Raw genomic sequence first — 57671 nt, forward strand, 5'->3', positions numbered from 1 at the left:
CAGCGGCAGGCCATGCAGCAGACCTAACGGCTCACCGCGCAGCACGGCCTCCTCAGCCACCCTGGCCTCAGCGCGAGCGCGGTCATAGCAGGTGGCGGTGATGGCGTTAACGGACGGGTTCACGGCCTCGATGCGTTCGATGCAGGCGTCCAGCAGTTCCACAGGTGATACCTCTCGGGTGCCGATGCGGTGACGCAGTTCGTTGGCGGTCAACTCGACCAGCGTGCTGGGGGTGATCATGGGGTATTCGTTTCCTTGTCGATTTGGCAGTGCACATCCGGCAGCGCGTATCCATTCGTTATCCATGATGTCTGCGAACCACCGTCAGCCTCTGAACCTGCGGCAGTCCAAAGCAGTGGCCGCAGCGCAAAGTGTTTCTGTCCCGCGGGCAACGTCCTACCGCATGGCACGGTGAATACAGCGCGGTGTGGGTCTCAGTCGGCCGTGATGCTTGCTCGCTGGGCAATGGCGCGCATCAGGGGCAGTTCCCTGTCGATCAACTCGGCCACCGTTTTGGACGAAGCATAGGCAGGTTCAAAGCCCACAGCGATCATCTTGTCGCGGGTTTCCGGGTCCGACACCACCTGGGCCAGGGTCAACTCCAGCCGCGACTTGACGGCGGGCGGCAGCCCGCGCGGCGCCACCATGGCCAGCCAGGTGTCCATCTCCAGGCCGGGGTATCCGCTTTCCACCAGCGTGGGGACCTTGGGCAGCAGGGCCGAACGCTTGCCCGCCGTGACGGCAATGGCCTTGATCTTGCCGTCCTTGAGCTGAGGCAGTGCCGCCGACACGGTGTCTACCGTGAACGGAATCTGCCCACCCATCAGGTCCGTCATGGCGGGCGCACTGCCCTTGTAGGGCACGTGCTGAATCTTCAAACCCGCGGCGTGAAAGAACATCTCGCCTGCAAACTGCGACGTGGTGCCCGCACCAAAGGAGCCATAGGAATATTTATCGGGTGCGGCCTTCACCAAAGCCACAAACTGCTTCAGGTCAGCCGCCGGCACGTCCTTGTTGGCCAAGAGGATCAGGCTGGTGCGCCCGGCAATGCCGATGGGCTCGAAGCTCTTGACCGGGTCGTAGGGCAGCTTGGGGCGCACCGCAGGGTTCACGGTAAAGGTCGTGCCTGAACTCATGAGCAACGTGTAGCCGTCGGGCGTTGCCTTGGCCGCATAAGCAGCCCCAATGGTGGTGCCCGCCCCGGCGCGGTTGTCGATGACCACGCTTTGCCCGAGCAGATCGCCCATCTTCTTGCCAATCAGCCGGCCCAGCACGTCGGTGGCGCCGCCGGGCGGAAACGGAATCACCAGCGTGATGGGCTTGGTGGGGAATGGCGCTTCCTGTGCCATGGCAGGGGCCCACGAAGCCGCGCCCAAGGCACAGATCACAGCGGACAAAAGCAGCTTCTTGCGGTTCATGACGTTAGCTCCAAGGGTCAAACAAGGGTATAGAAAAAAAGAGACATCGAGAAATGCCGCAGACGCACGCTGCGTCAGTCACGCGCGGCAAGCAAAGCCCGCCCGCGCTTCACAAAGCCCTGATACTGCGCATCAGGCACCAAGAGCCCGCCAGTGGTCCACACGAGGTGGGTGGCCTGGGGCAGCACTTCGCCCACGCCGGTGCTGCGAAGCCAAGCCTGCCCCGCGTCGGTGCCGGTCAGCATGCCGGGGCCGCTGAAGCCTGCCGCGGCCGAGGGCTCGATGCGCTCGCCCAGCGCATCCAGCACCTGCACCAAATGGGCGAACAAGGTGTCGTCCGCCACCGTGAACCCCCCGGACAGCAGCGGCGCCATCAATTCGGCCGCCAGCAACGAAGCGCGCGGCACAGCCAGCCCATCGGCCTCCGTCTGGTTGGTCAGGCCCCAGTCATATACCGAAGGGTGCGCTGAACCGCTTGCCAAGCCGGCTTGCCCACCCAGCATCTGCACCAGGAAACATGGCGACTGAACCGGCTCCGCGAAGAAGCAATGCACATGGGGTCCCAGCAACTGCCGCAGGCCAAAGGTGATGCCCGCAGGTGCTCCGCCCACCCCGCAAGGCAGGTAAACGATGAGGGGGTGACCGGCATCCACCACGATGCCCTGCTCTGCCAGCTGCTTTTGCAGATGCAAGGCCGCGGTGCTGTACCCCAGCAACAGCGAGAACGACTGCTCGTCGTCCACGAAGTGGCACGTGGGATCGGCTCCGGCCTGGGAGCGACCGGCGGCCACTGCGCGCTCGTAGTCGCCCGCATGCTCCACCACCAGCACGCCACGCTGGCGCAGACGCTCCTTTTTCCACTCCTTGGCATCGGCCGACATGTGTACCGCCGCCTTGAATCCCAGGGCCGAGGCCACCACGCCGATGCTCAGCCCCAGATTGCCGGTAGACCCCACTGCCACTTGGTAGCGTCCCAGCACTTCGCGTGCCGCAGTGCCGGCCAGCGCAAGGTAAGCATGTTCGTCACCGCTCTGCGACACCAACCCATGCTTCAGCGCCAGTTGTTCGGCGAACTCCAGCACCTCATGCATCCCGCCACGCGCCTTGATGGAGCCCGCCACTGGCAGGCGGTGATCGGCCTTGATGAACAGGTTGCCCTGCCCTGGCTGCAGGCCGAGCACAGGCTTCAACGCGGCAGCCGGCAGCAGGGGCGACTCCACGACGCCCTTCGCGTCTGCCAATTCCGTAAACACCTGTGCCAGCAATGCCTCGAAACGTTTCAGGCGAGCGGCAGCGGCTTTCGTATCATCCAGACTAATGCTGCGCCCCAGTGCATCCAACGTGGCCGGCGGATGTTCCAGGCGTTCAGGATTGGTCCACAGGCACGGTTGGGCCTGCCGGAGGCGGATTGCCAAGGCGTCAACTCCAGCCTGCGGGGAACGGTTGATTGGATAGGACATATCAGGTTCAGGCAGCAATGGGACACGGTTTTCGGGCCGATTTCCAAAGGGGGCCCCTGTAACGCATTCTTCGCCCGTCCCCCTGTTGCCACAACGCATTTATAGTGGCGAACGCATTAGCCAAAGTAATGGACATCCACCTCTCCGCCTCCTTGCTCGCCTGGCTGCGCTGTTTTGATGCAGCCGCCCGCCACGGCAGCTTCACCAAGGCCGCTGCCGAACTTTGCATCACCCAGGGCGCCGTCAGCCAGCAGGTCAAGCACCTCGAAGACTGGCTGCACCGTCCGCTGTTCCTTCGCACACCGCGCGCGCTGGTGCCCACGCCCGAGGGCCAGTGGCTGGCTGTGGTGCTGCGCGAGAGCTTCACCGCGATCGAAAACACACTGGCGCAGATGCGCCGGCCGCAGGAGGCCGCTACTGCCACCCTCAGTTGCTCACCGTCGTTCGCCATGAGCTGGCTCACGCCCCGGCTGGGCGAATTTTTCCGCCAGTATCCGAGCATGGGCCTGCGGGTGTTTGGCGAGTTCCACAGACTGGACCGCACCCGCATGGTGCGGGACGGTATCGAGGCCGCAGTGCGTTTCGATTTGGGCGGCTACCGTGATCTGAACGCAACGGTGTTTCTCGATGAGTGGCTCCTGCCCGTGGCGAGCCCCGATTTTTTGGCGCGGCATCCACCCATCACATCACCCCAGGACCTGCACCGCGACTGGCTGTTGCACGACGGCAGCGCATGGGACGGCGCCGACACGTACGAGGAATGGCAACACTGGTTTACCCAAATGGGCGCCGCGCCACCACTGTGGGCGGGTGGCCAGCAATTCAATCTGTCTCAATTGGCCCAGGGCGCCGCACTGGCCGGCCAGGGCATTGCCATGGGCCGCGCCGCACTGGTATTGCAGGACGTCAAGGCAGGGCGTTTGGTGCCGGTTCTTCAGCGCAGCGTACTGTCGCGCGCGTCTTACTCGTTTGTGACCACCGCGCATCCCAGCCCGGCCATGGAGCAGGTCCGGGAGTGGTTGGTAGAAGAGGGACGGGGATTTTGTGAGGAGCGGCGACAGGCGCTGCCGGCGCCGTGAAAAAACCCTTCACAGCTCCCACACTTGCAGCGAAAGGTGTTCCGGCACACATCGTGCCGACGAAAACGCAATCCTCCGAACCAGCATCACTGACCGTTTCGTGTGATATCGCTGCGATTGGAATCTGGCATCGAAGTGTCGACGAGCACTGTTCGGAGTCAGAAGCGCGTTGCGCCTGCGTATCCGAGATCACGATGGATCACTCTGCACTTGTCAGCACAAGCAGCGGGGGGCGGAAAAGTCGATGACGCTTTTGATGATTTTTCGCATTTCCGTGATGAGCGGCCTCACATCGTCGCGCCGCCACTGCACGGTATAGGTCAGGGGTGCCAACGCATTGCCTGCAGACAGAATCCTCAGCATCCCGCGAGCTTGCAGCGCTTCGGCCCACCCGTGGGGCATGTACGTGAAGCCCAGGCCTTCGGCCACCATTCCCACCACCGCACCCCAACTGTTGCAACTGAGCCGCCGCTCGACGCTCATCGATTGACCGCTCAGCCATTCATCCAGGATGCGGGTAGCACCTGAGCCCTCAGGCAGGGCAATCAGCATCTGCTCGCGTACCAGGCGCTGCGGCAAGTCAGTACCGGCTTTCACGAGAAATGCCTCGCTTGCAGCCCAGACGAATCGCACCTGCGCTACGCGTTCGAAAGCCAAGGTACTCCGCGATGAGGGGCCTGCGATCACCACGCAGTCGAGTTCGCCATCCACGATGCGCTGCTCCAGCACTTGGCCAATGTCGGTATGCGGCTCCAACTGCAGCGCAGGATGCAGTTCGGCCACCTTCTGCACCAGCTTCGGCAGCCAGGTCAGTCCACTCAGTTCGCCAAAGCCAATCCGGCAACGCCCTTGCAAACCAGTACTTTGACCGATGGCCTGTTGCAACTGGGCCGCGTCATGCAGCAACGCACGAACACGCGGCAACAGCAGTTCGCCATGGGGCGTCAACTCGGCTGACCGCCCGCTCCGGTCGAACAGCAGGGTCCCCAGCGAAACCTCCAATTCAGCAATGCGCTTTGACAGGGAAGAAATGGACAGGTGCACCCGTTCAGCCGCGACCGTGAAATTGAGACAAGTGGCGGCCCAGTAGAAGGCCTCGAGTTGCTTGAGGGTCATGAATTTAGTTTACTAAAAGCGAAATTAAAAGTTCGAATTTTTTCTCTTTTCTTTCAATATCAACCGGCGCACCATGGTTGCGCCATGCCTTCTTCTCCCCTACTCATCCCCAAAGCCTGCCGACAGGTGCTGTCCCTGGACGACTTCGAGAAGTTGGCCCGCCGCCACCTGCCTCGGCCCATCTTTGCCTACATCAGCGGCGCCGTAGAGGACAACCAGTCGCTGGCGGAGAACCGCAGGGCCTTCAATGATTTGGCCTTCCGCCCGCGCATGCTGGTCGGCGTCGCGCAACGCGACCTCGGATTCGAACTCTTCGGCCGCCGCTACGCCACGCCGGTGGGACTCGCGCCCATGGGGATTTCCGCGCTTTCGGCCTACCGTGGCGATGTCGTGCTGGCCCAGGCAGCACAGCAAGCCAATGTGCCGGCCATCATGAGCGGCTCTTCGTTGATTCGGCTCGAAGAGGTGATGGCGATCGCTCCGCAAACCTGGTTCCAGGCCTACCTGCCGGGCGAGCTTGCGCAGATCGATGGCCTGCTCGATCGCGTGCAAGGCGCAGGCGTACAGACCCTGGTGGTCACTGTGGACACACCCGTCGCAGCGAACCGGGAAAACAATGTGCGTGCAGGCTTTTCAACGCCGCTCAAGCCCAGCTTTTCGCTGGCTTGGCAAGGCCTGAGCCATCCGCGCTGGTTGCTGGGTACGTTTCTGAAGACGCTGCTGCTGCATGGCATGCCCCACTTCGAGAACAACTACGCCACGCGCGGCGCGCCCATCCTTTCCTCCAATGTGCTGCGCGATTTCTCAGACCGCGCCCACCTGGCTTGGCCCCATCTGGCAGCCATACGCAAGCGCTGGCCGAATCAACTCGTGGTCAAGGGCATCCTGACGCCGGAGGACGCTGTGCATGCACGCGACCATGGCGTCGACGGGATCATCGTCTCCAACCACGGAGGGCGTCAGCTGGACGGTGCGGTGGCACCGCTGCGCGTGTTGCCCGCCATCGCACGCGCCGTTCCCGAAATGCCGGTGATGCTCGACAGCGGCGTTCGCCGCGGTACCGACGCCGTCAAAGCGTTGGCCCTCGGGGCACGCTGCGTATTCGTGGGTCGGCCCTTCAACTATGCCGCCTCGGTCGCTGGACAAGGCGGCGTGGCCCATGCCATCTCCCTGCTGCACGAAGAAATTTCTCGGGATATGGCCATGCTGGGACTCACGCGCATTGCCGACATCACATCCCGCTGCATCCGTCCAGTTGCCAGTCCCATCGACTATTTCCCCATCACTTCGAACCAACCATGAGCAAAATCCAGGGTTTCCACATTCATGCGCGTCCCTCGACCGTCGTGAGTGACGCACTCTTGGCGCGGTACCGGGGCTTTCAAGTCGCCAACATCAGCGACGCCATGAGCCGCACCACCGGAACTTCGTCGCTGAAACCGTTCCACAGACGCGATGGTGGACTCGCAGGCCGTGCGCTGACGGTGCGCACCAGGCCTGGTGACAACCTCATGGTGCACCACGCCATCGACACCTGCGCACCGGGTGACGTCATCGTGGTGGATGCCGGCGGAGTGGGTCCGAACGCCATCATTGGCGAAATCATGCTCGCGCTGCTGATCGCGCGCGGCGCGGCAGGCATCGTCATCGACGGGCTGATTCGTGACAGCGACGCCATCGGTCAGCATAGTCTAGCGGTGTATGCACGCGGCGTTGCACACCGTGGCCCATACAAGGATGGCCCAGGCGAGTTGCATGTGCCAGTCACCATTGACGGGATGGTGGTGCATCCCGGAGACATTGTGGTTGGCGATGGCGATGGCCTGCTGGCGGTGCCGCCCGAAGAGGCCGAAGACATTGCGGCACGTGTCGAAGCCATTGAACGCATCGAAGCCGATGCGCTGCAGGCCATCGCTGAAGGCCGCGCCGACCGGAGCTGGGTTGAACGCACGCTGCGCGAGAAGGGCGTTCTGTGAGCCAGGTCGTTCGCTTCGACTATTGGCTGGACCCGGCCTTCAATCGCATCATCTCCGCAGCCCCTGGCGTGACATTGCAGACCTGCGCACGGGAAGGCGCTGACCGTGCAGCATGGGAGGCGCTGGCCCAAGCGCAAGTGCTGCAGATCACTGCGGCCAAGGATGAGTTGCCGCGACGCTGGTTCGTCAGCGCTGAGTTGCTGGCACGCTGCCCCAAGCTGCTGGCGGTTTCGTCGAGTGGTTCAGGTTGCGACACCATCGACATCGAAGCGTGTACGCGCGCTGGCGTGGTGGTCATGAACCAGGCCGGCGGCAACGCCGATTCAGTCGCCGAATTGGCACTCGGCCTGATGCTGGCGGTGCTGCGCCGCATTCCGGAATCGGATGCGTTGCTGCGCTCGAACCAACGCAGCTTCAGTCGCGAAGACTTGATGGGCCACGAACTGCGCGGACGCACACTGGGCATTGTGGGTGTCGGCGAAACCGGCCGGCGCACCGCAGCACTGGGTCGGGCCTTCGGCATGCAAGTGCTGGGCGTTGATCCCGCACTGGACGACGCCGAGATGAGTGCACGAGGTGCGCAATCCGTGTCACTGGATGAATTGCTGCGTCGTTCCGACATTGTCTCGCTGCACTGCCCGCGCAATGCCAGCACCCTCGGGCTGATGAACGCAGCCGCATTCGCAGCGATGAAGCCAGGCAGCATCTTCGTCAGCACCGCACGCGGCGGCATTCACGATGAGAACGCCCTGCATGCCGCAATCGCCAGCGGCCATCTCAAGGGTGCAGGTCTCGATGTGTGGGACCAGGAGCCTCCACCCGCCAGCCATGCCCTGTTGCGCCTCCCGAATGTCGTGGCAACGTTCCACACGGCTGGTGTCACACATGAAGCCCGGCGCAACAACGCCACGCTGGCCGCCATACAGATCTTGCAGTTGCTCTCGGATGGCGAGCGACCTGAGCGCCTGGTCAACCCTGACGTCTGGCCACGGGCCAGGGAGCGTATTGCCGCCGCGCTCGGCCACTGATTTCCATAAGCCCGAAACGGGCAAACATCACGGAGACAAGCATGAACAAACAATGGACCCGTCGCACGCTGTGCGCCGGACTGCTCGCTACTGCATTTGCGCTTCCCTCAGCAGCGCAGCCCGCCGCGCCGTACCCTTCTAAACCCATCGAGCTGATTGTGGCCTACGGTCCTGGTGGAGGTACCGACCTTGTCGCACGGTTGCTGGCACGGCACCTGGAAAAGCAACTCGAAGGCAGTGTCGTGGTACTCAACCGTCCTGGCGCGGGAGGCGGCATCGGCTTTGGCGAGCTGGCACGCGCGAAGCCTGATGGCTACACCATCGGCTTTATCAACACACCCAACGTGTTGACCATTCCGATTGAGCGCAAGAGCAGTTTCCACTGGAGCCAGTACGACCTGCTCGGCAACCTCGTGGACGACCCGGGCGGCTTCGCGATACACAACACAAACAACATCACCTCGCTGGCGGGCCTGGCGGCCTATTCCAAGGCGAACCCTGGCGCTGTGACTGTTGGCACGACAGGCACCGGATCGGATGACCACCTAGCGATGCTGCTGTTCGAACGCGCTACGGGAACCAAGCTCATGCATGTGCCTTACAAAGGCGCTGGCGAGGTGCGTGCCGCGGCCACGGGCCAGCAAATTGTGATTGGCGCCATCAACATCGGGGAGGTGCTGGCATATCAGAAGGGGGGCACCCCGATCCGACTGCTGGGTCAAATGTCAGCTGAGCGCTCATCCCTGGCGCCACAGGTGCCGACCTTCAAAGAGCAAGGGATTGCCATTGAGTTGGCCTCGCTGCGTGGCCTGGCGGCTCCCAAGGGCTTACCGGAGGCGATCCGCAAGAAACTGGTTGATGCGATTGCCACCATCGCCGCGGACCCTGCGTTCAAGCAGCAGGCCGAAGCCATGTACGCACCTTTGCGATACCTGGGGCCAGCGGCTTATGCGGCCGAACTCGAAGCCACGGAAGCCAACTTTCGCAAACTCTGGGCAGAAATGCCCTGGCAAGATAAACCGTGAAGCGTGGAGTCCGCTTGTCCGCCGAGGCAAACGCGCCACCCCATTTCCCGGAACACCCTTGAAGGACTCACCACTCAATGGGTTCGCTGCAGGCCTGCAAGCTCCTTGATGAAAGCACACCATGACCACACTGACTCGCCGTCGCTTCTCCGCACTCGCATTGGCGGTTGCGCTGCTACCTCACATCCACGCCATGGCCCAGGGCGCTCTATCGGCCGGCCCCATCACCATGATCGTGGGCTGGCCTGCCGGAGGCCCCTCCGACAACGTGGCACGGCTCACGGCCGTCCGCATGTCCGAGGCATTGGGCCAATCCATCGTCATCGACAACAAGGGGGGCGCTGGGGGCAACATCGGCAGCGATGCGGCTGCACGCGCGAAGCCGGATGGCAGCACCATCATGCTGGCGACGGTGGCATCGCACGGTCTGAATTCTGCGCTGTACCCGAAACTCAACCATGACCCCATAAAAGACTTCGCACCCATCGGCATGATTACGACATCTCCGAGCGTGCTGCTGGTACCGACCGATTCGCCGTTTCTCTCGGTTGCGGACTTGCTCAAGGCCGCTCAAGCCCGACCAGGCCAGCTCAATTACGGATCAGGCGGCGTCGGCTCCAGTCAGCATCTGGCTGGCGCCAACTTCAAGAAGATCACTGGCGCCGACGTGACCCACATCCCTTACAAGGGAACGGCCCCGGCGATGACCGACCTGATGGCTGGCCGCGTGGATTTCGTTCTGACGACGGGCGCAATGTCCTTCATCCGCTCGGGCAAGCTGCGCCCGCTCGCGGTGGCCGCTCGACAGCGCCTGCCAGCGCTACCCGACGTACCGACTTTCGAGGAAGCCGGGGTGAAGGGGTTCTATACCGACTCCTGGTACGGACTGGTCGCGCCGGCAGGCACGCCGCGTGCAGCGTTGGACAAGCTCAATGCTGCGCTCGCTACCGCCCTGCGCAATCCCGAGGTGCAAAAGCAGTTCCTGGACCAGGGTTCGCTGCCCGTCAAGCCGATGGGCGTCGATGAATTCTGGAGCTTCGTGCAGCAGCAGATGCCATTGGCTGCCGAGCAGGTGCGGGTGTCCGGTGCGAAAGCCGAGTAACTGATAACAAGGACCGCAAGGACCGCCTTCACTCTCGTACTTTGGAGCCCATGCGTTTGCTGGAGCAGATCACTCGTCAGATGCCCACCCGGTCATGGCGCAGATCCAGTGGCTGATCACGGAGTGCGAAGTTTCATGAAGAGCGGCGGCAGGTGCTGCCTGCGCCGACGGGGTGGAAGCCCCGCCCTCGCCCCCGCGTCAATCCAGCGTGACCCGCGCCTCCTGAATCACTTTGGCCCATTTGACCGTTTCCGACGCGATGAAGGCATCGCATTCCTGAGGGGTGGAGCCTTCAGCGAACGTCCCCATGGTCTGCTCCAGCCGCTGCGTCACTTCGGGGCTGCGGACGATGCGCGCCACTTCGTCGGACATGCGCTGCACGATTTCGCGGGGCACGCCGGAAGGCGCGAGCATCGCGGCCCAGGTACTGCCCACCAGGCCAGGGTAGCCCTGCTCGGCAAAGGTCGGGACATCGGGCAAGGCAGGAAGGCGCTTTTCGCTGGCCACCCCGATGAGGCGGATCTTTCCGGCCCTGGCTGGCTGGATCAGGTTGGGCGGTGGATCCAGGAACAGCGGTACCTGCCCACCCATGAGGTCTGCCAGCGCAAGTGAAGCACCTTTGTACGGGATGTGCACCATCTCGGTCTTGGTGATCAGGCGCATCAGCTCGGAGGTGAGGTGGGCGGCAGATCCGTTGCCAGACGACGCGAAGCTCAGCTTGCCTGGATTGGAACGCGCATAGGCCACCAGTTCGGCCGTCGTCTTGAAGGGCGCATTCATCGCTACGGCGGCCACCAGGGGCGACACCCCCATCAGCGACACGCCCACCAAATCCTTCTTCGGGTCATACGGCAGCTTGGGATACAGCGTGGTGTTGGCGGCATAGGCGGCGATGAACACGCCGAAGGTGTAGCCGTCCGGCGCGGCCTTGGCCACGGCGTCCACGCCGATGATGCTGTTGGCGCCCGGCTTGTTGTCCACGATCACCGGCTGGCCCAAGCGCTGTTGCAAGCCCACCTGCAGCAAGCGCGCCATCTGGTCGGTGAAACCGCCCGCAGTGTAAGGAACCACGATCCGAATCGGCTTGCTCGGCCAGGGGACGCTGGCCAAGGCCGGCGCGCTGACAGCCGCTCCGGCGAAACCCGCCGTGGCGGCGAGCAACAGTTGGCGGCGGCGAAGGAATGTGTGCATGTGTGTCTCCTATCTCCAGGAATCAGGGGAAATGACCGGCACACGGCATGGCGTGTGGCTCTGGTCCATGGGTCAGAGCCGGTCCACCAGTTCCGGCACGGCCGTGAACAGGTCGGCCTCCAGGCCGTAGTCGGCCACGCTGAAGATCGGCGCCTCCGGGTCATGCTCATCTTCACGTTCGCGATGTCCACACCCGTGTTGTCCGACTTCACCCGGACCTTCACGTTGTAGTCCACCACGCGCTTGACAGGGACCAGAATTTTCATGGCAGTGTTCTTTCCTGTGTTTAAAGGATGGGTTGAAGGAGTGCTCGGCGGACCACTCCAGCCACGCGCTCGCTGACGGGTGCTTGGACTTCACCCATGAGGCGGACGATGGATTGCTGCACGGATCACTCCGACGCAATGCCTTTGTCTCGGATCAGTTGGCCCCATTTGGCATAGTCTTGCTGAACATGCTTACCCATCTGCGCGGGGTCTTCGAAACGCGCGATGGCGCCAGCGTGCAGCAGCTTCTCTTGCGTTTCTTTTTCAGCCAGGATCTGCTTGACCTCGTTCGCCACCCGGTCCACCACCAGTTTCGGCGTACCGGGTGGTGCAAGCAGTCCGCCCCAGGACACGGCGTCGTAACCCTTGAAGCCTTGCTCGGCGATGGTTGCCACATCCGGCAGCATGCTGACGCGCTGGGGTGAGCCCACGGCGATGGCCCGCAGCTTGCCGGCCTGGATATGCGGAAGTGCAGCGACTAGGTCGGCATACATGATGGGCACCTGGCCGCCGATGGTGTCGGTGATGGCAGGAACGCCGCCCTTGTAGGGCACATGCTGCATGTCGAAATGGCCCATCTGCTTGAGCAACTCCATGCTGAGATGGCCAAAGCTGCCGGTCCCGGAACTGGTGTAGTTGAGCGGCGTCTTCTGCGCCTTGGCGTGGGCAATGAGCGTGCGCAGGTCGGTCACGTCCGGCAACTGCGCCGGGTTGACCACCACCACGATGGGCAGGTCATAGACCGTGGCGACGGGGGTGAAATCCTTCACCGTGTCGTAACTCAGCTTCTTGTAGAGATGCGGGCCCAGCAAGGTCGGAGTGGCCAGCATCATGAAGGTGTAGCCATCCGGGTCGGCCTTGGCCACCTGGGAGGCGGCGATGGAGCCCGAGGCACCCGGACGGTTGTCCACCACTACGGACTGCTTCAACCGGTCGGCCAGCTTCTGCCCGACGATGCGCGAAGCCGTGTCCGTGGGCCCCCCTGCCGGAAAAGGCACCACCAGCTTGATCATCTTGGTCGGCCAGACGGCCGCCGCTTGCTGCGCGCTGGCGCTCCCGAAAAGCCAGGGGGCGGCGGCCAGCGCCAGAAGGGTGTTCCGGCGCGTGCAGGCAAGAAACGTTTTGTGAGGCAAAGGCATGGTGTTTCCCGTCAATCCATCGGTCAGTCATTGCAGGGGCAGCCACTGACTCGTTGCTGAGCTGCGGCCGCCAGGTTTCAGTCGAGCTTGGCGCCAGCTTCGTCGACCAAAGCCTTCCAGACAGGCATGTCGCGCTGGTAGTTCTCGCGAAAGGCTTCCGGGCTGTTCATCAGGGGCATGAAGCCGGCCCCAACGGTGCGCTCCAGCACCTTCGGGTCCTTGGCGATCTCGCGCAGGTGGCCGTAGAGCTGGTCCACGATCTCCTTGGGCAGTCCGGCAGGAGCACCCATGGCCACCCAGCCGAAGATGGCATACGCATCGTCCGGCACCCCTTGCTCGTAGATGGAGGGCAACGTGGGCAGAATGTCCATGCGCTGCTTGCCCGTCACGCCGATGGCCTTCAGGCGGCCCGCATCGATGAAGGGCTTGGTGTTCAGCGCACTGGAGAAGCACAGCTGCAGCTGGCCGCCGATCAGCTCCTGGATCATGGGTGCCTCGCCCTTGTAAGCCACGTGGGTCATGTCGGCGTCCATCGTCTTGCTCATGTAGGCCCCGGCCAGGTGCGCGTAGGAACCCACGCCCCAGGAACCGTACGAGAGCTTGCCCTTGTGGGCCTTCACGTAGGCCAGCAACTCTTTCATATTGCTCGCGGGCACCGACGGGTGCACCACCAGCGTGACGGGCGCTGCAGCGATCTGGGTGATGGGCGTGATGTCCTTCTGCGGGTCGTAGGGCAGCTTGGTGTACAGAAACTGGTTGATCAGCATCGATGTGCTGAGCGATACCAGCAGGGTGTGCCCGTCGGATGCGGCCTTGGCGACTGCGTCGGTACCCAGGATGCCGGCGGCACCACCCCGGTTGTCCACCACCACGGGCTGGCCCACGCGTTTTGCCAGCGCTTCGCCCACCGTGCGGGCGATGATGTCCGTCGCCCCCCCGGCGTTGAACGGCACGATCAGCCGGATGGGCTTGGTCGGCCAGGCTGCTTTGGCGGTTTGCGCTGCGGCCTGGCCAAGCAGGCTGGTGCCCCCCAGCGCCGCCAGCCCCTGAAGCAGGTTGCGGCGGTTGTATTGGATTCCCATAGCGTTGTCTCCTGGATCAGTGCGATCGTCGTCAAGGGATGAAAACGGCCCCATGCACCATCTGATGCGGTGTTTTCGCAAGGGACCGGGCGGTGAAATGGAAGGCCTTCAGGCCGGTGGCGAATCGTCCGGCAAGGTCAGCACGCCGCGCTGCTGCAGTTGCTGCAGTTCGGCGTCGCTCATCGACAGCAGGCGGTGCAGCACCTCGCGTGTGCCCTCGCCCAGCGTGGGCGGCGCGCTGCGGATGGGCAGGCGCTGGCCGTCCATGCGGTAAGGAGGTGCAAAGACGGGCGTGGTTCCGACCACGGGGTGCGGCATATCGCGCAGCAGGCCGCTGCGGCGAGTTCTCTCGCTGGTCAGCGCCTCATGCAACCCCGCCACACGGCCGCAGGGAATGCCGGCGGCCGTGAGGCGCTCCAGCAGCAGATCGCGCGGGAAGGCATGGATCAGTGCCTTCAACAAGGGGCCCAGTTCAACGCGGTTCCTGGCCCGGTTCACGTTGGTGGAAAAGCGCGGGTCTTCCACGATGTCGGGCCGCTCGATGACCTGGCGGCAGAACTTGTCGAACTGCGCGTTGTTGCCTACGGCGATGATCAACGGACCATCGGCCGCGTCGTACATGCCGTAGGGAACGATGGATGGGTGCGCATTGCCGTAGCGCTCCGGATCGCGGCCCAGCTGCATGGCGTCGAGGCCGTAGTAGCCTGTGACCATGATGCCGCAGTCGTACAAAGCCATTTCGATGAGCCGGCCGTGCCCAGTGCGCTCCCGGCGAAACAGCGCCGCCAACACGGCCTGCGCGGCGTACATGCCGGTCATCAGGTCCACCACAGCCACGCCGAATTTCAGCGGTGGCTGCGTGGCCTCGCCGTTGAGCGCCATCAGGCCCGTCTCGCCCTGGATCACCAAGTCGTAGCCAGGGCGTTTGGCCTCCGGGCCGCTGCTGTCGTAGCCAGCCACTGCGCAATAGATCAGGCCAGGCCGCAGCGCCTTCAACTGCTCGTAGCCCAGGCCCAGCTTCTCGGCCCCACCGGGCTTGAAATTGTGGATGACGACATCGAACTGCGGCAGTAGGTCACGGATGATCTGCAGGCCCTCGGGGCTTTGCAGATCCATCGTAATGGACCGTTTGTTGCGGTTCATGCTGTTGTAGTAAGTGGTCTCGGTCTTGCCGATGCGCAAGCCCCAGTCGCGCGTGTCATCGCCGCGGCCCGGGTGCTCGACCTTGATGACCTCGGCGCCGAAATCGGCCAGCACCTGGCCGCACAGCGGCCCGGCGAACACGCGCGACAGATCGAGCACGCGCACGCCTTCCAGCGGAAAATCGATGTCCTGTGACGGGTCTGGGGCGGTCATGGTGTTGTCTCCTGTGTTGGTCGTAGTGGGCATGCGTGCGTCAGTCCGCACCGCGCAGCGGTGCGAAGTCCGGCGTGCGCTTTTCCAGGAACGCGCCGATACCCTTGCGCGACTCTTCGGTGGCTTGCGACATCACCATGAAGCGGGCTTCACTTTCCAGCTGTTCCTCCAGCGACGCATGGGGCGCAGTACGGCACAAGGCCTTGATGCGTGCCATCGCCCGTTGCGGACCGTCCGCCACGCTGGTGGCAAGTGCCACAGCACCTGCCAGAGCCTTGCCCGGTTCGACCAGGCGGTTGACCGCACCCAGGGCATGCAGGCGTTCGCCCGACAGACGCTCGCCCGTCAGGCACAACTCGGTCAGCACCTGACGGGAAACGAACTCGGCCAGGAACGCCGTCGCACCGCCGTCGGGAGTGAGGCCGACCTTCACATAGGCCACGGAGAACACGGCATCGCGCGCCGCCACCAGCATGTCGCACGCCAGGGCGAGGGACAGGCCAGCACCCGCGGCGGCGCCCTCCACTGCAGCGATCACGGGCTTCTCGCAGTCGCGCACGGCGCGGATGAGGTCGTGCAGGCCTTCGAGCTTCTCGCGTCGCTGTTCGACGCTCAACTCACGCCGTTTGGCCAACTGCCTCAGGTCGCCACCCGCGCAGAAATGGCCGCCCTCTCCGGTCAGCACGACAGCGCCCACCGAGGGATCGGTCTGCGCGTCAGCCAAGGCCTGCGTCAGCGCGGCGTAGAAGGCGGGCGACAGCGCATTGCGCGCGCCCGTGTTGTTGTTGCTCAGCACCAGCACGGCGCCATCGCGCCGCTGCAGCAAAGGCGGGGTGGTCTCTGTCATGGCCGTCCTTTCGAGGAATCAGCGGATGCCGCGCCCAGAGCGATGAACCGGGCCAGGTGGTGGTCTTCGTCGCCGAACTGATGGTCGATCAGCACCAGGCGCTTGGCGTAGTGCGACAGGGGCAACTCCCAGGTCATGCCGATACCGCCGTGCAGTTGGATGCTTTCCTCCGCGACCAGCGCGCCCACATAGCCTGCGGTGTACTTGGCAGCCGACAAAGTGCGTTCGCGCGCCCCGCCCCGCGCGTTGTCGATGGCGTCGGCCGCGTTGATGACGGCCGAACGCATCTGCTCTACCTCCAGCAACAGGTCGGCCATGCGGTGCTGCAGGGCCTGGAAGGTGCCGATGGCCACGCCGAACTGCTTGCGCGTTTGCAGATACTCCAGAGTGCTCTGCTTCGCCACATCCATGGCACCCAGGGCTTCGGCCGCCAGTGCCAGCAGCGCATAGCCCTGCACGAGCTCTAGCAGCGCGTAGCCCTCCCCTTCCTGGCCCACTAGCGCTTCGGAGCCAAGCTGCACATCGGTGAACGTCAGTTCAGCCGCACGGCCGCCGTCAATCCGGCTGTAGCCGCGTTTGGCGATGCCAGCCGCACTGCCATCTACCAGGAACAGGCTGATGCCGGCGGTGTCGAACGGGCTGCCCGCCGTGCGTGTGGAAACCAGCAGCAGATCGGCCTTTCCACCAAATGCCACCACCGACTTGGCACCGTTCAGCACCCAGCCCTGGGCGGTCTTGACAGCTGTCGCCGAGACATTGGAAAGCTCGTAGTGGCTGCCGGGTTCGTCGTGGGCCAAAGCAGCGACCACGCCACCGGCGGCAATGTCTTGCACCCTGGCTTTCTGCGCCTCGGTGCCCGCCGCGATCAGCGCCTGGCCCACGACCAGGGCCCCCAGCAGGGGCTCAGCCACCAAGCCTCTGCCCAGGGCTTCGAACACCACGCTGATGTCGAAACCTCCGCCGCCAAATCCTCCTGCGGCTTCGGGAAACAAAGCACCGATGGCGCCCAGCTCTGCGAACTGGGCATAAAGGGCGGAGCTGTGGCCCTCGTCGCCATAGGCGAACTGGTTGCGGCGCTCCATGCCGTACTGCTCGGCGATGAAGCGGTTCAGGCTGTCCGCCAGCATGCGGCGGTCTTCGGTGTGTACGAAGTTCATAGGAAACTCTTTCTCAATCCATGGGGCCCGAAAGCGGCCACCGCGCAGGTCGTCTCCTCGCAAGGGGCAGGCGCTAAACGACTCAAGGGGTCTTGCATGGCTACAGGCCGAGAATCATCTTGGAGATGATGTTCTTCTGGATTTCATTGGAGCCGCCGAAGATCGACAGCTTGCGGTAGTTGAAGTAGTTGGCGGCGGCCGTTGCAGCCTCCTGCGGGCCCACCGGCGCTTGCGTGTAGCCCTCGTACTGCGCTTCCTCGATGAAAGGGGCGGCATAAGGGCCCATGGCGCGGCGGATCAGCGAGAGGATCTCCTGGCGGATCTCGGTGCCGCGGATCTTGAGCATGGAGCTTTCCGCGCCCGGCACCCCGCCGCCGGCCACGGCGGCAATCACACGCAGGTTGGTGGTCTTCATGTTCTCCAGGTCGATCTCGACGCGGGCCATGCGCGCGGCGAACAGCGGGTCCTGGTCGATGGGCCTGCCGTTCTTTTGCACCTTGGCAGCGATGATCTTGAGCTTGGCCAGGGCCGAGATGCAAAAACCCACGCCCGCGATGCCCGTGCGCTCATAGGTCAACAGGTACTTGGCATAGGTCCAACCCTTGTTCTCCTCGCCTACCAGGTTATCCACGGGCACCTTCACGTCGGTGAAGAAGACTTCGTTGACCTCGTGATCGCCGTCCAGTGTGCGGATCGGGCGCAACTCCACGCCGGGACTGTTCATGTCCACCAGCAGGAAGCTGATGCCGGCCTGGGCCTTGGCTTCGCGTTGGGTGCGCACCAGGCAGAAGATCATGTTGGCGTGCTGGCCCTGGGTGGTCCAGGTCTTCTGGCCGTTGACGACGTAATGGTCGCCCTGCCGCACCGCCATGGTCTTGACCGAGGCCAGGTCCGAGCCCGCGCCGGGCTCGGAATAGCCCTGGCACCACCAGTCGGCGCCGCTCAGGATGCGCGGCAGCCAGTAACGCTTCTGCGCTTCATTGCCGTACTTGATGAGTACCGGGCCCAGCATGCTCACGCCGAACGGCACGATGCGCGGGCCACCGGCCAGTGCGCATTCGGTATCGAAGATGAACTTCTCGACCGCGCTCCAGCCCGGGCCGCCGTGCTCCTGCGGCCAGTGGTTGGCCAGCCAGCCGCGCGCGTTCAGGATGGCGTGCCACTCCTCCTGGTCGGCCTTGGTCAGTCGCTGTCCGGCCTTGACCTTGGTAGCGATGCGCACCGGCAACTCGGCCTTCAGGAAGGCTTGCACTTCGGTGCGGAAGGCTTCTTCCTGCGGTGTGAATTGGAGATCCATTTGCTATTTCCTCAGTCGTCCCTGGAACCAAGCGCCTTTCGCCCCTGCCGGGGAGACGGCGCACAGCGATTCAGGGGCATCAATACATCTCGAACAGGCCGGCCGCTCCCATGCCGCCAGCGATGCACATGGTCACCACGCCGTACTTCGCCTTGCGGCGCCGGCCTTCGAGCAGGATATGGCCGGCCAGGCGCGCGCCCGTCATACCGAAAGGATGGCCGATGGAGATGGCTCCCCCATTGACATTCAGGCGTTCCATGGGAATGCCCAGTTGCCGCTGGCAGTACAGGGCCTGCGAGGCGAAGGCTTCGTTCAGCTCCCACAGCCCGATGTCATCCATCGTGAGCCCATGGCGCTTCAGGAGCTTCGGCACTGCGAACACCGGGCCGATGCCCATCTCGTCCGGTTCGCAGCCCGCCACGGCCATGCCTCGAAAGACGCCCAGGGGCTGCAGGCCCAGGCGTTCGGCCTGCCTGGATTCCATCAGCACGCAAGCGCTGGATCCATCGGACAGCTGCGAGGCATTGCCGGCTGTCACGAAGTGGCCCTCGCCTCTGACGGGTTCAAGTTTGGCCAGCCCCTCCAGCGTGGTGCCGGGGCGGTTGCAATTGTCCCGGGTGGCGATCACGTCGCGGTAGGTGACCTCCCCGGAGTCTTTGTTCTTCTCGGCCATGCGTGCGGCGCAGGCGATGATTTCCTCGGCGAACACGCCCTTGTCTTGCGCGGCGGCGGTGCGTTGCTGGCTCTGCAGCGAGAAGGCGTCCTGGTCTTCGCGCGTGATGCCATAGCGCTGGGCCACCATGTCGGCCGTGTCGATCATGGCCATGAACAACTCGGGCTTGCACTCCACCAGCCAGGGGTCCAGGTCGGCCGGGGTGCCCAGGGCGCGCGCGCCCGAGATGCTTTCCACCCCGCCAGCGATCATGGCATCCACGCCTTCGGCAACGATACGGCCGGCAGCGATGGACAGCGCCTGCAGACCCGAAGCGCAGAAACGCGTGACCGTGGTGCCAGCGATAGACAGCGGCAGCTCGGCCCGCAACACCGTTTGGCGGCCCAGATTCTTGCCCTGCATGCCCTCGGGATTGCCGCAACCCAGGATGAGGTCCTCGATCATCCCCGGGTCGATACCCGCGCGCTCCACGGCGGCCTTGACCGAATACGCCGCCAACTGGGGCGCAGGGGTGGCGTTGAACTCGCCGCGGTGGGACTTGGCCAGGGGCGTGCGGGCGGTGGAAACGATGACGGCTTCGCGCATTTTTTTCTCTTGTTTCGGTGGGTGGTTCACTGCGTTTTCAGTAGCGGCTTGCGCTGGCGCCACGGAAGACCCAGCGCCAAAGGCATCTGAATCTGCCGACAGTCCAACAGCAAACGCTCTCAGTTTTGATTTCGACCGACAGCGCCCGTCTCAGGCCTTTGCCACAGCTTGGTTCAGGCTGTCGAAGTTCCGGCCTTCGGCCACCAGCTTTTCCAGCAATGGCGCAGGCTGCCAGAACAGCGGGTCCTCCTTCGCGAACTGGCGGATGTCTGCCAGGATGGCGTCCAACCCCACCATGTCGGCGTACTTCATCGGTCCGCCGCGAAAACGCGGGAACCCGTAGCCCGACAGGAAGGTCACGTCCACATCCAGCGGGCGCAGGGCGATGCCCTCGTCCACGACCTTGGCGCCTTCGTTGACCATCGCGGCCATGTAGCGGCGAACGATCTCTTCCGGGGTGAAGCTGCGCGGCGTGATGCCTTTCCTGGCGCGCTCGGCATCGACGATGGCCAGCACCTCGGAGTCGGGCTGGCCCGCGCGGGCGCCCTGTGGGTAAACATAAAAGCCCCGGCCTGTCTTCTGACCGAACCAGCCGCGCTCGCAAATGCGGTCGGCGATCTCCACATAGCGGGCCTTCGGGTCGCGCGTAGCAGCGCGGCGCTTGCGCGTCGCCCAGCCGATGTCGCCACCCGCCAGGTCGGTCACCTGGAAAGGGCCCATGGGGTAGCCGAAGCCGCGCAACGCAGCGTCGATCTCATAGGGCGAAGCGCCGTCTTCCATCAGGAAGTCGGCGGCCTGCTTGTACACCGCCAAGATGCGGTTGCCGATGAAGCCATCGCACACGCCAGCGCGCACCGGAGTCTTCTTCATGCGCTTGGCCAATTCGAAGGCCGTCGTCACCACGTCGGGGGCGACCCGGGCCGGCACCACGATTTCCAGCAGCTTCATGATGTTGGCCGGGCTGAAGAAGTGCAGACCGATCACATCCTGCGGGCGCGAGGTGGCCGCCGCAATGGCATCGATGTCGAGGTACGAGGTATTGGTGGCCAGCACCGCACCGGGCTTGCAGACACGGTCCAGCTCTTTGAACACGGCCTTCTTGACCTCGATGTCCTCGAACACGGCCTCGATCACCAGGTCCACCGCCTGGATGTCTTCATAGCGGGTGGTCGGCACGTAGCGTGCCAGGATGGAAGCCTTGGCCTCATCACTCATGCGGCCCTTGGCGATCAGGCCGTCATAGACTTTTTCCACATTGGCCTGGCCCCGCGCGATGGCCTCGGCATCACGCTCCAACATCACCACCGAGAATCCGGCATCGAGTGCAGACACTGCAATGCCCGCGCCCATGGTGCCGCCCCCGATGACGGCGATCCGATCGACAGTGCGCGGCGCTGCGGCCCGGGCCTCGGGGATCTTGGCAGTCTCGCGCTCGGCAAAAAACGCATGAATGAGGCCAGCGCGCTGCGGGCTGTTCAGGCACGCCACGAACAGCGCGCGCTCCTTGGCCAGTCCCTCGTCGAACGGCAAGTCGACTGCGGCGCGCACACATTCGACGATCTTCGAGGGTGAAAACAAGCCTCGGCTCTTTTTGGCCGTGTCGATTGCCAACGCGTCCAGATCGGCCAGCGCCGCAGCCGCGTCCGGAATGGGCAGGTCGCGCGTGCGGCGCACCGGAGCGTTCTGGGCCAGCAAGGCGTTGGCAAAGGCCAAGCCTGCAGCCGTGGCATCGGAGCCCTCCACGCACTGGTCCAACAGGCCTGCGGCCAGCGCCGCCCGTGCCGACATGGGCTTGCCGCTCAGCATCAGTTCGGCTGCGGCCTTGGCACCCATCAGGCGCGGCGCACGCTGCGTGCCTCCAGCGCCTGGCAGCAGGCCCAGGTTCACTTCGGGCAGGCCCAATTGCGCACCACCGGCAGCGTTGTGCAAGCCCAGGCGGTAATGGGCCGCCAGCGCCACCTCCAGCCCCCCGCCCAGCGCAGCACCATGGATGGCAGCGACGACCGGCTTGGTGCACGCCTCGATCCGTGCACAGACTTCAGGCAGCGACGGCAGCACGGCAGGCTGGCCGAATTCACGGATATCGGCACCAGCGATGAACGCCTTGCCCTCGCCCACGATCAGCACGGCCTTCACCGCTGCGCTGGCTTCGGCCTGCGCCACCGCAGCCAACAGGCCCTGGCGCACGGCAGCGCCCAAGGCATTGACGGGCGGATTGTGGATGCCGACCACCAGCACATCGCCTTGTTGGCGGGTTTGAACGACGGAAGCCGCTGCCTCACGGGTCATGCGTTTGTCTCCTTTGTTGTGGATCTGGAACGTCCAGCATCCATTCTTACGGCGACAATGATTTCTAACAATCCCATGAATCATTGACAGACTGTCAAATGATTTAAACCAATACGCTTGAGACATGGACTCCCAATCGCTGACCCTGCTGGTGGAAATCATCGACAGCGGCAACCTGAGCCAGGCTGCCCGCAAGCTGAAGATGACGCGCGCCAACGTGAGCTACCACCTCGCCAAGCTGGAGAAGGACGTGGGCGTGCAGCTGGTGCAGCGCACCACGCGCCGCGTGGAGCCCACGGAGATCGGCCTGCGCCTTTACCAGCACGGACGCACCATCCACAACGAGATGCTGGCCGCGCGTGAAGCCATCACGACCCTGGGCCAGGGCTTGCAGGGCCGCGTAGGCATCAGCGTACCCAGTGGCTATGGACAGATCGTGGTGAGCGACTGGCTGATCGAGTTCAAGCGCGCTTACCCGGGCATCGTGCTGGACGTACTGTTCGAGAACCGCGCCGACAATCTGCGCGACGAAGTCGATATCGCCATCCGCGTGGTGCAGGAGCCGCCACTGTCATTGGTGGCCCGCAGCCTGGGCACCGTGCGCTACCTCGCCTGCGCCTCCCTCGACTATGCTCATCGCCACGGGCTGCCGCGCACCCTGCACGCCCTGCGCACCAGCCCTGTGATCACCGCCGGCGTGACCGGGCGGCAACTGCGCCTGGCGGCCTACCAAGGCAGCGAACGGAATGAGGTGATGCTGGAGCCCACGCTGATCTCCGAGCATTTCCCTTTCCTGCGCCAGGGCATCCTGGCCGGCCTCGGAGTCGGTCTGGTGCCGGACTACGTGGTGCAGGACAAGCTGGAAAGCGGCGAGGTGCTGACCACGCTGGACGAGTACCGCCTGAGCATCTTCGGCACCCACATGTACCTGCTGTATCTGCCCAACCGCCACCAGACGCGGGCGGTGCGCACCTGTATTGACTTTCTTCTGGCCAAGGCCTCACCTGGAAGCGGTACCGTCGAGAGCGTGAGATGAACCTCCTGCCGCTGCCAAGTCCTTGCTCGCCGGCCGGGGTGCCATACATCGAAAGAGATGCGCTCAACGCGCCGCAGCCCTCGCTACCGCGCAGCATCGGGAAGCATGCGCAAGATGGATTTTCCTCGGCCCAGCCAGTGCAATGCGTTGAAGGCTTCACGCAAGCCATGCTCGCACTGCGGCGCCTGCAGGTTCACCCATGCCAGTCGTCCTGATGCTCCCAGCTTGCCAGGGCGGCGGTTCGATGGGCCTCCACTCTAGCGGCGCTCTCGCCAAGCCAGGAAACCGCCCATTTGCAAACCGTGCGAGAGCACGTTGAGATATTCCTCGCGCCTTGGTTCAGCAGAGAGCGCATCGTGGGGCCAGGCGTCGAGCAGGCCTTGCAGCCGCTGCAGATCGAGTACACGGCACGCGAGAGGAGACGTGTGCAACCGATCGAGTTGCTGCTGCAGTGCTCCTCGCTGCGCGCTCAAGCGCGCGAACCAGTCACCGTGCTGCACACCCACCGCGCGGTTGGCATGCACCTCGGCTGGACCGCCTTGTGCCGCCAGCAGGCGCCGAGGCAGGGAGCGGCGAATGCCATCGCGCAGAAACTGGTCCAGCGGCAAAGCACCGAAGAAATCGATCACACGCCGGTCGCCCAGGGGCATGCGCACGTCAGTGCCGGATATGGCACGCAGCGCACCCCATCCGTCCATCGCAGCGGCATTGCCCAGGAGCCATTCACGCAACACGCTCAACGATCGATGGCTTCCACCCAATCGAATCCTGTAGCGACCGCGGTCCAGCTTTTGGTGCATGCCGAGTTCCTGCGCCAGTGCGGGATGCAGGGCCCCGTGACGCTCCCATACCGCCGCTGGCAGACCATGCCAGTAACGCAGGAGCGTCGTCGGGGCAAATGGCCGCAGCAGATAGCGCTGAAAGGCTTTGCGCGCGCTCAACCCCTCGGCCTTCGCCAGGGCACGCGTCTGCCGCGCCAACGTCCGCCAATCGCCGTCGCGCAGCAGTTGCGGCAGGCGCAACAGGCCGTCGTAGCTGAAAAATGCATTGCCAAGCTCACCACCGATCAAAACGCGCCCGCCACGTGCATGCAGCAGACGGTAAAGCGGAAAGAACCAGGCCATGTTCAGCGGCGAGCGTGTTGGCTGGCCGCTCTCCTTCCACCAGCGCTCCGGATCGTGTTCGCCCCAATCGTCGCCATCATCGCCCAAGGGATGCCAGTCGATGTTGGAGCGGCTGGCAGCCAGCAGGCGCGCACGGGGCGATTCATCGTAATAGTGGTTCGCATTGGCCCTGGCAGTTTCCATCCTCGGAATCCGCGTGAGGGTCAGCAAGGGTGCGGGTGCCAGCTGCCGTGAGGCGGAAAGCACCATCGAGCCGCTGTCGAGCCCTCCAGTGAGGCACGCCGCCACGGGCCCCCGTGCCCGTAACGCATCGGCCACGGCACGGTCCACAACCTCGGCTGCGGCCGCCTCGACCTCGGCATCACTCCGCAGGCACAAAGAGCCTGCCTCGGGTGGCCGCCACCATCGTTCGCTATGGGTCGTCTCCCATGTCAGCACCATGAAATGCGCCATCGGCACCCTGTCAATGGCGCGGTAGATCGTGCGCGAGGCACGCGACGGGTCCATGACGAGCTGATCGGCCAAGGCCTGCTCGTCCAGATCGAGTGAAATCCCGGGAATCGCCAGTAAAGCCCTCAACCGCGTGGAAAACGCGATCATGCGCGGCCCGCGATGCACGAACAAAGAGCGCTGTCCTAAAGGGTCACGCGCAAGCAAAAGCTGCCGCCGCGTCGGACTGTAGAACGCCAGTGAAAAGGATCCATGAAGGCGCGACAGCGCATGAATATCCCATCGCTGCAAAGCATCCAACATCAGATCGCCGTCGGGACGTGCGGGGTGTGCCGTTACGCCCAGCGCAGTGGCCAGTTCAGCACGTGCCCCCAGGCAAACGTCTGCCGCCAGTACGGCGCCCGAGTCACCAACCCGCGGCATGGTTTCACAGTGGTCTTCGTCTGTGAAAAAGTGCTGGCGGTGCACCATCGCCATGTCGCCGCCGTGCCAGATTACGGGAGGTCCGATGCCCCGCCCCTCTAATTCCTCCCCCAGCGTGATGACCCACTCACGGGGTACGGACTTTCCGTCCAGATGCCAGATTCCAGCGAAGTCGCTCATTCAACTCGTGGCGGCGGCAAATGCCGCATTCATGAACCGTTGGTCGAGCCAACGCCATCGTTGCCAATGGTGGGACCATTTGCTGTTTCTTCGATCGCCAGAAACGAGACCACTGGCGCCGTCCAAACCTTGCGCACAACTTGCGCCGGCTGATCGTTGCACACGGGAGGATTTTGTTCGTTCATCTCGGTATCCTTGCAGTTTCAGTCGCGAGACGCGGCGCCCGCCGCACCATCGGGCCGATGATACGACGGTCTGCTGGCCAGTCTCGCACGCGAGCCGTGGAAATCACCGTTCGCCAATGTTGGATCGCCCATGCACTTTCTTGCCGCCCGGCTTTGCCGGATCGACCGCCACACCAGGCCTGTCAGCACCCTGCCCAATGCACTCAGGGCGTGGTGTGGCAAAAAAACGTTTCCATGAGCTGGCCCGTCTTTGATTGGCGCAGTCTGCTGGAGCGCGTCGGAGGGCGCCTGCTCTACCGCGCGCTGCGTCATCGCGAGGGCCGCAGCTACGTCTGGCTGCGACTGACCTCTTCGGCACCGCTGTTCCAGGACTACGGCACCACTTCGATGAATCGATATCCTCGCCTGTTCGCGTTCGTACGTGAAGCACTGACAGACTGCGCGTCTCCCAGACTGCTTTCATTCGGCTGCTCCACGGGCGAGGAAGTCCTCAGCCTGCGCCAATACTTTCCCCACGCCGACATCACGGGCCTGGACATCCATCCAGGCCACATTGCCCGATGCCTTCAACAGCAGCAGGGGCAGCCGGATCCCGGCATGCGATTTCGCGTGGCAGGCGATACCGCTGCGGAGGCTACCGCCACGTACGATGCGATCTTCTGCCTGGCTGTGATGCGGCGGGGCGACTTGGCCAGGCACCGCGGCGAATGCTGCGACCATCTCATTCGCTTCCAGGATTTCGATGCCCAACTGGAAGATTTTGCCCGCTGTTTGCGACCTGGCGGCTTCTTGGTACTGCGTCACGCCAACTTTCGGTTGCGCGACGCCCGCGCGGCACGCTGGTTCGACCCGGTCCTGCGCGTGCCAACACCAGCACGGGCGGACACCCCCCTTTTTGGCCCGGACAACCGGCGGCTCGCAAAACAGGGTGACGACGAGGCAGTATTCCGGCGCCGATCCTCCCCTCATGTGTTTGGATCGGGCAGCGGGATTCAGTGACCGCTCCGAAATGCCACTATAGAATTTGAACTCCTGTGTCCCTGAGCGATGTGCCCTTTTTGAACGAGAGAAGCCACGGATGAACGTCGATTCGGATGCCTTGATTGCCCAAACTCCGGATTGCCTCGCTGCTGACATGGGCGAGGAACTGGTCATCATGATCGCCGGACGTTCCATCTATCTGGCCTTGGATCCGATCGGACGGGATGTGTGGTCGCGCATTGCAACGCCTTGCACGTTCAGTGCCTTGTGCGACGGGCTGAGCGAGACCTACGAAGCATCCAGAACCAGCATTGAGGCGGATGTGGCCACGTTGCTCGGCACCCTTCACGATGCCGGCGCAGTCGCCATAAGCCACTGAACAGCGGCCTAACCAGGGCGATTGCAACATCCGACCAGGGACCTTGCCTGTGAGCCTATACGAGTACCAACTGTGCGGATGGCACGTTCGCAGCGAAATTTTCCTACCCGAGCTGCCCGAATGGACGGGAGCCGGTGCGGGAGAAGACCTCATCATCGAGGAAGGGCCGGTGCCTGAGCGGCTTGACGGCTTTGAAGGCCCATCGCCCTGGTTGAGCGTGAGTCCGGATGGAAGCGTTCTGTTGAGCATTCAGAACTTGGTGCGCATCCTCATCCGGGACGGCCGTTCCATACGGGTGGATCGTGTGCAAACACAAGACGAGGGATGGCGCTTGTTTCTGCTCGGCTCGGCACTGGCCTACTTATGCCTTCAGCGCGGCCTCTTTCCGCTGCATGCAGCATGTGTGCGTGTCGGGACGCGCACACTGGCCATTGCGGGGCACAGCGGTGCTGGCAAGTCCACGCTCGCCGCGGTGCTGCTCCGGCGAGGCCATTGCCTCCTGAGCGACGACCTGACTGTTTTGCAGACGTCCCAGGACCGCGGCATTGAGGTGCTGCCCGCTTTCCCGCGGCTGAAACTGTGGCGCGAAACGATGGATGCACTGGAAATTCCCGTAAATGGGCTGCCGCAGATACGACCCGGCATGAACAAGTACGACCTGCGGCCGCATGCGGGCTTCGATGTTTCGACGAAACACCTGGATGCGGTACTGGTGCTGCGCGATGCGCCTTCCCCTCTATTGAAGCGTTGTACACCTTCGGAAGCCTTGCCGATGCTGCACGGTTATCTGTCGCGGCCGCAAGTCGCTCACCGCCTGGGCCTGCGTGCGGCCACATTCGCCCAGGCAGCTGCGGTAGGCCGGATAACCCCCGTCTGGGAATTGCACCGTCCGCGAAGTTTCGATGCACTTGATGCAACTGCCGATTTGATCGAAGCGAACTTCACCCCATGAACCGCCGCGGCATCTTCTGGATCGCCTCGTATCCAAAATCAGGCAATACGTGGGTGCGGTGTTTGATCACCAGTCTCCAAGCGCAGGGGGCGCCTGTGAAACTGCACGGCCTGGGCAAAGCCTTGCCCAATGCCGCAGTGCGCACCTGGCTGGAAGCCTATGTGGATGTGGCAAGCGAGGATCTGAATCCGGACGAACTGCGCGCCATGCGGTTGCAGGCATACCAGCTGTATGCAAAGCAGCACTGCGGCATGCTGAAGGTGCACGACCGCTATGACGCGGCGCTGTTCCCCGCAGATGCCAGCCTAGGAACGGTCTACATCGTTCGCGATCCGCGCGACATCGCTCCTTCTTGGGCCGACCACATGGGCGTGGATGTGGAGACCGCCATTGTGCGGATGGCCGATGCCGAATTCACTGTAGGCCGTGGCTTTTCTGCATTCACATTACAGGCTCCGCAACACCTTGCCTCCTGGTCCGAGCACGTGCGGTCTTGGCTGGATGATGCACCAGGTCCGCTATTGCTGTTGCACTACGAGGCCTTGCTGACTGAACCGCTGCGCGAAGCCGCGCGGCTTGCGGAGTTCCTGGGTCTGCCAGCGGATTCAGGGTGCGTGGCGCGTGCTGTCAGTGCGTGCAATTTCCAGACACTGCGCAGCATGGAGGAGGAGCATGGTTTCATCGAGCGCCGCGCGGTGCAGCAGCGGTTCTTCCGCCAAGGCCGGGCGGGTGCATGGCGTGGGACCTTGCAACCCGATCAGGCCGAGCGCTTGGCGGAACAACACGGGACCATCATGCAGCGGCTGGGTTACGCCTCTGACCGAGCGCCCATAGACAACCTGCAGGCCCGATGATGAAGGCCAACCCGCAGGTCACCGCAAGCTCGCACACCACGGCAGGGCCGGATACGGCTCGGGAACGCATCGGGGTTCTATGCGCCCCGCTGGCAGCAGATCGCCCGCATCAATGGCGCCCGGCCCCATGATGCGCACATCAGCACAATGGTCGCCGGCGTTCCGCTACGCACTGCATCTTTGGCAAGTGGAGGCGAAGGCACCCACCGATGCGGCGCTGGCCCTGGTCGACGCACGGTCGTTCACGCATACGCTGGCGTGGCATCGGCTGGCGCTTGCACTGCCAGCGGCCGATACGTTGCCCCCGGGCATGCCAGAAACGCTGCGTGCCGCTCTGCGCCAACGCCAGCGCCAAATGACACTGCGAATGCTGCAACAGACGGCCGCATTACGGGAGATCGTGGCATCCCTTGACCAGGCTGGCCTTCGCTACTGCCTGCTCAAGGGTCAGGGTTATGCCGCGCTGTTCGAAGCCACGCAGCGCAGGGAAGCCTGCGATATCGACCTGTTGATCTCCGCGGCAGACCGGAACCCGGCACTACGGCATTTGCAGGCCCTGGACTACAGGCTGGATCCCGCCGCCGCATCCGATCTGGAGCAATACTGCGCCGACAACCATGCCTTGCCGCTGCGACATGCGACGAGTGGCGTGGTGCTGGAGCTGCATCTCCGTCTCGCTAACCGTCCCGGCCAGTTCCAACTGGAAAATCTGCGACTGTGGGACCGACACATCGCAAGGGTGATGGTGGGCGGCATGGAAGTCGCCACCCTGTCGGCGCCCGCCGCGGTGGCTTATGCGGCGTTCCATGGCACAAAACACAACTGGTGCCGGGCATTCTGGCTGGTGGACATGGCTTTGGCGATGCGCAGCACCACTATGGACTGGCCGCAGGTGCTGGACCTGGCGCAGCGCCTGGGAACCGAGCGCCATCTGGCGATGTCGGTCCTGCTTGCCGAGGCCACACTCGGTGTCGCAACGCCGGAGGTATTCCGTTCGCATGCCCTGCTGCTTCGTGCAGCGCGTCCCGCCGCCGACGCACTGCTGCCGCATCTGGACGCACTTGGCTCCGATCGCGGCGCCGACCTTGCCGCACGGATGGGCATGGTCCGCTACGGGCTGCGGCTGCTGTCGCTGGAATCCAGTTGGCATGGACGTCTGCAACTCATACCCTTTCTGCTGGCTCCCACGGAGGATGATCGCGCGGCCGTGGCACTTCCCTCCTATCTGCGGTGGGCCTATCCGGGCGTTCGTGCGGTGCGGCTGGCGCACCAGCACATGACCAAGCGAAGACGTGTCTAGCCTTACCAGCCCAACCACCGAGTTCGATTGGGGGATGCCACTCTTCCTGAACAGGCGCGCCGCCGCAGGTGCGGCCTTAGCGCCCGAATGGCCTTGCGAACTTCGGGCATGCGTCGAATCAGGTCTTCGGCGAGGTGGTGCATGACTCCACCGCCTCGCCACCAGATATCCCACTTTGACCGGGTGCTGGCGTTTCTGCATTTGCCGCGCTTCGAGCGCTGGCTGCTTCTGCCGGCCTGGCTGCTTCTGGGTGCGGCCCGTGCGGCGGTGCGGTGCCTGGGTTTTCGCCGGTTGGCGCCGTGGCTGGGTCAAAGCGTGGCGGTGCCTCCTCCCATGCCGGCGCCGGACGAACGTGCGCAACGTCGTGCGGTGCAGATCGCGCGGACCATCAGGCTGGCCTCCGGGCACACGCCGTGGCAGTCCAACTGCCTGACCCAGGCGCTGGCAGCGCATTGCTTTCTCTGCCTGTTTCGGGTTGGTCACATGGTGTGCTTCGGCGTCGCGCGTTCCGATGCGACGCAACTGCAAGCCCATTCCTGGGTTCTCGCCGGAGACTTTTGCGTCACTGGCGGCGCAGGTGCGAAGCGCTTCACCAGAGTGGCCTGCTACGTCAGCCGTCCCGGGAAGGCCCCATGACGGCGGCTCGGGCCCTGATGCGGCTGATGTCATGGGCCAGTCCGCAGCGTCGCGTCTCGTTGTTCCTGCTGATGGTTCTGGCCAGTGTCAGTGAAGGTCTGGGGGTTTTACTGCTCGTGCCCTTGCTCAGTGCCTTGCAGGGTGACGCCGGTGGCGGCGAGAGCATGGTTGCACGCGCGGCCACCCAGGCCATCGCCGCTTTCGATCTGCGAGCGACGGCGTCGCTACCCTGGCTGCTGCTTTCTTTCTGCGCGCTGCTGCTGTTGCGCAACGTGGTTCAGCATGCACGCGAGTGCGCTGCGGCACGGCTTCAGCAGGACGTGGCCGAGCGCCTGCGCGAAGCCAGCTTTTCCGCTTTGCTCGGCGCACAATGGCGTTGGCTCCAGGCGCAGCGCACCGCCGACCATGCCAGCCTGATGCTGAGCAATGCCAGCCGTGTGGGGGTGGGACTGGGTCACGGTCTGGCGATGCTGGCCTCTTTTGCCACTGCGGCGATCTATGTGCTTGCAGGATTCACGCTGGACTGGAAGCTGGCCTTGGCATCGACGCTGGGCGGAGCGCTGCTGCTGGCGCTTTTGGCCGGCCAACGCCGAGGTGTCTTGGCGCTGGGCCGACAGTTGACGTTGTCCAGCAAGCGGCTCCATGCCAGCCTGCAAGACAGCCTGGCCGGTTTGCGACTGGCCAAAATTCTGGGCGCCGAGTCGCGCTACGCCGCCTGGATCGCCCGTGACGCCAGCGCGCTGCGCGATCAGCACCTGCGTTTCGCATCCGCACTGAGCTTGTCAAAAGCGTTGCTGCACAGTAGCGGCGCGATGCTGCTGGCAGCCTACATCTACCTGGGGCTTCGGGTCTGGCAGGTGCCTGTCGCCGAATTGCTGACGTTGGTGTTGGTGTTCGCGCGCCTGCTGCCTCTTTTGGCGGCAACGCACCAGCAACACCAGTACTGGCTGCACGCGCTGCCGGCGTTCACCGAGATGGATCAGCAGATCGGCCAGGCCCGTGAGTGGGCCGAGCCGGATGCTGCGCAGCCCGCTGCGCAGCCGCAGGCGCGCAGGTCGATAACACTGCGTGCGGTAAGTGTCCGCTATGCCGAACGGACAGTGCCGGCCTTGAACTCGGTGTCCTTGACGCTCCCCGTGCACACCACTACTGCGATCATTGGCGCTTCCGGTTCCGGCAAGAGCACGCTGGCCGACGTCCTGTGCGGTCTGCTGGGTCCGGACGAGGGCAGTCTGGCGATCGATGGAGTGCCGCTGGACGGACGGATGCGCAGGTCGTGGCGGCAGGCGGTGGCGTACGTCTCGCAGGACACATTCCTCTTCAATGACACCATCCACCACAATCTGCGCATTGCCGCACCGCAGGCCGACGATGAGATGTTGCGCGCCGCACTGGAAAAAGCCTCCGCCGGATTCGTGCATGCATTGCCGCAGGGGTGGGACACGATCGTGGGCGAGCGCGGCGTGTGCCTGTCCGGAGGTGAGCGGCAGAGGCTGGCGCTGGCACGCGCGCTGCTGCAGCGCCCGGCGCTGCTGATACTCGATGAGGCCACCAGCGCGCTGGACCACGAAAACGAGGCACGCATCCACGCAGCTATCGAGCAACTGCATGGCCAGTTGACCGTGGTCGTCATCGGCCACCGGCTGGGGCTACTGGAACGTGCGGACCAAGTCGTCCTGCTGGAGCAAGGGAGGGTTCGCGCACAAGGACTCTGGCATGAGGTGTCGCCGGCCTGGACGGAAGGTCCATGACGCTCGCCGGCGAGGACCGACCATGACTTCACTGAATCCGCGTCGTTGGCATGCAGGCGTCTGGGCACTGTCGGCTCAGTGGCTATCAGTGCTTGTGACGGCGGCCATATCGCTGGCCCTGTCTGTGTGGCTGGCGCGGCGCATGGAGCCGTCCGGCTTCGGCCGCTATGCTTACCTGCTGAACTTGGCCACGCTGCTGGCCCTTGCGCAGGACGCAGGGCTGCGCACTCTCGTGCTGCGAGAGCAAGTCTCACCCAGCCCCGCCCTCAAGTCGTTCGAGGCGGTGCTGCCGGGGCTGGCCCGAGGCCACCTGCTGGTGACCACGTTGCTGCTCGTAGGCGGCTGTCTCGCGCTGATACCTTTCGGCGCAGATCTCGCATTGCCTGCGGCTGTGTGGTGCTTCGCTGCCGTGTCGCTCTCGCAGTTGGTATCGGTGCAGTTGAAGGCAGCGGGGCAGTGGCAGCGCGAAGGCCGGTGGCAGGCGGGAGCGCGCATGTCGAGTGCCCTGGCGATCATTTTCGGGGTGCTGCTGTTTGGGCCCGAGCCCGGCATCGTGTTCGGCGCCTGGGGGATAGGCCTGATGCTGGCGTATGCCGTACTTGGGCAGGATGTGCGCGATCGAACCCGGTGGCCGCCGCCTGCCCCGCTCTATCACGCCGCGGCAGGCTTTCTGTGGATCGATTTGGCCACGTGCCTTTACCGGCGCAGCGACATCGTGATCCTGCAAAGGATGGCAGATCCTGCAGAGATTGGGCAGTATGCTGCGGCTTATCGCCTGTTCGACGGTGTGCTGCTGCTGGCCATGCCACTGGCGCTGTTCTTTTTCCGTCGCCTGCGCAAAACCCGCGACCATGCGGCCGCGGCGCGCAGGCTGCTAAGGCGCAGCTTGTTCACCGCAGGGGCCGCCGGCCTGGGGCTGGCCCTGGGCGGCGCCTGGCTGGGTCCGTGGCTGATCGAATTTCTGTTCGGCCCTGCATACCAGTCGGCAGGATCGCTGCTGGGCTGGCTGTTCGCGGCGTTCGTTTTCGTGCTGCCCAACTATGTGCTGACGCAGGCCGCGATCGCGCTGGATCGAGCACGTTGCTATGCATGGGGAGCGGGCTTGGCAGCAGTGACCAACCTGGCCCTCAATCTGCTGCTGGTCCCGCAGCATGGCGCGCGGGGCGCGGCCACGGCCGTGATCGCAACCGAAGCCATGCTGTGTGCCGCGCTGTGCATCGGCCTGTTTGGGCGGCACAAGCCAGAACGGCCGCGAATACCTTCGCGGTGAGATTTGTGTGGCAAGATGTTTTCGTTTCTCGCCTCTGGCCGCGTGCCTCGATGGAGACCCAGCATCGTGTCGGATGGAAGATACACCCCCTGTAAATACATTGAACACCGGCCCATATTCCGATGCCAGGGATGAACAACGTGCGGGAGCGCGGCGACGATGTGTCGCTGGCCGACTTGCTGCTGGAACTGCTGCGCTTTTACCGCGAATTCGGACGATTGCTGGTCCCGGTCGCTTTGCTGTTTGCCTTGGTCGCCGGGGCCGGCGTCGCATTGGTGCCGGTCTACAGCGCCGTCGCCCTGCTGGACACGGCACAGATGCCGCTGGACCAGTGGCGCAGGCTGCAGCCCATGCTGTCGGACCGGCATTTGGTCGCTGCGTCGTTGGCCGAAGCAAAGTTGCCTGCCGGACAGCGAGACCGATTGCTGATGCAGTTTCAGCAACCGCGCTACTGGAGTTCCCGCGTGAGCTACCGGAGCACCGTGGGGCGCGATGACATCCGCGAGCAGATCAACATCGATCCCAAAAAGGTGGGCGCGCTGGGACTGGAAGTGTCTCTCCTGGTACGCGACGACGCGGCGGCGTCCCAGCAGTTCGAACTGATCGCGCAGCACATCCGCCAGGTCATGTGGTGGTCGGACCTGCGCGAATACCTGGACAAGCTGCAGCTCGAGGTACTTGAGCAGCGCGCACGTCTGCAGATCGAACAGATCAGGCAACAGTTCTCCATCGAACAAAACCTGAAGCAGGTCCAAGAGATGCAGAAGCTGCTGCAGCAGTACCCTGAGTTGCGGCGCAACGGTTTCAGCACGGTGGTATCCGTCGGCGATGGAGGCGGCAAGTACCTGTCGCCGCTCGCGCAAACGGTCGCATTGCAGTCCACTGTCGCGGAGACACGGGCCAGCCTGCGCAAGGGGCAGCGCGAACTCGAACAACTGGACTGGAAGCAGCGCTATCTCGGCCGGGTCGATGCACGCATGCGCAGCTTGTATTCGGGGACTGCGCTGGCGGACTGGCTTCGGCTGAACCAGCATGAGATGTTTCCACCCGACGCCACCGTGGATGCGGCTCAGCAACAGGTTGGCAGCGAAATACAGATGACCTTGGGCCAACTGCAATACAAGGCCGAGCAATTGCGCTACAAGGCCCAGCCGGCGATTTCGGCGGCGCCGGTGCCGTCGCGCCGGCCGTGGCTGGTGGCCTTGGCGGCGTTCTTGTGCACCCTGGGTGTGCTGTCTCTGGCGCTTGCGTCCTACGCGGCACTGCGTCGCAGGGACAGCGCAGCGCAGCTGCCATGGTCAGCCCATAGCGACCCATTGTTTGCCTGGTTGCCCGCCGGCCTGCGGCGCAGGCTGCTGCCGGAGCGGGCGTCCATCGCTTACGACAAGGATTCAGCGTGAGGCGGGTGCTTGTCACCGGTGCGGCCGGCATGATTGGGCGTCGCCTCGTTTCCGCCTTGCTGCGCCGTGGCGATGCCGTGGCGGGCTTGGACAATTTGTCCAGTGGCATGCCGATGCCGCTGGGACTGACCCTCAGTGTGGTGGCTGATGTGTGCGATACCGCCACCGTGGAGGCCGCGCTGAGGGATCTCCGTGCGGACGCCATCGTTCATCTGGCGGCGGTGCATCACATTCCCACATGCGAGACACAGCGCATGCATTGTCTGCGGGTGAACGTGGAAGGCACCGAAAGCGTGCTGCATGCCGCGACGCAGACTGGTCTGCAACAGGTGGTCATCGCATCCAGCGGCGCTGTCTACGCGTGGGGCCGCGAGATGCTGACCGAGGCCGACAGCCCCACCGAAGCACGCGACAACTATGCGCTGTCCAAACTCTGCAACGAGAGCCAGTTGCGGTTGTGGTGCTCCCGCGCCCAAGGACGCCGCGGGCGCGTGGCGCGACTCTTCAACAGCATCGCGCACGACGATCCGAATGCCCATCTGATTCCAGACGTTCTGGCTCAATTACGGGCGGACCCGGGGACGGAGCCGGTATTGCGACTTGGAAATCTTCAGCCTCGCCGCGACTACATGCATGCGGACGACGCGGCGGCCGGCGTTCTGGCACTGCTCGACGATCCCCATCTGACACCGGCTTTCGATGTTTTCAACCTTTGTTCGGGCGTAGAGCATTCGGTCGGCGATCTCGTCTCAGAAATCGGCAAATTGCTGGGACGCAGTCCACGGATCGAGGTGGATCCACAACGCCAGCGGCCCAACGACCGCGCCCACCAATTGGGCGATCCTGGCAAGGCGTGGTCACGTCTGGGCTGGCGCACGCGATGGAGCCTGCACCAGGCGCTGCAGATGACGCTCGATCCCCCATCCTCGGATGTCGATGGCCGTATGGGCTAGCTGCTGCAGGAAGTTCGGGCTGTCGCGGGCGCTCCGCGCAGGCAGCCGATGCGCATGATCCTCTTCGTGTGGTTTGGCAAATCTGCTGGTGAACGCTCGCATGCGAAAATTCCGCGCACATCGGCAGAACCGTATTAACCAGTTGCTCAGGGCGTGCCATGCGCCCGTCGGAGATTCAGAGTTGGATGCCGGCTTTCTTCATTGTGTGTTGGCATGGCGCGCGCTCCATCGTGTTTGCCCTAGCACCCATTCCTGCGTCTTTTGCGTCGGCGATCACGGTGTTCGCCCGGCTTGCGCTACCCGTCCAAACCATGCGCCATCCGGCGTGGGGGCCGTGTTTCCGTGAACACGACCGCCCGCATGCAGGCGGGCTTCGTCGCCGGTGCAGCCCTGTACACGCTCGGCCAGAGTTGCACGCTGCTGTTCCAGTGGCTCCTGGTACGCCAGTTCGGCCTGCAGGGCTATGGCGAGGTGGGGCTGGCGCACCTCTGGCTCATGAGCGTGCTGTTCGTGGCGGATCTGGGCTATGCATCCTGGTTCCTGCGCGAGGATCCGGCGTCTCCCGATTGGGGCGATCGATGGCGGCGTGCCCTGTTCCACCGCCTTCTTGCCACACTGTTCCTCGACTTGGTATGGACTGCAGCGGCATGGTGGAGCTATGGAGGGCAGGGAAACGCCTTTGAATACACGATCGCCGTGCTCCCGGCAACGCTGCTCGGGCTGGTCGGCTATTCCGCGCCTTTGCTGGCGCAGGGTAAACGGCTGCTCGGATTCGCGGTTCAACAGGTCGCCATGCCGGTGGCGATACTGGCCTGGCTGGTTTTGCACCTGCATCCGGAGAGCGCCGGGGCAGCCGGTGCAGGCCTGGCCGTGAGCGTGGGATATCTGGTGCAAGCACTGGTCAATGTGGCTGCGTTCGGCATGCGCTGGCAATTGCTATGCCCCAGTCCAGGCCGCTCCCGGCAGATGCTCGGGATGTCGCTGCAGCTGTCCTTGATGGGCATGGTGGGAACTTTGCACGACCGCCTGACGCCCCTGCTTCTGGCCGCCATCGCGCCAGCATTTCTGCCGATTTATCTCATGATTGGATATTTGGTCAACGGAGCCAGTGGCGTTTTCAATCAGTTCAACCGGCTCCTGCTGATCGAGGCGCGCAGCGAGGTGGGCGAGCGCTGGGCCACGGCGCTGATTTCACTGGTGCTGGGCTTTTCCGCGCTGGGCATGCAACTGCTGGTCGCGGTCATCGATGCGGCGGGCACTGCAGAGCAACGGGCCTGGATTGTCTGGGTTGCGCCGGTACTGGCCGCTGGTATGGTGATTCTGCCCAGCAGCGTACTGTCTGCACTGCTGATCGGGCGCCATCGCGAAACCGCGCTGCTGCGGGTGCTGTTGTTGGGTTTCCTGTGCAGCGGCTTGCTGCAACTGGCCGCTGCGGCCTGGACAGCGCCGCAGTGGTTGCTATGGGCACGTCTGCTGTGCCTTCTGGGAATGGCTGGCGCAGCGCTGCGCCTGTGCGGTCTGTGGTTGAATCTGGGCGGGTACGCCGCGCTGCTGTCTGTGCTCTTAGCGGCGGCTCTCTGGAGTAGTCCTGTTGGACGCGGAATTGCCGCCATCCTCCTGCTGGCCACCGCATGGAAAGCGTGGCGCCACCACAATCTTTTGCGCGCCAGCGCACGATCTGCGCGATGGCGTGCGATCTCCTGGTAGCGGCATTCGGTAACCGATTGGGTTTTGTTCAATGTGCGGAATAGTCGCCCTGCGGAGTTTCGTGGCCGATTCGGCGCTGCAGCCACGCGCCCAGCATGCGCTGGATGCACTGTCGAGCCGCGGGCCGGATGCACAAGGTCTGCTGTGCCTGAACCAGCCCGTACCGACGGCGCTGGGCCACCGCCGGCTGGCGATCCTTGATCTGAGTGACGCTGCCACGCAACCGATGCGGTGTGCGGAGAGCGGCAACGTGGTGGTGTTCAATGGAGAAATCTACAACTTTCTGGAGTTGCGCCGCGAACTGGAAGCGCTCGGCCACCGCTTCCGCACTGACAGCGACACCGAGGTGATCCTGCACGGTTGGCGAGCATGGGGCGAGGCATTGTTCCCGCGCTGCAACGGAATGTGGGCAGTGGTGCTCCTGGAACAGACGACCGGCGAACTGGTCTACTGCCGCGACCGGCTTGGCGTGAAGCCGCTCTACATGCACCACGACGGCCAGCGATTGGTGCTGGCGAGCGAAATCCGTGCGATCGCTTGTGCACTGGGCGGGTACCCGCCACCCAACCCGGCCGCAATCTTCGACTTCCTCGTCGCGGGCCTGTCCGATCACAATTGCGACACTTTCTACCAGGGGATCCGCGCCGTGCCCCCTGGCTGGCTGTACCGGGTATCGCCAACTGGCCACAGCCGCCGCCACCGCTATCACGACTGGCCCGCTCCAGGCGCCGCCGATCCCCTTGACGCAGAGGCAACCCGGGCCCTGCTCGAAGACGCCACGCGCCTGCGTCTGCGCTCAGATGTTCCCACCGTGACCCTCCTGTCCGGCGGGTTGGACAGTTCCATCCTGACCCGCATCAGCCTGCAAGCCGATTCCGCACCCCGCACCTGTTTTGCAGGCGCGTTCACCTACGGATATTGCGATGCTACCCATGCAGCGTTCGATGAAACGGCCGACGCCGCCGCCCTGATGAAGGAGTGGGGTCAAATCACCCGGCACCACGTTCATCGCGCCCACGCGGTCCCGGACGAGGAGGAACTGCGGGCGCTGGTGGTCGCGCAGGAAGCGCCTTTCTGCACTCCATCGATCTTCGCCAGCTTCCGCATGTACCGGGCGATCCGCGAGGCAGGATACAAGGTGGTCCTCAACGGAGAAGGTGCCGACGAGTTGTTTGGCGGTTATGTGGGTTTGTACCTACCCCTGGCCGCACGGGACGCTCTGCGCGGCGCACACCTGCCTGCGCTGGTGAAACTGCTTGCCAGCGGCGCCGTGCTGCCCCGTGCGTTGCTCCACCGCCTGGCCTGGGATCTGCCGGGACCGCTGCTGGGCGCGATGCTGCGGCGAAACCGGCCCAGCGTGGCCTGCATGTCCGGCGCGCTCTGGCACGACCAGTCGCCGCGCCTGCGCGCATTGCAGGCCGACCGCCGGGCTGGCGTGGAGATGCGCATGCGCAGTGACGCGCTCTCCACCAATCTGCCAATGGTGCTGCGCATGGCCGATCGCAATAGCATGTCCGCCGGCATCGAGGTGCGAGCGCCTTTCCTGGACTACCGGCTGGTGGAGCGTGCGCTCGCGACCCGGGCAGACACCCGCATGGGCAACTACCACGGCAAAGCGCTGCTGCGGCGGGCCTTCGCGGCCGACATGCCTCCGCGCATCGTGGAACGGCGCAAGAGCACTGGCTTCGGTCACGCCGAGCAATTCCTGTTGGACCGCATGCCCGTGCAGCGGACCTTGTCATCGCTGCCGCCGGAGTTGGGCGAATTCCTCGACGTGCCCCGGCTGCGAACCGAACTGGCCCGGGGACGCGCACACACCACGCTCTGGCTCGCAGTGTCAGTCGCCCTGTGGCACCGGAGCATTTATGCATAGCGTCTGTCTGGTCAACCGAGGCGGTCAATGAATGCAGACTTCGCTCCTGACGACGGCCGTTGCCGTTGCTGCGGCGCGACCTGCGCGCAGCGCACGGTGTGGCGGGAGGTGTACCTCGGCAGCGGCCAGGAACTGCGGCGCTGCGGACTGTGTGCTGCTGCCTACCTCGCTCCCGACTTCAGCGAGGAGGCATTGGCGCGCTTCTACGCGCACGACTACCGCCGCTTGTTTCCGATGGAAGTGCCCTGGCGCAGCGAGGAACGCTTCTTCGCCTTGCGCGGCGACCGGTTGGTCGCAAATCGTCGGCTGCGCCGGATTTCGCCGGATCTTCCAAGGGGTGCGCGCCTGTTCGAGTTGGGCTCTGGCTTTGGTGCCTTCCTGGGCGCCGCCGCTGCGGTGCGTCCGGACCTGCATTTACTGGCGTCGGAGCCGGATATGGCGCACCGCGAGCGCCTGCTGGATGGCGCCCGCGTTCAGTTCCTGCCCCAGCAGCAGGTGATGGACGAAGCCACGCTTGATGCGGTCGTGGCCTTCCACGTGATGGAGCACTTACCGGATCCGCGCGATTTCCTGGCAACGGTGGCACGGGTGTTGGTCCCTGGCGGTCAGGCATGGATCGAGGTACCGGACGTGATGAGCGACTGGCGTTCGCGGAACTACGTGCATCCTGCACATCTGAGCTATTTCTCGGCCTCGCTGTTGCAACGGCTGGCGCAAGCCGCAGGACTGGATGTGATCTACTGCGGTGCCTACCCTGGCGGGGGCATGCTGGCGGACAACCTGTGGCTGCACCTGCGGCGTCCACGGCACGCCTGTGTGTCCAAGCCGTTGGCGGCGGCAACCGCGCAGGAGGTGCGCCTGCTCGATCGGCAACTCAATCGCGTGTCCTGGGCGCTGCGGGATCGGATGCGGCGCGTGCTCAAGCAGGCCATCGTGAGTCTGTTCGGCAGTGGCCTGGTTGGAGAACTGCAGCGTCGGCGGAACCAGTGGCGTGTGTTGCAAGAGGAATGCGATGCAATTCGGTGACTTCCATAGGACCCTGCGGATCCAGTATGGCGAAGACGCCGCAGCAGTGCGCCACGAGGTCTATTTCCTGTCCTTGCGAGGTCGCAGCGCAGTGCTGCGTGCCGTGCTCGCTTTGCTGCGGGATGCCTGGCTGTGTGCCACGCTGCCACGGCGCGCGATGCCAGTGGCGGGATGGGCCGCGCTGGCCACCCTACCGGGCAGCAATGGCTGGGGCGCCCTCGCACCGTGCGTTGCCGATCTGGCCCGGCGCGGCATCGCCTGCACCGTCCTCATCCATCCGCGCCTGCGCGGGCAGGTCGCTGGACAGCTTCCGGCCCGGCCGCCAGCATCGGCTTGGCGCCATGCCTGGTCAGCCTGGCGGCTCCGGCATGCGCCAGGCACGACACCGGTCGCCGCGCCCTGGCTGGTGCGCTGCTGCGTGTTTCGGCAACGCCTTTGGTGCGGCGCCTGGTCGAGCGTGATGTGCTCGGGCACGACCGCCACGCTGCTGCTGCACAACGATTTCGATCTCTACGCCGTGGCGGCACAGCAGGCCGCCGGCACCGGCTGGCGCAGCATCTGCGTACAGCACGGCTTGCCTACCGAAGAATTCTTTCCCGTGCGGGCCCAGCACCATTTGCTGTGGGGACCAAGCAGCGCAGAGGTCTACGCCCGGCATGGTGTGGCCGCACATGCGTGCAGCTACGGTCCGGCGCGTCCCCAGGTTGAAGCCAGTGCCCATGCCGCGCCTTCAGTTCTGTATCTCGTATCGCAAACGCACACACCGGTGTATGGGCTCTCGCTCGCGGGCTATTTTCAAGCCCTGGCAGACGCCCTGATCCAGACCCGGCTCGAGGGCATCACATTGCAAATCCTGCTGCATCCCGAGGAAGTGCGCAACGGTCATCCCTACGCGAAAAGCGCGATGGCCCCATTGTGCCGGCCGCCGCCACATGCCTTGTTGGAGGACACCGCAGCACCCGCGCTGGTAGTGGGTTTTTGTTCCACTGCGCTGTTGCAGGCGGCTTGTCGAGGCCACTATGTCATCGGCCTGGCATGGCCGGCCTCAGGGTCTGCGGATGCGCAGGAGATCGGGCGGCCGGCCCAGCAGGTGCCCGACGTGACGACGTTGTGCGCACTGGTCCGCCGACTGCGAGAGGATGCCTGCACGCGCGGCGCTTTCCTTGAACGGCAGCAACAATGGCTGTCACGCAGTTTCGCCTCCGACCCAGACTGGCCCAGCCATGTTGGAGCCAGCCAATGAAACGCTGGGGTCTGGCGTTGCTCATCCTTTGGGTGCATGTCGGCGATCCGCTGGTGGCGTGGTTGTACGGCGGTGGCACCTGGTTGCAGGCCACTTGGCTGCGCCCGATACGGGACCTCACAGTGTTGGCGCTGGCAGCGCTGTGCCTGTTGACGGTGCGCATGCCGCGGGCGCTGCTGGTGTCGGTGCTGGCGTTCGGCGGATTGGCGCTTGCCTACGCGCCGGTGGGCCTCGTGCATGGCCTTCCAGCCGGGGTGGTACTGGGATCGCTTGGCGTCATTTTGGTGCCGATGGTGTTCCTGTTGGCGGGATACGGCTGCTTTTCGACACCTCGGAATCTCCGTTTCGGCGCGTCCGCCCTGGTCTGGCTGGGCTTGGCCAGCACTTTGTTTGGCATGTGGGAAATCGTCAACACCCAGTTCTGGGTGGACACCGTGCGCCTGCCTGACTACCTTGCGAACATCAAGGGCGTGATGCCAAAGGACACCGATCCCCATACCGGCCTGCCATGGAATTTTTTTGGCGGAGAAACGTATGCGCGCCGCGCTGGCGGCTTATTGGCGGCACCGCTGGCGCAGGGGCAGTTCCTGGTCACTGCGGCCCTGGCAGCGCTGGGGTTGTGGCAGACGCGCTGGCCCTGGCGCGCACTGCTGGTGTGTGCCGGGCTTTTCGTCGGCGTGTGGATGTCGGGAACCCGTGGTTCGATGCTCGCAGGCATCGTTGCGCTGCTCGGCTATTTGTTGACCAGCCGCGGTCTGGTCCGCTCCGCCACTGCGCGGGTGCTGCTGGTCGGCGCCGCATTGGTGGCGATGGTTTGGGCGTCCTACGGCATTGTGGTGGCCTCGTGGAATTTCCGTGACGGCTCCACGATTGGCCATTGGTGGGCACTGCAGCGCAACTTGGCCGACCTGGGCCAAGTCGCTCTGTGGGGAGGTGGTCTGGGACGCCAGGGCGCTTTCGCCGCCCGGCAAGCGCTGACCGATCTGGGAGGCGGGGAAGGTGCCTTGTTCAGCATCGCCTACCAGATGGGAGTGCCCTGCGCGCTTTTGTTTCTTGGCCTTGTCTTTTGGTGCCTGCGCACCCTGTGGCAAGCCCACGTCCGGCAAGGTGACCGCCTGGCATTGGCCACTTTCTGGCTGCTGTGCGGGATGGTGACGACCTTCGTGTCCTCCGAAAATGCGTTGACCGTCTCCGGCGCCGGCGGATTCTGGCTGCTGCTCGGCGGCGTGCTGCGCCAATGCGCAGCAGCCACGCGCTTCGGCGCGGCTGTCGAGCCCGGAACCATCCGCGCACCGTGCATCCATGCGGCGAGGGCGTGACTCCATGCGCATCCTGCACGTCTACAAAGACTTTGCCCCCCATGGCGGGGGCGGCGGCGTCGCCCGGCATATCCATGGGCTGGCCGTGCTGGCCGTGGAAGCAGGCCATGCCGTGCGCGTTGCGGCACCGTCGACTGCGAGCGGGCACGTGCACGCCTACGAAGTGGTGCGCGTGAGTGCCCGGGCGATGTGGCAGCACATCGGCTGGGCCGACGCCGTGCATGTCCATGGCGCGCGGACCCCCATTTCCGCGTTGGCAGCGTCAATGGCCTGGCTGCTTGGCAAGCGCTTGGTCTATACGCCCCACTGCTATTACGACGACGATCCCGCTTTGGGCAAGCGCCTGGGAAAACGGTGTTGGGACGGATTGATCGAGCGCGCGCTGCTGCGAGGCGCAGACCGGGTGGTGCTCCTGTCGGCCTACTGGCAGGACTACCTGACGTGGCGCGGTCTCCGTCCCGCGCACCCGGTGCTGCTGCCCAATGCGGTGCTTGAGGCGCAATTGCACGCTCCACCAATGGAAGTACCAGGGCTGGAAGGGGCGCCGGCTTTGCTCTCCGTGGGGCGGCTCGACGCGGTCAAGCGCCTGCACGATGCCATCGCGCTGCTGGGCGAGCCGGGCATGGAACATGCCGTTCTGCATGTAGTTGGGCGGGGGCCGGATCGCGCGCGGCTTGAATCTTTCGCACAGACACGCGGATGGGCCGATCGGGTGCGGCTCCATGGTTTTGTCGACGATGCCGATGTGGCCGCCATGGCCTCGGTCGCCGATCTGTTCGTCATGCCATCGGCGATGGAGGGCATGCCGACGGTACTGATCGAGATGCTATTGCTCGGTTGCCCGGTCGTGGCCAGCGACATCCCAGGCAACCGGGCGATTTTGGAGGCCGTCGGACTGTCCGATGCCCTCTATCCACTCGGTAACGTCGCCGCACTGGCAGCCTGCGCAGCCACCCAGCGGCAACGACGCGTGTTGCCGCACACCATTGCGCAGGTTCGCGCAGGCTTCACGTGGGAGCACATGCGATCGCGTGTAGGGGCACTGTACGATGCGCCGAAAAAGGAGCCTGCGCCTTGATACACCGTCCCGAACGGATTCGTTTCTTCGATTGTCCACTGGATCTCGTCTCTCCCACGCAGTTGCTGCAGCGTGCACAGGAGGCCGCCCACGGTGGAGACCCGGTTCGCATCGAAGGGCTCAATGTGGCCAAGCTGATCGACGCAAGAGCGCAGGGACTGCTGCGTGACGCACTGGATGAGGCCGAGCTGGTTCACATCGACGGGAGCGGCATCAGTGCTGGCCTGCGCTGGCTGGGAGTCGATCCCCCGGCTCGACGCGCCGGCATTGACCTGATGCAAGACCTCTGCGGCCAGGCTGCACAGTCCGGTACCGGGGTCTACCTGCTGGGTGCGCGGCCGGCCATCGTTTTGGCGGCCGCTCAACGGCTGCGCGAGATGTTTCCCGGACTTCACATCGCCGGGACAAGCGACGGCTATTTCCGGGACGACGAAGTGACGCAAGTCGTCGCTGCGATCCGGAACTCGGGAGCGCGCTATCTTTTTGTCGGCATCAGCTCGCCGAAGAAGGAACTCTTTTTGCAGCGGCATTGGTATGAACTGGGCGTGGCACTGGCGATGGGGGTGGGAGGATCGTTCGATGTCGTGTCCGGCATGCTGCCGCGCGCTCCACTGCTGATGCAGAGATTCGGCATGGAATGGATGTTCCGTTTGTGGCTGGAGCCCAGGCGCCTGTTCGCCCGGTATCTGCGAACCAATTGCGCCTATCTACTGCTGCTGTTACGCGCGCGCATGAGCAGACGCCATCGTTCGCGTGCCATCGTCCGCACGGGTGCATGAACTCACGTTTCGATCCCTCCCCGGCGGCCGTACCGCCGCGCGGGCAACTGCTCCTGGTGAGCATTTGCCTGGCCCTTTATCTGCTGTTTTGCTTGCAGCAGATCGTGCTGCCGTTTCGGTTTTTCGGCATGGCCCTGTCACTGGGGTCCGTGACGATGCTGGGCTGCATGCTCGCCATTTCCGCAGGATCGCTCGTGCGGCATGGCGTGCCATCTGAATTGGTACGTCCCCTGCTGGCCATCCTGATGTGCATCGCGGCCCTGTCCGCATCGGTCCTGGCTTCGAACCACATCGGGCTGGCATGCGCATTCGCCGTGCGGTATGCCACCAGTCTTTTGGCGCTTTGGGCCATGCTCAACCTCGCTGCGGCCTGCCCGCGCTGGCCGCGTGCGGCGACGCTGGCAGCACTCATCGCCGTGTGGTTCAACCTGGCGCTGGCCGGGGCCGTCTGGTTCCAATGGCCTGGGGCGCTGCGCGTGGCCCTGGCATTCCATCCAGAAGAGACTTTCAAGTACCTGCCGCGAATTTCGGGCATGTACGAGCACCCTGCACTGCTGGCCACGTCCGCGGCCATGGTGCTGCTGTTGGTGCTGAGGCTGCAGCAGCGGGGTGAAGTCGGGAAGATCTCGCTGGCGCTCGCGTTGGTGGGCGCCGTGTTGGCGCTGGCGTTGACCCAGGTACGCAACACCCTGCTGCCCGTCGGGGTGCTGATGGCATGGTGGGCATGGCCAAGGGCATGCACGTCCAATAGACAGCGCCACATCGCACGCGTGGCGTTGGGCGGAATCGCTGTGCTTGCCGTCTTCGTGTTGTGGCTACGTTATCCAGACATGACCAGCGCGGCACAGGAAAACATGATGACGGCCTTCACGCTAGGGCGGACGTACCTTTGGAGCGGCGCGCTGGATGCTTGGCGCGACCACCCCTGGTTCGGTCTTGGGGCAGGCGTGTTCCAGTTCATGGTTCCAGACTACACCGGCGGCCGCTTCCACCGCGGCGAACTGCACGCTCACAACCTGTTGCTGGCGGCACTGTCCGAAACGGGACTTTTCGGCCTGCTTGCCGGATTGGCGCTGATTTTTGCGCTGTGGCGTCCCCTGCTGCGCATTGCGGCCGAGCGTCAATGGGCGATCGCGTGGCTGATTCTCGTGCTGGGTCTGAGCACGTTTGATTTTTACTTCCCGTTTTTCCCGTTCTCGATGCATGCCGCATTGGCAGTGGCCTCACTGCACGCGGGACAGTCCGCACCCTCGCAGGCCGACGGCGTATCACGATCCACAACTTGACGGTTCAGCCAAAGCGCTCGGTCTGGGTGTGCGGTCTGTGCACCGACGTGCATGTCGCGCTGCATCCGCCGCCGGATCTCTTGGACGAAGGGTTGCGCTGACGTCTGATCGTGAAAGCCGGCTTGCCTGCCCAGGCCGGTCTTCAGTGAGTGGTTCTGTGGTGCCGATGGCGTGGGGACGATGTGTCTTCCTGGCGCTTCGCGAGCAGGATATCCAGAATGCGCCGGAAGGCGTTTCCATCACCCAAGGGATTGCTCCATGCCACTGCACGCGCCAGCAACTTTTCCAAAGCCGTCCGCAGGTCACCGTCGCTCAGGCTGGCCGGCAGCTCGGCACCGCCACGCTCTAGCGTCTCCGGGCGCTCGGTGCTGGTGCGCAGCAAAAGACACTTGCGCTGCAAGATGCAGGCTTCCTCCTGCACGCCGCCGCTGTCTGTCATGACCAGCGCAGCGCCCTGCAACAACGCCAGCATGTCCAGGTAGCCGACCGGCTCGATGGCCAGCAGCCCAGGTCGGCCAGCCAGCGTAGAACGCCCCATGGCGGCCAGGCGCGGGTGCATCGGAAACACCAGAGGCATGCCTGCAGACCACGACATCGCACACACGACGTCCATCAGCCTCTCGAAATGCGTTTGCTCTTCGGTATTGGAACGGCGGTGACACGTCAGCAGCCAATAGCCGTTGCTGGGCAAGCCCAACCTGCGCAGGACGTCCGAGCGTTGCCGTGCAGCCGTTGCATAGGCCAGCGTCGCATCGACCACCGTGTTGCCTGTCACGTGGATGCGCCTTTCGGACACCCCTTCGTCACGCAGAATCTGCGCCTGCAGCGGGGTGGGGCAGAACAGGTGGTCCGCCATCTGATCGATCAGGATGCGGTTGATTTCCTCTGGCATGCGACGGTCACCGCTCCGCAGCCCGGCTTCCACGTGCGCCACCGGAATACCAAGCTTGCTGGCAGCCAATGCACCGGCCAAGGCACTGTTGGTGTCGCCCTGCACGACCACAATGTCCGGCTGCATCTCCGCCAGGGCAGGCTCCAGGCCACACAGCATGCGCCCTATCTGTTCGCCTTGCGGGGCAGACCCCACCCCGAGATGAATGCCGGCCGGCGGCAGATCCAGTTGCTCGAAGATGACGCGGTCCATGGATTCCGCGTAGTGCTGGTTGGTGTGAATGACGCTATGGCCAATGCCCTCCCGCTGACTGGCGGCAATCAGGGAAGACATCTTGATGATTTCTGGGCGTGTGCCTAGCACATAGGCAATCTGAGAACGCATGGACTCCGGCCTTGTCAGTAAGCATCGCGATCGAACAGCACGATCGCGCAGGTCTGCGCAATGATGCTCAGATCCAGCCAGAGCGACCAATGCTGGATGTAGTACAGGTCGTACTCCACACGCTTGCGCATCTTTTCCAGCGAGTGGATCTCTCCGCGCAACCCGTTGACTTGCGCCCATCCCGTCATGCCCGGCTTGACCCGGTGCCGCTGCAGATAGTTCGGGATCAGGTCCTGATATTCCGCATTGTGTCGCAGTGCATGCGGCCGCGGCCCGACAATCGACATCCTTCCCTGCAGCACGTTCACGAACTGCGGCAGCTCATCGAGGCTGGTACGGCGCATGAACGCACCAAAGCGGGTCACCCGCGAGTCCGTGCGCGAGGTCTGAAGCGGCGCTTCTGCCGGATCGTGGGCATGCATGCTCCGAAACTTCCACACCTCGAAAGCCTTCCCGTCCCACCCATGCCGCATCTGCCGGAAAATCACAGGCCCCGGGCCCGAGAGCTTGACGCCCACGGCCAGCGCCAGCAGCAACGGGCTCGCCAGAACGAGCACCGCGCTGGCGATCAGTTTGTCAACCACCAACTTGACGAGTTGCGAGGTGAGGGACAAGGGGCGTACCGACAACTCCAGCATGGGAGTTCCGACCACTTCAGCCATCCCATGGTGAATCAGACGGAACGCAAAAATGTCCGGAATCCATCGAATCTCGACACAGCTGGCGTCCAGATTGCGCACGCTCTCGCGAATCAGCCGCTCGTCGCGCATCGGCCAAGCCAGCCAGACTTCGATGACGCTGTGCTGACTCAACCAGTCTGGCAAAGCGGCGAAGTCCCCCGCATTGATCGCGGGCGGCACGGGAATCACCTCGATGCCTGACCAGGGGCCACGCTGGATGCGCTCCGACACCTGCGCCACCCTGTCCGGCGGCCCCAGGAGCGCAACCCGCCGATTGCCGATGCCACGGGCGTGCAGCCAGCGCAGCAGTCGATCGAGCAGCACCCGTGCGCCGACCAAACCGAGGATTCCGATCCCCGCCCAGTACAAGAACCACAGACGGGAAAAGCTCGGGCCCGTTTTACTTAAAAAACTCAGCGACGCCAGGGCGACCAGCACCAGGCACCATCCCCACAGCAGCCGCCCCAGCACCATGGAGGGAAGCGCCAAGCGCCAGCTTTGATACAGCGCCAGTTGCACGAACACGAACAAATTGAGAAGTGCTCCGGCCAGCAGGGCATAGAAATAGTGGGGCGCATCAGGCAACTCGACATGCCCTGTCCGAAACGCGTACGCGAGCAACCCGCTGGCAACCACCACCGCCATGTCCGCCAGTTTCAACACTGCCGCGGCCATTGCCATGCCGTCGCCGGCCGCGCGCGGGGACACGGCCACGTGGGCCAACAATCGCTCCATCACGCTCATGCGGGATAGTCCTTCGGAGCGCGCGGGCGGGTCGTCGCGAAAATGAACCGCAACTGGTTCTCCTTCATACCGTCTTCTGTATTGTGGTTGCCTTGGTCGCATACACCGCAGCCTCCAGGGCGATGCATACAGAATCTTAAGACTTCAGCTTTGCCGCAGACAGCAGGCCCATGCTCGCGCAAAGCGTCAACTCGCAGCGTCAACGCGTTACTGGGCTTGCTGCCGGCCAATTCGCAGTTCATGGGCGGTCAGGTCGTGGCGGAGACAAGGGAGCCGGTCGTTCGCCGTACGGTACCTGTCCCCGTGAGAACGTCACGATAGGCTTGAGCGGTGAGCTCGGCACACCGTTGCCAGCTGAATTGCGCGGCGCGTTGACGCCCTGCGGCGCTCGCGGCAGTGCGCCAGGCTTCGTCTTCCAAGCCGCGCGCCAGGTGGGCAGCCAGCGCTTTCACGTCCATCGGTTCAAACAAGGCTGCAGCCTCGCCGGAGACTTCTGGTAGCGCCGCCGCATCCGAGCACAGAACCGGTGTGCCCGTGGCCATGGCCTCCAAGACCGGCAGGCCGAACCCCTCGTACAGCGAAGGGAAAACGAAGAGCCGTGCGCCAGCGAAGAGTGCGGGCAGGCGAATGTCTTCGATATAGCCGAGGTAACGCAGCCAACCGGCCTGTTCGGCCAGGCGCATGCGCTCGTGTTCAGCCGAGCTGTTCCAGCCAGGATGACCGACGACCACCAACGGCCATCTTGCACGCAATGCCGCAGGCAATTGGGCATAAGCGTCCATGAGGTTCAGCAGGTTCTTTCGTGGCTCGATCGTGCCCACGAAAAGACTGTAGCCATCCTGCCTCAATCCTGCCGCTTGCAAAGGCGCAACCAGTTCCGCTTCATTGTGAGGACGGAAAGCACCGCTGCATGCAAGCGGTATGGCCCGTATGTGCTGCAGCGGCCAATCAAACTGCGCCGCAATTTCGCGTCGGGAGAACTCCGACACCGTGAGGATGAGCTGCGTCCGGCGCAACGATAAAGCCACTTCCTTGCGCATGTAACGCACCCGATCTGCACGGTGGCACTGCGCCCAGCGGTAAATCGACATGTCGTGAAAAGTCACGACACAGGGCCCGTCGTGATGCGGCAAAGAATAGTTGCAACCGTGAAAGATCGCGGCGCCTGAACCGCGTAGCGCCTGCGCTTTGGCGACTTGATTCAAACGCTGATACGTGTCGAGAGTCCAGTGAAACCGTGAAAGACGATCTCCAATCCAAGGGATGACGGTCCTTGCAACCCCGGGCTTTGGCAGCTGTTCACTGAGCCGATGCCCGTGCAAGAACCGCAAGGATTCGATCTGCGGCAGTTCGGCAAGATGCCGTGCCAGTTCGTGCGTGTAGCGGCCAATCCCGGTCAACGGGTGTCGGATCGATTCCGTGGCCAGAATGACGTTCACTGCCGACTCACCTCTCGAGTTGACGGGATCTCCCTGGTGGACACAGGGGCTGCGGATGTGCCATTGACGAGCCTGCCGGGGCGCTCGACAGCGACTGCACTGGCATCCCTGCATTCCAAAGGAGTGCGGGAAAATGCCAGAGTGCAGCTGGTGGCGTCTGAACATGGCGGCTTGTCATGTTCAGAGTGGCGTTGATTGTATGTGGGCTGCCGAAGAGCGATCCAGTGGCCCAGCCCCTTGTGCAGGCCATGGCTGGGACATTCAGAACGCTCTTCTATGCAGGCTCCTTGATACCCACACCAATTCATATATGGGAGCATCAACCAGGAAAAGGCATGGGCTTGGAGCCGGAGCACCCACCTGGATGCCGAGGCTGATTCACGAGCTCATTCGCGTGTCGGCCGCCGCAGGCACTCACTCCACCGTCACGCTCTTGGCCAGATTGCGGGGCTTGTCCACATCCGTCCCCCTGGCACAAGCCGTGTGGTACGCGAGCAATTGCAGTGGCACCACATGCAGCAGCGGCGACAGCGGGCCGTAATGCTCGGGCATGCGAATCACGTGCAGGCCCTCGCCGCTTTCGATCCGTGTGTCGCCATCGGCCAGCACATACAGCACGCCTCCGCGCGCGCGCACTTCCTGCATGTTGCTCTTGAGCTTTTCCAGCAGCGTGTCGTTGGGCGCGACGGTCACGATCGGCATGGCGCTGGTCACCAGGGCCAGGGGGCCGTGCTTGAGTTCCCCTGCCGGGTAGGCCTCGGCATGGATGTAGCTGATTTCCTTGAGCTTCAAGGCGCCTTCGAGCGCGATGGGGTAGTGCAGCCCGCGCCCCAGGAAGAGCGCGTTTTCCATGCGCGCGAAGTCCTCGGCCCAGCTGATGATCTGCGGCTCCAGCGCCAGCACGGCCTGCAGCGCGACGGGCAGGTGGCGCATGGCTTTCAGGTGCTCGGCCTCCTGGTCGTCGGTCAGGCGGCCGCGCGACTGCGCGATGGCAAGGGTGAGAAGGAACAGCCCCGCCAGCTGGGTCGTGAAGGCCTTGGTGGAGGCCACGCCGATCTCGACGCCCGCACGCGTGATGTAGGCCAGCTTGCATTCGCGCACCATGGCGCTGGTGGACACGTTGCAGATGGTGAGCGTGTGCAGCATGCCCAGGCTTTGCGCGTGGCGCAGCGCGGCCAGCGTGTCGGCCGTTTCCCCCGACTGGCTGATGGTGACGACCAGCGCGCGCGGGTTCGGCACGCTGGTGCGATAGCGGTACTCGCTGGCCACTTCCACCTGGGTGGGAATGCCGGCGATGGACTCCAGCCAGTACTTGGCCGCGCAGCCGCTGTAGTAGCTGGTGCCGCAGGCCAGGATGAGCACGGAGTCGATCTCCTTGAACACGCGCCAGGCGGCGGCGCCGGGCTCGCCGTCCGGGCCGGGCGCGCCGTCGAACAGCTCGGGCACGATGCCGCGCACGCCCTCCAGCGTGTCGGCAATGGCGCGGGGCTGCTCGAAGATCTCCTTTTGCATGTAGTGTCGGTAGGGGCCCAGCTCGGCGGCGCCGCTGTGCGCCTGCACGGTGCGTACCGGGCGCCGATGGGCCTCCAGCGGCTGCCCGCCCTTGCCCACGATCCAGTAGCGGCCCAGTTGCAGGTCCACCAAGTCGCCCTCTTCCAGGTACACGATCTGGTCGGTCACCCCAGCGAGCGCCATGGCATCGCTGGCCAGGAAATGCTCGCCCTCCCCCACGCCCAGGATGAGCGGCGAGCCGGCGCGTGCGCCCACCACGCGGTGGGGTTCGTCCTTGTGGATGACGGCGATGGCATAGGCGCCATGCAACTGGGTGACGGCGGCCTGAACGGCCTGGAACAGGTCGCCGCTGTAGTGGCTGTCCACCAGGTGGGCGATGACTTCGGTGTCCGTCTGGCTGGTGAAGGTGTAGCCACGTGCCTGCAGGGCGGCGCGCAGCTCTTCATGGTTTTCGATGATGCCGTTGTGCACCAGCGCCACGCGGCCCAGGCGCAGCGGCTCATCCGCCGTGGGATCGCCCGTGCCCGTGCCATGGCTGAAGTGCGGATGGGCGTTGTGCACCGCCGGGGCGCCGTGCGTGGCCCAGCGGGTGTGGGCGATGCCGGTGGCCCCCTCGACCTGCTCGGCGTTCACCTGCTCGAGCAACTCGGCCACGCGGGCCGTGCTGCGGGCGCGGCGCAGGCCGCCCGTGCGGGAGGCGCCCAGGCTGGCATCGTGGATGGCCACGCCGCAGGAGTCGTAGCCGCGGTACTCCAGGCGCTGCAGGCCCTGCACGAGGATGGGGACGATGTTGCGCGTGGATACCGCGCCGACGATGCCGCACATGGACGATCTCCTGAAAGGAATGTGGATGGGCGATGGTAGGCAGGGCGTCAAGAAATATGTATAAATTATTCAAACAATTTTTGGAATTAAATTTCCCACGAAACATTCATTGAAATTTAATTCCATAAAATTAACTCCATGGAATCATTATTTCTCGACGACACCGACCTTCAACTGCTGAACGCCCTGCAAGACGATGCCAGGGCCAGCAATCAGGACTTGGCCGCAGCGGTTCGCGTGTCGCCTCCCACCTGCCTTCGCCGGATCAAGCGCCTGCGCGAGGCGGGCCTGATCGAGCGGGAGGTGGCCCTGGTCCAGCCCGATGCCCTGGCACGGCACCTGGGCCACGGCATCACCGCGATCGTGGAAGTGACGCTGGACCGGCAGGACACCGAACGCCTGGCAGCCTTCGAGCAGCGCATGCAGCCGGAAGCCGCGGTGCAGCAGTGCTACCGCGTCTCGCCGGGGCCCGATTTCATCCTGGTGATCTACGCGCAGGACATCCCGGGCTATCTGACCCTGGCCCAGCGCCTGTTTTCCAGCGACGGCAACGTGCGCAACGTGAAGGCCTTCTTCAGCCTCAAGCGCAGCAAATTCGAGCCGAAGCTGCCGTGCGTGCGTCCGGAGAGCCCGCCCCCCCGCACGCCATGAGCCGCCGGACGGGCGCGGCGGCCATCGCCGCGGTCAACTGGCAGCGGCGTCCGGCCCAGCCGACCTCGCGGCCGGCAATTGCAGGCACACGGTGCACCCTTGGTGGGGCGCTGCACTGATGCCAATGGTGCCGCCCATGCGCGCCACCAGGCGCCGGCACCGCGCGAGCCCCAGGCCCAGGCCCTCGAACTGGCTCGCCGGATGCAGCCGCTGGAACACCTGGAACAACTGCCCCGCCTGCGCGGCAGGAAAGCCGGCGCCGTTGTCCTGCACCGTGATGTCGACCCGATCGCCGGGTGCCGGCCGCACCTGCACGGCGATGCGTGGCGGCTGGGCACCGCGCGAGAACTTGAGGGCGTTGTCCAACAAGGCCACCAGCACCTCCTGCAGCCAGCCCGCGTCCGCCCACAGCACGGGGCAGGCCTCGACCGCGGGCAGATCCCAATGCACGGTGTCGATCCAGGCGCTGGCCACCCCCTCCCCGGAAGAGGCGGGCTCCTTCGCGGCCGCGCTTTTTTTCAGCGCAGGTGCCGCAGCGGCGGCCGTCCGCGCCGCAGCCACCGCGCTCTGCAGCACCGGGCCCAGCGCGACCGGGCCCGGCGTGACAGGGGCTGAGCCGATGCGCCCCAGCTGGATCAGCCCGTCGATCATGCTGCCGAGCTGCTGGCCTGCCTGTGCGATGGTGTCCAGAAACTGCAACGCCTCGGGATCGGCATTGCTCTGTGCGACGGTCTCCCGCACCAGCCGGCCGTAGGCGAGGATGTGGCGCACGGGCGCACGCAGGTCGTGCGACACGGCCCGCAGGAACGCCTCCTGCTCCTGCCGCGCCGCGTCCAGTTCCGCCCGCAGGCGCGCCACTTCATCGGCCTGCGCTTGTTGAACCCGTTCGTCGCCGGGCAAATCACCGAGCCCGTCCATGGCTCAGGCCTTGGGCAGCTTGGCGGGCCGTTTCCAGTTTTCGATGGTCACCTGCCGGCCGCGCGCCACGCTCAAGGCGCCCGGCGGGGCGTCCTTCGTGATGGTGGAGCCGCCGGCGACCGTGCCCCCGGCACCGATGGTGACGGGCGCCACCAGCACGCTGTTGCTGCCGATGTGCACGTCGGCCTCGATGACGGTGCGGAACTTGTTGGCCCCGTCGTAATTGGCCGTGATGCTGCCCGCGCCGTAGTTCACGCGCTCGCCCACCGTGGCATCGCCCAGATAGGCCAGGTGGTTCGCCTTGGCGCCATCGGCCAGCGTGGAATTCTTCACTTCGACGAAGTTGCCGATGTGCACCTCCCGGCCCAGTTGGGCACCCGGGCGCAGACGGGCGAAAGGTCCGATGAGGGCGCCCGGGCCGACCTGCACGCCGGCTTTCTCGCCGTCGATGTGGGTGTAGGGATGGACCACCGCGCCCGCCGCGATGGTGGCATTGGCGATGCAGCAGTGCGCACCGATCTGCACGCCCTCGCCCAGCTCCACGTGGCCGGTGAAGACGCAGTTCACGTCGATCTCCACATCCTGCCCGCAGACCAGCCGGCCCCGGACCCCGAGGCGGGCATCGTCGCGCAGATCGAAGCGCGCCGGGTCGACCAGGCGCACGCCCTGCTCCATCAGCGCCGCGGCCTGGCGGGCCTGGTGCGCGCGCTCCAGCTCCGCCAATTGCAGTGGGCTGTTCACGCCCGCCACCTGCAATGCGTCGGTGATGCGATGGGCCACCACCGGCACCCCATCGGCCACGGCCATGGCGACGATGTCGGTCAGGTAGTACTCGCCCTGGGCGTTGTCGTTGCGCAGCCGGGCGAGCCAGCCGGCCAGCCGTTGCGCCGGCACGGCCATGATGCCGCTGTACACCTCGGTGATGGCGCGCTGGACCTCGCTCGCGTCCTTGTGCTCCACGATGCCCTGCACCGCACCGGCGGCATTGCGCACGATGCGGCCGTAGCCGGCCGGGTCGGGCAGCGTCACGGTCAGCAGCGCGAGCCGCTCCCGCGCCGAGGCCTCCACCAGCGCATGCAAGGTGGCGGCCTGGGTCAGGGGCACGTCGCCCGACAGCACGACCACGGTGCCGTCACCCGCCAGCGCGGGCATCGCCTGCTGCACGGCATGGCCGGTGCCGAGCTGCGGCTCCTGGCGGGCGAACTTCAATTCGAAACCGGCGCCGGAATCGCCCCCCGGACCGCCGGCGACGGCGGCCTCCACCTGCTCCGCGCCATGGCCAGTGATGACCACCACGCGCCGGGCCCGCAGGCTGGCCGCCTGGTCCAGCACATGGCGCAGCAGCGGGCGCCCCGCCAGGCGCTGCAGGACCTTGGGGGTGCGGCTTTTCATGCGCGTGCCTTTGCCCGCCGCCATGATGATGATGTCCAGTGCTGTCATGAAAGGGTCCGTTCGGTTGCGGCCGCGCGGCACGGCGACCGGCGTCCCAGGGGAATCCGCCGATTATCGGCGCCCTGCCGCGCCCGCCAGGGGTTTTAAGATTGCTACAAAATTAATAGCAATATGCCCTAGTACTTATTGCACTGGAGGCCGATTTCACCCAAAGCCTAGAGCAGGGGTACCGGCCGGGGGATGGCGTCGTAATACTCGGCGATGCGGGCCAGCGCGCGCGGATTGATGATGCGCAGCCGCCCATCGGCGATCTCGTGCAGACCCAGTTGCGCCAGGCGCCGCAGCGTCTTGTTGGTGTGCACGAGCGACAGCCCGAGCGAGTCGGCGATGTGTTGCTGGGTGATGGGGAATTCGACGGTGCCGTTCTCGGACAGTCCCAGGCGGTCGAGCCGGCGGTACAAGTGCATGAGCAGCATGGCCACGCGCTCGGTGGCATTGCGACGGCCGGTGGTGAGCAGGTTGTCGTCCACCATGCCTTCGCCGCGCGCCGCGAGCCAGGTCACGTCGTAGCCCAGCCGGCCATGGTCGCGAAACAGCGACCACAGCCCGTCGGCCGGGAACACGCAGAACGCGCAAGGGGTGACGGCCTCCACGCCGTGCATCGCGGTGTCGCCGAACTCCTGCTGCAGCCCCACCAGGTCGCCCGGCAGCAGGAAGTTGAGGATCTGGCGCCGCCCATCCGACAGCGTCTTGTAGCGGAATGCCCAACCGGTGTAGAGCGTGTAGAGCTTGCCGTTGGGTTGGTGCTCGCGGATCAGCGTGCCCCCAGCCGCCACGGTGGCGGTGCCGCAGCGGAACTGGTCGATGAACTGCAGCTCCTGCGGCGATACCGGAGTGAAAGCGGAAGGGGTGTTGCGCAACCGGCAGGCATCGCAATGGCGCGGAATGGCGTGCGCCAGGGATTCAGAAGCAAAGTCCACGCTCATAAAGGCGAATCGGTGAGAACTGGTGGGCGGCGATTCTAGGCACACCAGGGTACTCCTCCCTATGTCTTTTGACACTGTGCACGGCACGCCACAGACCTTGCGCCGGCGCACCAGCGCCGATTGACTTTCTCCCCCGCTGGGAGGTCTTTCATCAGCCTGCCGACCAGCCCTGAAATGTCAAACGGGCCGGGAGCTTTGACAGCTTCTGGCCCGCCTTCAGCGCCACCGCGCCAGTTTCTTGCCGCCTCGCTGCGATTCCCTGGGGGAACGGCAGCAAGACGGACTTCAGGCGCAGCAGGCCTCGCCTTGCGTGGAGCGGGCCTTCAAGGCACTGTCCGCATGGCGCACCACCGCAGAAGCGCTGAAGCGGTACTGCACGGCATCGCGGCCCAGGGGCTCGATGACAGCGTGCTGGCCGGCCGCCACCCACAAGGTCTGGCCGGCATTGAGAAAGACGTCGCCGGCTGCCACGTCGCGTTCACCGTTCGGGCCGTCGTCGAGCGTGACCCAGGCATGGCCGGACATCACGCGCAGGGCCATCGGCACACGGGGGCGCAGGCTGTGGGCATTGCCGATGGCCAGCATGCAAATGTCTTTCGCCTCTCCGCGAGGCAAGACAGCGGATTGTTGAAAATTCAGAACATTTGAAGCGGTCATTTCTTTCTCCTGGAAAACCCTAGCAATGTGCCTATCATGCGTCTGGCAATGTGGCACCGTCCAATGAAAACGCCCCAGGCGATTCATGCCGGAACCACATCAATGCAAAAGACCCCCCTGATCTATTCGCATTGCGCATCAATGCAGGTCCGAGGTGCAGTCGTCGGCGCCCAACGGCCTGCTCCCGCCCACTGCAGCAGCCCTTTCACCAGCCGGGCCCCAGCCCACGCCGCCCCGCGCAAAGCCCCCACCAAGTCCGCCCAAGGCGCTACGACGCCCCGCGACCAAGCCTCGGACTGCACCGCCGGCACTGGCAGGGC

General features: G+C 64.5%; 50 protein-coding genes and 2 pseudogenes (2 of these 52 running past the window's edge). 26 read left to right on the forward strand and 26 right to left on the reverse strand.

Features of this window, described 5'->3' with window-relative positions:
- From R1Z03_RS16520 to R1Z03_RS16530, 3 genes are all read right to left on the reverse strand, one after another.
- Positions 1-240 carry the 5' end (the start) of an amidase family protein gene (locus tag R1Z03_RS16520; RefSeq protein ID WP_317352911.1) on the reverse strand. It extends 1317 nt beyond the left edge of the window, so the window shows 240 of its 1557 coding nt (coding positions 1-240); it begins with the start codon at positions 238-240; its stop codon lies off the left edge, out of view.
- A 194-nt stretch (positions 241-434) separates the two neighbouring features.
- Entirely contained in the window at positions 435-1418 is a 984-nt protein-coding gene (locus R1Z03_RS16525) for a tripartite tricarboxylate transporter substrate binding protein (RefSeq protein ID WP_284429810.1), read from the reverse strand.
- A gap of 74 nt (positions 1419-1492) precedes the next feature.
- A complete protein-coding gene (locus R1Z03_RS16530; RefSeq protein ID WP_317352915.1) occupies positions 1493-2878 on the reverse strand; it encodes a D-serine ammonia-lyase in 1386 nt (461 codons plus the stop codon).
- 128 nt (positions 2879-3006) lie between these two features.
- Here R1Z03_RS16530 and R1Z03_RS16535 point away from each other — a divergent pair, with 128 nt between their 5' ends.
- Positions 3007-3957, forward strand: coding sequence for a LysR substrate-binding domain-containing protein (locus R1Z03_RS16535; protein WP_317352917.1), 951 nt, complete (start codon positions 3007-3009; stop codon positions 3955-3957).
- A gap of 213 nt (positions 3958-4170) precedes the next feature.
- Here the strand turns inward: R1Z03_RS16535 and R1Z03_RS16540 are convergent, their stop codons facing one another.
- Positions 4171-5073 (reverse strand): LysR family transcriptional regulator, encoded by a 903-nt coding sequence (locus R1Z03_RS16540; protein WP_284429807.1) that lies wholly within the window; start codon positions 5071-5073, stop codon positions 4171-4173.
- Between the two features lie 84 nt (positions 5074-5157).
- Here R1Z03_RS16540 and R1Z03_RS16545 point away from each other — a divergent pair, with 84 nt between their 5' ends.
- From R1Z03_RS16545 to R1Z03_RS16565, 5 genes are all read left to right on the forward strand, one after another.
- Entirely contained in the window at positions 5158-6375 is a 1218-nt protein-coding gene (locus R1Z03_RS16545; protein ID WP_317352920.1) for an alpha-hydroxy acid oxidase, read from the forward strand.
- Entirely contained in the window at positions 6372-7049 is a 678-nt protein-coding gene (locus tag R1Z03_RS16550) for an RraA family protein (protein ID WP_317352923.1), read from the forward strand. The genes R1Z03_RS16545 and R1Z03_RS16550 overlap by 4 nt, the downstream gene beginning before the upstream one ends.
- The gene (locus tag R1Z03_RS16555; RefSeq protein WP_317352926.1) at positions 7046-8077 is read left to right on the forward strand and encodes a hydroxyacid dehydrogenase; all 1032 of its coding nucleotides are present in this window, start codon (positions 7046-7048) and stop codon (positions 8075-8077) included. The genes R1Z03_RS16550 and R1Z03_RS16555 overlap by 4 nt, the downstream gene beginning before the upstream one ends.
- Before the next feature lie 41 nt (positions 8078-8118).
- Positions 8119-9102 (forward strand): tripartite tricarboxylate transporter substrate binding protein, encoded by a 984-nt coding sequence (locus tag R1Z03_RS16560; protein WP_317352928.1) that lies wholly within the window; start codon positions 8119-8121, stop codon positions 9100-9102.
- Positions 9103-9223: 121 nt separating this feature from the next.
- Positions 9224-10204 carry a tripartite tricarboxylate transporter substrate binding protein gene (locus tag R1Z03_RS16565; protein WP_317352931.1) on the forward strand — a complete coding sequence of 327 codons (981 nt, stop codon included), beginning with the start codon at positions 9224-9226 and terminating at the stop codon, positions 10202-10204.
- Between the two features lie 198 nt (positions 10205-10402).
- On the opposite strand, the gene R1Z03_RS16570 is transcribed toward R1Z03_RS16565, so the two are convergent.
- From R1Z03_RS16570 to R1Z03_RS16620, 11 genes and pseudogenes are all read right to left on the reverse strand, one after another.
- The gene (locus tag R1Z03_RS16570; RefSeq protein ID WP_317352934.1) at positions 10403-11395 is read right to left on the reverse strand and encodes a tripartite tricarboxylate transporter substrate binding protein; all 993 of its coding nucleotides are present in this window, start codon (positions 11393-11395) and stop codon (positions 10403-10405) included.
- 72 nt (positions 11396-11467) lie between these two features.
- Positions 11468-11557 (reverse strand): annotated as a pseudogene (locus tag R1Z03_RS16575) (electron transfer flavoprotein subunit alpha); the annotation flags it as partial.
- Positions 11557-11661, reverse strand: a pseudogene (locus R1Z03_RS16580) (electron transfer flavoprotein subunit beta/FixA family protein); the annotation flags it as partial. The pseudogenes R1Z03_RS16580 and R1Z03_RS16575, both read right to left, overlap by 1 nt.
- Positions 11662-11786: 125 nt before the next feature.
- Positions 11787-12800 carry a tripartite tricarboxylate transporter substrate binding protein gene (locus R1Z03_RS16585; protein ID WP_317352936.1) on the reverse strand — a complete coding sequence of 338 codons (1014 nt, stop codon included), beginning with the start codon at positions 12798-12800 and terminating at the stop codon, positions 11787-11789.
- A gap of 77 nt (positions 12801-12877) precedes the next feature.
- On the reverse strand, positions 12878-13882 hold the full coding sequence (locus R1Z03_RS16590) for a tripartite tricarboxylate transporter substrate binding protein (protein WP_317352939.1): 1005 nt from the start codon (positions 13880-13882) through the stop codon (positions 12878-12880).
- Between the two features lie 108 nt (positions 13883-13990).
- Positions 13991-15238 (reverse strand): CoA transferase, encoded by a 1248-nt coding sequence (locus tag R1Z03_RS16595; protein ID WP_317352941.1) that lies wholly within the window; start codon positions 15236-15238, stop codon positions 13991-13993.
- A 40-nt stretch (positions 15239-15278) separates the two neighbouring features.
- Positions 15279-16085, reverse strand: a complete 807-nt coding sequence (locus R1Z03_RS16600) for an oxepin-CoA hydrolase, alternative type (RefSeq protein WP_317352944.1) — start codon at positions 16083-16085, stop codon at positions 15279-15281.
- Positions 16082-17242 carry an acyl-CoA dehydrogenase family protein gene (locus R1Z03_RS16605; RefSeq protein ID WP_317352946.1) on the reverse strand — a complete coding sequence of 387 codons (1161 nt, stop codon included), beginning with the start codon at positions 17240-17242 and terminating at the stop codon, positions 16082-16084. The genes R1Z03_RS16600 and R1Z03_RS16605 overlap by 4 nt, the downstream gene beginning before the upstream one ends.
- 100 nt (positions 17243-17342) lie before the next feature.
- Positions 17343-18539: an acyl-CoA dehydrogenase family protein gene (locus R1Z03_RS16610; RefSeq protein ID WP_317352949.1), complete on the reverse strand. Its 1197-nt coding sequence runs from the start codon at positions 18537-18539 to the stop codon at positions 17343-17345.
- Positions 18540-18618: 79 nt separating this feature from the next.
- Entirely contained in the window at positions 18619-19797 is a 1179-nt protein-coding gene (locus tag R1Z03_RS16615; protein WP_284429793.1) for an acetyl-CoA C-acyltransferase, read from the reverse strand.
- Between the two features lie 150 nt (positions 19798-19947).
- Complete coding sequence (locus tag R1Z03_RS16620) at positions 19948-22086, reverse strand: 3-hydroxyacyl-CoA dehydrogenase NAD-binding domain-containing protein (RefSeq protein ID WP_317352953.1); 2139 nt, start codon at positions 22084-22086, stop codon at positions 19948-19950.
- Positions 22087-22210: 124 nt separating this feature from the next.
- On the opposite strand from R1Z03_RS16620, the gene R1Z03_RS16625 reads away from it, so the two are divergent.
- Positions 22211-23122 carry a LysR substrate-binding domain-containing protein gene (locus R1Z03_RS16625; protein ID WP_317352957.1) on the forward strand — a complete coding sequence of 304 codons (912 nt, stop codon included), beginning with the start codon at positions 22211-22213 and terminating at the stop codon, positions 23120-23122.
- A 257-nt stretch (positions 23123-23379) separates the two neighbouring features.
- On the opposite strand, the gene R1Z03_RS16630 is transcribed toward R1Z03_RS16625, so the two are convergent.
- Positions 23380-25299, reverse strand: coding sequence for an asparagine synthetase B family protein (locus R1Z03_RS16630; protein WP_317352960.1), 1920 nt, complete (start codon positions 25297-25299; stop codon positions 23380-23382).
- A gap of 29 nt (positions 25300-25328) precedes the next feature.
- Entirely contained in the window at positions 25329-25484 is a 156-nt protein-coding gene (locus tag R1Z03_RS16635) for a hypothetical protein (protein ID WP_317352963.1), read from the reverse strand.
- 234 nt (positions 25485-25718) lie between these two features.
- On the opposite strand from R1Z03_RS16635, the gene R1Z03_RS16640 reads away from it, so the two are divergent.
- From R1Z03_RS16640 to R1Z03_RS16725, 18 genes are all read left to right on the forward strand, one after another.
- On the forward strand, positions 25719-26483 hold the full coding sequence (locus tag R1Z03_RS16640) for a class I SAM-dependent methyltransferase (protein ID WP_317352966.1): 765 nt from the start codon (positions 25719-25721) through the stop codon (positions 26481-26483).
- A gap of 79 nt (positions 26484-26562) precedes the next feature.
- Positions 26563-26844 carry a PqqD family protein gene (locus tag R1Z03_RS16645; RefSeq protein ID WP_317352968.1) on the forward strand — a complete coding sequence of 94 codons (282 nt, stop codon included), beginning with the start codon at positions 26563-26565 and terminating at the stop codon, positions 26842-26844.
- A 49-nt stretch (positions 26845-26893) separates the two neighbouring features.
- Positions 26894-27796 (forward strand): hypothetical protein, encoded by a 903-nt coding sequence (locus tag R1Z03_RS16650; protein ID WP_317352971.1) that lies wholly within the window; start codon positions 26894-26896, stop codon positions 27794-27796.
- Positions 27793-28650 carry a sulfotransferase domain-containing protein gene (locus tag R1Z03_RS16655; RefSeq protein WP_317352973.1) on the forward strand — a complete coding sequence of 286 codons (858 nt, stop codon included), beginning with the start codon at positions 27793-27795 and terminating at the stop codon, positions 28648-28650. The genes R1Z03_RS16650 and R1Z03_RS16655 overlap by 4 nt, the downstream gene beginning before the upstream one ends.
- Positions 28651-28777: 127 nt before the next feature.
- A complete protein-coding gene (locus R1Z03_RS16660) occupies positions 28778-29950 on the forward strand; it encodes a nucleotidyltransferase family protein (RefSeq protein WP_317352976.1) in 1173 nt (390 codons plus the stop codon).
- A gap of 183 nt (positions 29951-30133) precedes the next feature.
- Positions 30134-30586: a lasso peptide biosynthesis B2 protein gene (locus tag R1Z03_RS16665; protein WP_317352978.1), complete on the forward strand. Its 453-nt coding sequence runs from the start codon at positions 30134-30136 to the stop codon at positions 30584-30586.
- On the forward strand, positions 30583-32337 hold the full coding sequence (locus R1Z03_RS16670; protein WP_317352981.1) for an ABC transporter ATP-binding protein: 1755 nt from the start codon (positions 30583-30585) through the stop codon (positions 32335-32337). Before R1Z03_RS16665 ends, R1Z03_RS16670 begins: the two co-directional genes overlap by 4 nt.
- Before the next feature lie 22 nt (positions 32338-32359).
- Positions 32360-33607: a polysaccharide biosynthesis C-terminal domain-containing protein gene (locus tag R1Z03_RS16675; protein ID WP_317352984.1), complete on the forward strand. Its 1248-nt coding sequence runs from the start codon at positions 32360-32362 to the stop codon at positions 33605-33607.
- A 131-nt stretch (positions 33608-33738) separates the two neighbouring features.
- On the forward strand, positions 33739-35007 hold the full coding sequence (locus tag R1Z03_RS16680; protein WP_317352987.1) for a hypothetical protein: 1269 nt from the start codon (positions 33739-33741) through the stop codon (positions 35005-35007).
- Positions 35004-35960: an NAD(P)-dependent oxidoreductase gene (locus R1Z03_RS16685; protein WP_317352989.1), complete on the forward strand. Its 957-nt coding sequence runs from the start codon at positions 35004-35006 to the stop codon at positions 35958-35960. The genes R1Z03_RS16680 and R1Z03_RS16685 overlap by 4 nt, the downstream gene beginning before the upstream one ends.
- A gap of 342 nt (positions 35961-36302) precedes the next feature.
- Positions 36303-37667, forward strand: a complete 1365-nt coding sequence (locus R1Z03_RS16690; protein WP_317352991.1) for a hypothetical protein — start codon at positions 36303-36305, stop codon at positions 37665-37667.
- A gap of 31 nt (positions 37668-37698) precedes the next feature.
- Positions 37699-39540, forward strand: coding sequence for an asparagine synthase (glutamine-hydrolyzing) (asnB, locus tag R1Z03_RS16695; protein WP_317352994.1), 1842 nt, complete (start codon positions 37699-37701; stop codon positions 39538-39540).
- Between the two features lie 27 nt (positions 39541-39567).
- Entirely contained in the window at positions 39568-40566 is a 999-nt protein-coding gene (locus R1Z03_RS16700; RefSeq protein ID WP_317352997.1) for a class I SAM-dependent methyltransferase, read from the forward strand.
- Positions 40553-41809 carry a hypothetical protein gene (locus R1Z03_RS16705; protein WP_317352999.1) on the forward strand — a complete coding sequence of 419 codons (1257 nt, stop codon included), beginning with the start codon at positions 40553-40555 and terminating at the stop codon, positions 41807-41809. The genes R1Z03_RS16700 and R1Z03_RS16705 overlap by 14 nt, the downstream gene beginning before the upstream one ends.
- Positions 41806-43128 (forward strand): hypothetical protein, encoded by a 1323-nt coding sequence (locus R1Z03_RS16710; RefSeq protein WP_317353001.1) that lies wholly within the window; start codon positions 41806-41808, stop codon positions 43126-43128. Before R1Z03_RS16705 ends, R1Z03_RS16710 begins: the two co-directional genes overlap by 4 nt.
- A 4-nt stretch (positions 43129-43132) precedes the next feature.
- On the forward strand, positions 43133-44206 hold the full coding sequence (locus R1Z03_RS16715) for a glycosyltransferase family 4 protein (protein WP_317353003.1): 1074 nt from the start codon (positions 43133-43135) through the stop codon (positions 44204-44206).
- Positions 44203-44985 (forward strand): WecB/TagA/CpsF family glycosyltransferase, encoded by a 783-nt coding sequence (locus R1Z03_RS16720; protein WP_317353005.1) that lies wholly within the window; start codon positions 44203-44205, stop codon positions 44983-44985. The genes R1Z03_RS16715 and R1Z03_RS16720 overlap by 4 nt, the downstream gene beginning before the upstream one ends.
- Positions 44982-46271, forward strand: a complete 1290-nt coding sequence (locus tag R1Z03_RS16725) for an O-antigen ligase family protein (protein WP_317353006.1) — start codon at positions 44982-44984, stop codon at positions 46269-46271. The genes R1Z03_RS16720 and R1Z03_RS16725 overlap by 4 nt, the downstream gene beginning before the upstream one ends.
- 142 nt (positions 46272-46413) lie before the next feature.
- Here the strand turns inward: R1Z03_RS16725 and wecB are convergent, their stop codons facing one another.
- The 4 genes from wecB to glmS form a co-directional block, all read right to left on the reverse strand.
- Positions 46414-47547, reverse strand: coding sequence for a non-hydrolyzing UDP-N-acetylglucosamine 2-epimerase (wecB, locus tag R1Z03_RS16730; RefSeq protein WP_317353007.1), 1134 nt, complete (start codon positions 47545-47547; stop codon positions 46414-46416).
- A 14-nt stretch (positions 47548-47561) separates the two neighbouring features.
- Complete coding sequence (locus tag R1Z03_RS16735; RefSeq protein WP_317353009.1) at positions 47562-48971, reverse strand: undecaprenyl-phosphate glucose phosphotransferase; 1410 nt, start codon at positions 48969-48971, stop codon at positions 47562-47564.
- 248 nt (positions 48972-49219) lie between these two features.
- Positions 49220-50410, reverse strand: coding sequence for a glycosyltransferase family 1 protein (locus R1Z03_RS16740; protein WP_317353012.1), 1191 nt, complete (start codon positions 50408-50410; stop codon positions 49220-49222).
- 414 nt (positions 50411-50824) lie between these two features.
- Positions 50825-52747 carry a glutamine--fructose-6-phosphate transaminase (isomerizing) gene (gene glmS / locus R1Z03_RS16745; RefSeq protein ID WP_284429767.1) on the reverse strand — a complete coding sequence of 641 codons (1923 nt, stop codon included), beginning with the start codon at positions 52745-52747 and terminating at the stop codon, positions 50825-50827.
- Between the two features lie 138 nt (positions 52748-52885).
- Between glmS and R1Z03_RS16750 the strand changes: the two genes are divergently transcribed.
- The gene (locus R1Z03_RS16750) at positions 52886-53398 is read left to right on the forward strand and encodes an Lrp/AsnC family transcriptional regulator (RefSeq protein WP_317353014.1); all 513 of its coding nucleotides are present in this window, start codon (positions 52886-52888) and stop codon (positions 53396-53398) included.
- 33 nt (positions 53399-53431) lie between these two features.
- Here the strand turns inward: R1Z03_RS16750 and R1Z03_RS16755 are convergent, their stop codons facing one another.
- The 5 genes from R1Z03_RS16755 to R1Z03_RS16775 all read right to left on the reverse strand — a co-directional run.
- Entirely contained in the window at positions 53432-54316 is an 885-nt protein-coding gene (locus tag R1Z03_RS16755; RefSeq protein ID WP_317353017.1) for an ATP-binding protein, read from the reverse strand.
- A 3-nt stretch (positions 54317-54319) separates the two neighbouring features.
- Positions 54320-55756: a bifunctional UDP-N-acetylglucosamine diphosphorylase/glucosamine-1-phosphate N-acetyltransferase GlmU gene (gene glmU / locus R1Z03_RS16760; RefSeq protein WP_317353019.1), complete on the reverse strand. Its 1437-nt coding sequence runs from the start codon at positions 55754-55756 to the stop codon at positions 54320-54322.
- A 167-nt stretch (positions 55757-55923) separates the two neighbouring features.
- Complete coding sequence (locus R1Z03_RS16765) at positions 55924-56694, reverse strand: Crp/Fnr family transcriptional regulator (protein WP_284413751.1); 771 nt, start codon at positions 56692-56694, stop codon at positions 55924-55926.
- A 285-nt stretch (positions 56695-56979) separates the two neighbouring features.
- On the reverse strand, positions 56980-57279 hold the full coding sequence (locus R1Z03_RS16770) for a DUF2917 domain-containing protein (RefSeq protein ID WP_284413753.1): 300 nt from the start codon (positions 57277-57279) through the stop codon (positions 56980-56982).
- A gap of 194 nt (positions 57280-57473) precedes the next feature.
- On the reverse strand, positions 57474-57671 hold the final stretch of the coding sequence (locus R1Z03_RS16775) for a DUF2917 domain-containing protein (RefSeq protein WP_284429763.1). Its footprint extends 330 nt past the window's final position; only the last 198 of its 528 coding nucleotides appear in the window; its start codon lies off the right edge, out of view; the stop codon is at positions 57474-57476.

This window comes from Acidovorax sp. BLS4 (assembly GCF_032929295.1).
Taxonomy (GTDB): domain Bacteria; phylum Pseudomonadota; class Gammaproteobacteria; order Burkholderiales; family Burkholderiaceae_C; genus Paracidovorax.

Bases quoted from the DNA above. Each gene is read 5' to 3' on its own strand.
- R1Z03_RS16645 (WP_317352968.1), top strand. From the start codon at position 26,563: ATGAACGTCGATTCGGATGCCTTGATTGCCCAAACTCCGGATTGCCTC.
- glmS (WP_284429767.1), bottom strand. From the start codon at position 52,747: ATGTGCGGCATCGTCGGCGCGGTATCCACGCGCAACATCGTCCCCATC.
- glmU (WP_317353019.1), bottom strand. From the start codon at position 55,756: ATGACAGCACTGGACATCATCATCATGGCGGCGGGCAAAGGCACGCGC.
- R1Z03_RS16545 (WP_317352920.1), top strand. From the start codon at position 5,158: ATGCCTTCTTCTCCCCTACTCATCCCCAAAGCCTGCCGACAGGTGCTG.
- R1Z03_RS16550 (WP_317352923.1), top strand. From the start codon at position 6,372: ATGAGCAAAATCCAGGGTTTCCACATTCATGCGCGTCCCTCGACCGTC.
- R1Z03_RS16765 (WP_284413751.1), bottom strand. From the start codon at position 56,694: ATGAGCGTGGACTTTGCTTCTGAATCCCTGGCGCACGCCATTCCGCGC.
- R1Z03_RS16660 (WP_317352976.1), top strand. From the start codon at position 28,778: ATGATGCGCACATCAGCACAATGGTCGCCGGCGTTCCGCTACGCACTG.
- R1Z03_RS16615 (WP_284429793.1), bottom strand. From the start codon at position 19,797: ATGCGCGAAGCCGTCATCGTTTCCACCGCCCGCACGCCCCTGGCCAAG.
- R1Z03_RS16620 (WP_317352953.1), bottom strand. From the start codon at position 22,086: ATGACCCGTGAGGCAGCGGCTTCCGTCGTTCAAACCCGCCAACAAGGC.
- R1Z03_RS16540 (WP_284429807.1), bottom strand. From the start codon at position 5,073: ATGACCCTCAAGCAACTCGAGGCCTTCTACTGGGCCGCCACTTGTCTC.
- wecB (WP_317353007.1), bottom strand. From the start codon at position 47,547: ATGCGTTCTCAGATTGCCTATGTGCTAGGCACACGCCCAGAAATCATC.
- R1Z03_RS16705 (WP_317352999.1), top strand. From the start codon at position 40,553: ATGCAATTCGGTGACTTCCATAGGACCCTGCGGATCCAGTATGGCGAA.
- asnB (WP_317352994.1), top strand. From the start codon at position 37,699: ATGTGCGGAATAGTCGCCCTGCGGAGTTTCGTGGCCGATTCGGCGCTG.
- R1Z03_RS16680 (WP_317352987.1), top strand. From the start codon at position 33,739: ATGAACAACGTGCGGGAGCGCGGCGACGATGTGTCGCTGGCCGACTTG.
- R1Z03_RS16675 (WP_317352984.1), top strand. From the start codon at position 32,360: ATGACTTCACTGAATCCGCGTCGTTGGCATGCAGGCGTCTGGGCACTG.
- R1Z03_RS16600 (WP_317352944.1), bottom strand. From the start codon at position 16,085: ATGACAGAGACCACCCCGCCTTTGCTGCAGCGGCGCGATGGCGCCGTG.
- R1Z03_RS16640 (WP_317352966.1), top strand. From the start codon at position 25,719: ATGAGCTGGCCCGTCTTTGATTGGCGCAGTCTGCTGGAGCGCGTCGGA.
- R1Z03_RS16635 (WP_317352963.1), bottom strand. From the start codon at position 25,484: ATGAACGAACAAAATCCTCCCGTGTGCAACGATCAGCCGGCGCAAGTT.
- R1Z03_RS16750 (WP_317353014.1), top strand. From the start codon at position 52,886: ATGGAATCATTATTTCTCGACGACACCGACCTTCAACTGCTGAACGCC.
- R1Z03_RS16670 (WP_317352981.1), top strand. From the start codon at position 30,583: ATGACGGCGGCTCGGGCCCTGATGCGGCTGATGTCATGGGCCAGTCCG.
- R1Z03_RS16565 (WP_317352931.1), top strand. From the start codon at position 9,224: ATGACCACACTGACTCGCCGTCGCTTCTCCGCACTCGCATTGGCGGTT.
- R1Z03_RS16715 (WP_317353003.1), top strand. From the start codon at position 43,133: ATGCGCATCCTGCACGTCTACAAAGACTTTGCCCCCCATGGCGGGGGC.
- R1Z03_RS16625 (WP_317352957.1), top strand. From the start codon at position 22,211: ATGGACTCCCAATCGCTGACCCTGCTGGTGGAAATCATCGACAGCGGC.
- R1Z03_RS16725 (WP_317353006.1), top strand. From the start codon at position 44,982: ATGAACTCACGTTTCGATCCCTCCCCGGCGGCCGTACCGCCGCGCGGG.
- R1Z03_RS16755 (WP_317353017.1), bottom strand. From the start codon at position 54,316: ATGGACGGGCTCGGTGATTTGCCCGGCGACGAACGGGTTCAACAAGCG.
- R1Z03_RS16570 (WP_317352934.1), bottom strand. From the start codon at position 11,395: ATGCACACATTCCTTCGCCGCCGCCAACTGTTGCTCGCCGCCACGGCG.
- R1Z03_RS16735 (WP_317353009.1), bottom strand. From the start codon at position 48,971: ATGAGCGTGATGGAGCGATTGTTGGCCCACGTGGCCGTGTCCCCGCGC.
- R1Z03_RS16525 (WP_284429810.1), bottom strand. From the start codon at position 1,418: ATGAACCGCAAGAAGCTGCTTTTGTCCGCTGTGATCTGTGCCTTGGGC.
- R1Z03_RS16610 (WP_317352949.1), bottom strand. From the start codon at position 18,539: ATGGATCTCCAATTCACACCGCAGGAAGAAGCCTTCCGCACCGAAGTG.
- R1Z03_RS16710 (WP_317353001.1), top strand. From the start codon at position 41,806: ATGAAACGCTGGGGTCTGGCGTTGCTCATCCTTTGGGTGCATGTCGGC.
- R1Z03_RS16595 (WP_317352941.1), bottom strand. From the start codon at position 15,238: ATGACCGCCCCAGACCCGTCACAGGACATCGATTTTCCGCTGGAAGGC.
- R1Z03_RS16605 (WP_317352946.1), bottom strand. From the start codon at position 17,242: ATGAACTTCGTACACACCGAAGACCGCCGCATGCTGGCGGACAGCCTG.
- R1Z03_RS16630 (WP_317352960.1), bottom strand. From the start codon at position 25,299: ATGAGCGACTTCGCTGGAATCTGGCATCTGGACGGAAAGTCCGTACCC.
- R1Z03_RS16585 (WP_317352936.1), bottom strand. From the start codon at position 12,800: ATGCCTTTGCCTCACAAAACGTTTCTTGCCTGCACGCGCCGGAACACC.
- R1Z03_RS16700 (WP_317352997.1), top strand. From the start codon at position 39,568: ATGAATGCAGACTTCGCTCCTGACGACGGCCGTTGCCGTTGCTGCGGC.
- R1Z03_RS16530 (WP_317352915.1), bottom strand. From the start codon at position 2,878: ATGTCCTATCCAATCAACCGTTCCCCGCAGGCTGGAGTTGACGCCTTG.
- R1Z03_RS16655 (WP_317352973.1), top strand. From the start codon at position 27,793: ATGAACCGCCGCGGCATCTTCTGGATCGCCTCGTATCCAAAATCAGGC.
- R1Z03_RS16535 (WP_317352917.1), top strand. From the start codon at position 3,007: ATGGACATCCACCTCTCCGCCTCCTTGCTCGCCTGGCTGCGCTGTTTT.
- R1Z03_RS16590 (WP_317352939.1), bottom strand. From the start codon at position 13,882: ATGGGAATCCAATACAACCGCCGCAACCTGCTTCAGGGGCTGGCGGCG.
- R1Z03_RS16560 (WP_317352928.1), top strand. From the start codon at position 8,119: ATGAACAAACAATGGACCCGTCGCACGCTGTGCGCCGGACTGCTCGCT.
- R1Z03_RS16770 (WP_284413753.1), bottom strand. From the start codon at position 57,279: ATGCTGGCCATCGGCAATGCCCACAGCCTGCGCCCCCGTGTGCCGATG.